A 57,671-nucleotide genomic window follows, 5' to 3' on the forward strand; every position below is an offset into this window, starting at 1 on the left:
TAAGGTTTTTTAGATCTTCGATGATGTTATTTCTAACTTCAAAATTATTTTTTAAGTTACTTTGTAATTGGTTGTAGTGTTTTGATTTTTTGGAACGATAGTCATCAAAAATAGCATCAAATTTATTTTTTATTGGAGAATGGTATTCAAAACCATCTGTACTTCCTTCATTTTGTTCACTGTATTCTTCACGTTTTTCTTCTAAAACATCATGAAAATGTGACATAAACGCTTTTCTGATTTCTTCTACATGGTCTTTAATTGCCATTACTTTTTCATTAGAAACTAATTTGTCTAATTCTTCAGTAAGTGCTTCCATCGACATAGCATCATAATCCAATAAAGGGATTTCATGTCTGTCTTTTATAGAGTCATCCTCGCTTTCTTCTGCATTTGAATTGTCAATTTCATCCATTACATGGTTTGAAGAAGCTGTTTTAGATTCAGTTGTTTGTTCAACTTCTGGAGTTTCTTCTGTTGTAATGTTTTGATTTTCAACAATCTCATTTGTTGTTTCTGGTGCATTTTGTCCGTCTGCTTCTTGCAGGTTATCATTCTTTTCTTCTAACATGATTCATGTATAAGTTACTATTATGCGTCGAAGATACTAACTCATAGGGAAATTTCAAAAGAAAATCCTAAAGATTGAAGATTAAGCAGTAACGATTTTTTGAATTTGAAATTAAGAAAATACAATAAAATTACTTTTTATGCCAAATTTCCCACGATTTTTCAGCTTGAAAAAGCAGCATTTCATAGCCATTTTTTGTAGTTGCTCCTTGTTCTTTAGCTTTCTTTAAAAACATTGTTTCCTCAGGATTATAGACCAAATCATAAGCAATGTGTTTTTTTGTAAATAAGTTATAATCAAGGTTTGGACAAACATCAACATCTGGAAAAGTTCCAACAGGTGTTGTGTTGATGATTATAGTATATTCTTCAAAAATGGCTGCATCAATTTCATCATATGAAATTTGAAATTCATCAGGATTTCTTGATACAAAATCATATTCAATATTTAATTTTTTTAAGGCAAATGCAACTCCTTTACTTGCTCCACCAGTTCCTAAAATTAAAGCTTTTGTATGATTTGATTTTAAAAGTGGTTTTAGTGACTTTTTAAAACCATAAAAATCTGTATTATAACCTTTTAATTTCTTTTTTTTAGAAACCACAATTGTGTTTACAGAACCAATTTTTTTGGCATTCTTGGATAAAGAATCTAAATAAGGAATTATTTCTTCTTTGTAAGGAATGGTTACATTTAACCCTTTAATTCCTTTAGTTTCTGAGAATATTTTTGGAAAATGTTTTATAGAAGGAATATCAAAATTCAAATATTCGCAATTGTCATAATGTAATGTTTGAAATTTGTTAGTAAAGTGTTTTTTTGAAAAAGAATAGCTTATATTTTTTCCGACTAAACCATATTTTTTTTGTTTTTTTACTTTCTTCTTCATGTTTAAAGTATTAATTTTTACCCAAACGAGCTGCAATTTTTTCCATTCCGTAGATTACAAGAAAGCCAAATATAGCTAAAATTATTGATGTAATTACCTGAGCATCACCATTAAAATCTTGTGGTAAAATACTTTTTTCAATAAAAGGAACTGTTTCACCATGACTGTTTATGCGAGTTTCTAAAACTTCTTTCCAAGGCCAAACTTTATTCAATGAACCAATCATAAAACCTACTAACAAAGCTAATGTAGTGTTTTTATGGTGATCAAACATCCAATGTAAAATTTTTGAAAAAGCCTTTAAACCAATAATTGCTCCAATTGCAAAAACTCCCAATTTCATTAAAGCTGTTGATAGCATTTCCACATTCATTTGGGTAATTCCTTCTCTAAATTGATTTATTGTTCCAATTACTGTTTCATAAGAACCCATTAACAATAAGATAAATGCACCTGAAATTCCAGGTAATATCATGGCAATTATGGCAATAAATCCAGAAAGAAAAAGATAAGGATAACTTTCAGGACTACTTACTGGTCGTGCAATTGTAATGTAATATGTTAGAATTATTCCTAAAATTAACGCAACAATTGAAATAGTTTTCCAATTTGTAATTTGTTTCCAAATGAGTAAAATACTTGCAATAATTAATCCGAAAAAAAAGGACCAAACCATAATGGGTTTAGTAGCTAATAAATGAGTTATTATTTTGGAAAAAGTTAGTACACTTATTGCTATTCCAATAACTAAAGAAAGTAAAAAAGAAGCATTAGCTTGTTTCCAAGCTACTTTTAAACCTTCTTTTTTCAAGGTTTTTAGAAGTGATATATCAATATTATTGATACTATCAATTAACTCTTGATAAATACCAGAAATGAATGCAATTGTACCACCAGAAACTCCTGGCACAACATCAGCTGCACCCATGGCAATTCCTTTTAAGGTGATTAAGAAGTAATCTGGAAAAATTTTTCTCATGAAATGGAATACTTGAAAAAAGCCTAAATCAAAATTTTAAACTAGTTTCTAAATTTAATAATTTGATTTTGAATTGATTTTTTATCCCAAATTGCAGGAAAATGATTTTCTAAAATACTGTGATTCTTGTAGTTGCTTTGTAAAGCATTTACTAAATGAAATTTCCCTTTCTTAGTCTGATTTAAGATGTAATATAAACCAGCCAAACGGTATTCAATCTCATAATTGTCAGGATGATTTTCAACACCTTGTAATAATGCTTCAACAGCAATTTCATAATCACCAACATATTGTAGTGCATCAGCCCAATAAATATAGGTATCTAAATCAGTGTCACCTAATTCAAAAGCTCTTCTGTAACCATATTCAGCTTCTTCATATAGTTTTAAAGCTCTATTGATTGAAGCGAAACGTTTCCAATATAATTTATTATCACCTTCAATTCCGATAGCTTTATTTACATAATACAATGCTTTTTTAAAGTCAAGTTGTCTTACGTAAAAATCTGTAATGGCAATCCATGCTTTGTCCAATAATGGATCTTCATGAACTGTTTTTGAATAATATTTTAAGGCTTCTTTGTTGTTGCCTAATTTTTCATAACATTTTGCTACACGCAATAAAACAAACGAAGTAACATCGTCTAATTCCATTGTGATTGTATAACAGTCAATAGCTTCTTGGTATTTTCTTAATTTTTCTAAAGCTTTTGCTTTTTCAAGATAAGCTCCTAAAAAAGTTTCGTCAATCAGTGTTGCATAATCAAATGCCCAAACTGCTTTTTCATAGTTTTTTAATGCATAATGTTGACGACCTAATTGGTGCCAAGCTACTTCGCTATATGGATTTTTGTTGATGAAACTATCTAAATAGGTAACAGCTTCAGCATTTTGATCTAAAAAGTCAAAACAGTAAACAACATTATATAGTGAAGAATAATCTTCTGTATCTTCATTTAAACATTTGATGAAATTTTCTTTGGCTAATTCTAAATTATCCATAAAAAGATATTCCATTCCAATCATAGAATAGACATCTGCAAAATCATCAGTATATTGAAGTGCTGTTTTTAATGACTCAATCGCTTTTTCGTGTTCATCTTTTTTAGAAAAAATATTCGCTTTTTGGATATAAATTTCTTCGTTAGTAGGTTCAATTGCGTATAATTCATTCAACAGTTTGTCTGCTAAATCAATTTTATCATCAAAAATAAGAAGTTCTACTTGAACTAATTTTAAACCAGTAGATTTTGGGTGTTGTTCTAAAGCAAGTTTAAGTGCTTTTTTGGCAAGATTTAACCTTCCTGTATCCATGTAATGAAGTATGATATCTTCAAACTCTTCAGAATCAAAAAATAAAACTTTGTTAGTTTTAAGCATTGACTCAAATTTGGATAAGGATAAGCCTTGGTTGTTTTCTTCTTCGTGACTCAAATTCATAGCTTTTGGTTTTGAAAATTTATCCTATCTAAAATTAACTAAATTATAAGCTAATCTAATTTGAAGCTTGTATTGTTTTAAACAATTTAATTAACAATTTGAATAGATAAACCGCTAAAAGTTAGGAAGTAAAGGTTTTGATATTTTCTGATTTCCAATAAATCTCTTTTATTCAGCGTCAATTTCATTAAGAACTTCAAGAATAATGCCACAACCTTCTTCTATTTCTTCATTTGAAATGGTAAGTGGTGGAGTTATACGAATAGCAGAGCCTTCAAAGAGTAGCCAAAATAAAATTAATCCTTTTTCTTGGCAGCGAAGAATGACTTTGTTGGTTATTTCAGGACTTTTTGTCATGGCAGCTAACATTAAGCCTTTTCCTCGAACTTCAGTTATTAAAGGATGAACTAATAATTTTCTGAATAGATTTTCTTTTTCTAATGTTTGTTGTATCAAATTAGTTTCGGTTAATTCTTGTAGAGTTGCTAAACAAGCTGCTGCAATTACTGGATGACCTCCAAAAGTTGTGATATGTCCTAGTTTTGGATTATCGCTTAATAAATCCATCATTTTTTCGGAAGCAGTGAAAGCACCAACAGGCATTCCACTTCCCATTCCTTTTCCCATAACTACAACATCTGGAATGATATCATAATTTTGGAAACCAAATAATTTTCCTGTTCGACCGAAACCTGGTTGGATTTCATCTAAAATCATAACAGCACCAACTTCATCACAACGTTGACGAACTTTTTTAAGAAAATCGTTTTCAGGTTTAATAAATCCTGCTCCACCTTGAATGGTTTCCAATAAAATTCCAGCTGTTTTTGTGGTAATTTTTTCTAAATCAGCTTCATTATTAAAAGTAATAAAATCCACATCTGGAATTAAAGGTCTGAAGATTTGTTTGCGTTCTTCAAAACCCATCACACTCATACTTCCCATAGTATTTCCATGATAAGCATTGTGACAGGAAATTAATTGACTTCTTCCTGTGACTCTACGAGCTAACTTTAAAGCACCTTCAATAGCTTCTGTTCCAGAATTTACTAAATAGGTTTTTGTTAATGGATAAGGAAGATTTTTGGCTAAAAGTTTACATAATTCTGTTGCAGGTGATTGTGCGTATTCTCCATAAACCATAACATGTGAATATTTGTCCAATTGATTTTTTATAGCATCATTCACTCTTTTGTTTTGATGACCTAAAGTACAAGCAGAAACTCCAGCTACAAAATCAAGAAATTTATTTCCTTTTGTATCATATATATAAGAGCCTTTAGCATGAGAAATTTCCATGGCTAATGGGTGAGGAGTGGTTTGTGCTTGGTATTTGAAAAAATCGGATAACATTTTTTATAATAGGTAATGGGTAATAGGTTATAGGTAATAGTTTAAATACGTTAAAAGCTTTAAGACTGCTTTCTGCAATCTGCTAATTAAATACTAATTACTCTTTCTTTTTAGGATTGTTTTTATCGTAGTCCAATGTTTCCTTAAGAACTTCCATTGGTACATCTTCTAATAATTCTTTGGCATTCGTTTCTTTTTGAATTTTTTCATCTAAATCGAGTTCTTCTTGCGGAAAAATATCGTCTTTGGATTTTATTTCTTCATCACCTCTCCAAACAAAACCTCTAAGTCTTCTTGCATTTTCAGGGAATTCTGATTCTGGATATAAAAAACTTTCAGTACTAGTAAAAAATGTCATGTCTTGAATAGTATTATCTTCTAGTTTTAAATTTATAGTACTACAAACTTTTTTGTCAATTCCAATTAGTTCACCATCTTCTTCATTACGTAAGTAGAAAATACCTTCACAGTTTTTTACGATGTCTACTTCATAAAGCTTATTGTCTCTAAATTTTCCATATAAATTTTGACCTTTAACTTGGCTGTAACCATTTTCGCTTAAGGTGTCTTTTTGAATTAAAAATGCATTGTTCAATACTTTCAAAGAATCTACTTTTTCAGTTTTGTTATTTCCAATAATATGCATCACGTCTCCAGTCATTTGACTTTTGTTGCTCCATAAAACAGGTCTTCCTATTAATTTTGATAAGGCATTTTTATTACTTGAATGTAAAGAATCGCATTTTCCACTCATATCTAAATTATAGAATCTAACGTTATTGTAAGCTCTTATAATTCGATCTTCTGGTGGACCAGTTACCAAGATTTTTTTTCCGTGCATGTACATAGAATCATTTTCGGTTTTGGTGATGACTAATGCTTTTTTAGTAATAAACATTGAGTCATTCTTGGTTGTAGTGTTTCTGTAAACTTCTGCGTAATGTCCTTTTGCTACTAGATTATTTACAGTGTCTGTAATTTTTACATTGTTGATTAATTTAGAGAAATTTTTCTTTCGGTCATAAAAGATATCATTACCTTCAATTCTTCGACTATTATAAAGAATATGAGAATTTTTCTTTAGTTTTCCAATATCATTTGTTGTGTCATAAAAACCATTTTCTGTATAAATATAATCGGTTTTACTTGTGATTGTTGATGGTCCAAAAACATAAGCATGACCTGAATTATCATAATAATCCAAATGATTGGTTTTTATGGTGCTTCTGGGATTTACAACTGTTACAGCAGTTTTGAATGAATATTTTTTCTCATTTAAATAATATCTGCCAGATTTACTTTTTAAAGTATTGTCTTTGTTTGTTATAGTTCCAAAGCTGTTGTAGAAAGCTTGTTGTGCTTTTCTATCGAAGAAAATAGTGTCTGTCACTAAGTTTGAATCTGGAGAACGCATGTTTACATTTCCAGTTGCATAGGCAAACTCTTTATCTCCATTATATTCTGCATAACGACTGTTCATAAAAATAGTATCACCTTGAACCATTTGAACATTTCCAAAAGCTTTTACATAATTTTCATCTGTAAAATGATAGGCTTTGTTGCAACTAATTTTTACACCATTGTGAAGCACTCGAACATTTCCTGTAAAGACAATTGCTCCTGGAATTTCATTTTGATTTTTATCAATGAAGTCAGAATGTTCAATTACAATTTTACTTGATTTCTTGTTTTCATCTTGTGCAAAAAGAGAAAAATTAGAAAGAATTATAATAAAAAATAGGTATTTTAAATTTTTCAATGCTATTTATTTTGCGTCAAATTTAATTAAAAAGTACATAAGCTGATTTCAATTAAGAAAGTTTTATAAGTATATGTATGAAAAAACCGTAGAATCAGCTTTTTTACTGAAAACTACGGTTTTAATTTATTTGAATTTCTTCTTACTTTGTAATTGTTTGTTTTCTGTCTGGTCCAACTGAGATAACTTTAATTGGTACTTCAACTTCTTTTTCAATGAATTCGATATAATCTTTTAATTCTTTTGGTAATTCATCATACGTTGTCATTTTTGTTAAATCAGCTTGCCAACCTTTCATTTCAGTGTAAACTGGTTCTACATTTTCTGGTTCAATATTGTAAGGTAAATGACTGATGTTTTCTCCTTTGTAAGTGTAGGCTGTACAAACTTTCAATGTATCAAATCCAGATAAAACATCACCTTTCATCATGTAAAGTTCAGTTACACCATTTACTTGAACAGCATATTTTAAAGCAACTAAGTCCAACCAACCACATCTTCTTGCTCTTCCTGTTACAGAACCAAATTCGTTACCGATTTTTGCCATAGAAGCACCAACTTCGTCAAATAATTCAGTTGGAAATGGTCCACTTCCAACACGAGTTGTGTATGCTTTGAAAATTCCGAAAACTTCTTTTACTTTATTTGGAGCGATTCCTAAACCTGTACAAGCACCAGCAGCAGTTGTATTAGAAGACGTTACAAATGGATATGTTCCAAAATCAACATCTAATAATGAACCTTGAGCACCTTCAGCTAAGATTGATTTTCCTTCTTTTAATGATTTGTTTAAATATTCTTCAGAATCAATAAAAGTTAATTTTTTTAATTCTTCAATAGATGCAAAAAATTCATCTTCCATTTCTTGAAGGTTGTATTGTAAATCTACATCATAAAAAGCAATCATTGACTCATGTTTGTCAGCTAAAGCTCTATAACGCAATTTGAAATCTTCTAATTCAATATCACCCACACGAAGTCCATTTCTACCTGTTTTGTCCATATAAGTTGGTCCAATTCCTTTTAAAGTAGAACCAATTTTTGCTTTACCTTTTGAAGCTTCAGAAGCAGCATCAAGTAATCTGTGAGTTGGTAATATAAGGTGAGCTTTTCTAGAGATGAATAACTTAGAAGTTACATCCATATCGAATTTTTCTAAACCTTCAATTTCTTTATGAAAGACAACAGGATCAATTACAACACCGTTTCCGATGATGTTTTTAGCGTTTTTATGAAAAATACCAGAAGGAATAGTTCTTAAAACATGTTTAATTCCGTCAAATTCTAAAGTGTGTCCAGCATTTGGTCCACCTTGAAAACGAGCGATAATATCATATTTTGAAGTAAGAACATCAACGATTTTTCCTTTTCCTTCGTCACCCCATTGTAATCCTAGTAATAAATCTACGGTCATTTTGTAAATATTTGTTGTAAGTTGTATTGTAGTTAATTTTCTTTTTTAGTTGCATAGAAGTAAAGAGAATGTGTATTGATTTCAATACCAAAAATTTCTTCCATGGTTTGTTTGATTTGTTGAATTCTTGGATCACAAAATTCGATAACTTCACCAGAATCTGTCATGATAATGTGATCGTGTTGTTTATCGAAGTATGATTTTTCGTAATGTGCTTGATTTTGGCCAAATTGATGACGACGAACCAATCCACATTCTAACAATAATTCTATAGTGTTGTAAAGTGTTGCTCTACTGACACGATAGTTTTTATTTTTCATTTTGATGTACAAAGATTCGATATCAAAATGTTCAGTTGATTCATATATTTCTTGAAGTATAGCGTAGCGTTCAGGAGTTTTGCGGTGAGCTTTTTCTTCTAAATACTTTGTAAAAACATTTTTTACTACTTCTTGATTTGTGTTGTTTTCCATAGGGTTAACCATCAAATAATGGCAAAGATACTTTTATTTTTTTGATTTTGTTTTCTGTATGAAATAGGTTTTCCAAATTTATTAACAAAAATTAAGTTTATTGAAAATTTTAATTTTTATAAATCCTTGTAATTTTATCTATTCCATCTACTTTTTTGATGTTTTCAATTAGTTTTTTCAAGATGGTGTTGTTGGCAACTACAACCGTAATTTTTCCATTGAAAATTCCAGCATCACTGCTCAAAGATATGTTTTGAATATTAACGTGCATTTGGTTTGAAATTACTTTAGTCAACTCATTTGTTAATCCTAAAGTATCCATTCCTGTTATGTTTAATGTTGCTCTAAATTCCTCTTGGCTTGAATCAATCCATTTGGCTTGCAAAATTCGATAAGCGTAGTTAGATTGCATGCTGATTGCATTTGGACAATCTTTTCTATGTACCTTGATTCCTTCACTAATAGTAACAAATCCAAAAACATCATCTCCAGGAATAGGATTACAACAAGTAGAAAGTTTGTATTCTAACTTGTCTTGAGCTGCTCCAAAAACAAGCATGTCGTATTTTTTGTTCAGCTCATTTTTTTTAATTTGCTCAGGTTTTGCGCTTGGAGCTCTTGTAATTGTTTTCTTGAAGAAATTAACTAACGTATTACTTTTCTGAGCAGCATATTCTTTCAGTTTTTGATTTTCAATAGAACCTGAACCGACTTTATAAAACAAATCTAAACTAGTTTGTAGTTTAAAAAAGGTAACTAATTCATTAACGGTTGTTTCATTGAGTGTAATTTTAAGATGACGAAGTTTTCGGGTAAGAATTTCTTTTCCTTCATCTGCAATTCTTTTGGTGCTTTCATTTAAAACATTTTTAATCTTGTTCTTTGCACGAGAAGTAGTTACGTAATCCAACCATTGTGAAGTTGGTTTTTGATTTTCAGAAGTAATAATTTCAACTTGATCACCACTGTTTAAAACATAGTTTAAAGGAACCAATTTACCATTAACTCTTGTTCCTCTTGTTTTACAACCAATTTCTGAGTGAATACTGAAAGCAAAATCGAGTGAGGTTGCTCCTTTGGGTAAGGATTTTATATCACCTTTTGGAGTAAAAACATAAATTTCTTTGGCATATAAATTCAGCTTAAAATCTTCTACAAAATCAACTGCATTACTAGTTGTTTGGTTTTCAATAGCTTCTTTTAATTGGTTTAACCAAATTTCCAAACCATGTTCTTCAGTACCAACACCTTTGTATTTGTGATGCGCAGCATATCCTTTTTCAGCAATTTCATCCATTCGTTCACTTCGCACTTGAATTTCAACCCAACGTCCTTTTGGTCCCATTACAGTGATGTGCAATGCTTCATAACCAGTTGATTTTGGGGATGAAATCCAATCACGCAAACGACTTGGACTTGGACGATAATGATCAGTTACTATAGAATATATTTTCCAAGCTAAAAATTTCTCGTCATGCAAATCTGATTTATAAATGATGCGAAGCGCAAACTTGTCATACACTTCATCAAAGGTTACCCCTTGATTTTTCATTTTTCTTCGAATCGAATAAATAGATTTGGGTCTTCCTTTTAAAGAAAATTCAATTCCTTCTTTATTCAATGATTCGGTTAAGACATCTGAAATTGATTTTATATAAGCGTCTTGTTCTTCCTTAGTTTCTTTTATTTTACTTACGATATCATTGTAAACTTCCGGTTCCGTATATTTTAAACCTAAATCTTCTAATTGCGTTTTGATATTGTACAAACCTAAACGATGAGCTAACGGTGCATAAATATAAAGTGTTTCCGAAGCAATTTTTGCTTGTTTATAATCCACCATGCTTTCCATAGTTTGCATATTGTGCAATCTATCGGCAATTTTGATTAAGATTACTCGGACATCTTCATTAAGAGTTAATAGCATTTTACGGAAATTTTCCGCTTGTAGAGAAACTTCTTGTTCGGTTTTAACTTGAGCAATTTTGGTTAATCCTTCGACTAATTGAGCGATTTTTGGATTAAACATTTTTTCAATGTCATCAACAGTGATTTCTGTGTCTTCAACGACATCATGCATCAAAGCAGCAGCAATTGAAGTAGCTCCAAGACCAATTTCTGAAGCGACAATTTTTGCCACAGCAATAGGATGGAAGATATAAGCTTCTCCCGACTTTCGTCTTTGGTCTTTGTGGGCATCAACGGCTACATCAAACGCTTTTCGAATTAATTTCTTATCATCGGTTGTAAGTGTTTGATAACTAATGCGTAAAAGTTCTTTGTATTCTTTGGCAATCGCTTTGTTTTCAGCTTCAATATCAATTTCTATCATAGGTTTGCATTAGATACCTAAAGTTATAACAAAGTTATGGATTGGACAAATGTTTTTTTGGGATTTTTGATGTACTATCTCGGGTTTTAATTAATTGGGACAAAATATTCTTTTTTCAGCTAATTTTTTAATCAAAAAACCAAATCTGACAATAACCTAAATCAAAGTAATGGGTAAAAATAGTCATTATTATACCAATTAAATAAATGAATTTCACATAATTTGGTATCATCTTATTTCTAAACTTACTGTAATCAAGTATAAAAATTAAACCTCCAAATAAAATAGCTATATGTCCTAATATTGGTATTGGATACATAAAATCATATAAAAAGTTTACAGGAGTATTTTTAGGATCAAAATTGTAAAATTTTGTTGAATTTATAGATAACATTGTTATTAAAACATACACATAAATAGACAATAAGCCTATTATTGGCATATATAGAATAAAGTAAAATGTTTTTTTTATTTTTTTAATAATTTATAGGGTATTAGGGTCAAAATAATCAAAATAATCAAAAAGTATATCAGACTATTAAAATTTGTATTGTTCTTAAGATATAATTCATCATTTTCTTTATCTATGTATAATTTCATCTTTTGATATATTTTTAAGCTATCACAAAATTTATAATCTAAATCTAAATTATAAATAGAATCTGAATACTTAACAGATATACTACTCATGTTTTTATTTGACGTTTTAAGTCCTAATTTATAATCACAATTTTTATCAATTAGAATTGCTTCAACTAAGTTTTCATTTGAAGAAACTTTTTCATATTTATATTTTTTATAGGTTAACAATAAAAGAATACTAAAAAAAAATAAAGACAAAACAAATTGTTGTTTAAAGTAATATTTCATAATAAAAAATTTATCAAAACCCACGTTGCCTTTTAGCTTCAAACAATAAAATGGCAGCAGCTACTGATACATTCATAGAATCAATTTCACCTTGCATGGGAATTATGATGTTTTGAGTGCTTTCATCTCTCCAAAGTTGGGTTAAACCTGTAGCTTCTGTTCCTACTACTAAAGCCGTTGGAGTAGAGTAGTCCACTTTATGGTATTCGTTTGAGTTTTGTAAGGTTGCACTATAAAAATTGATGTTTTTTTCTTTTAAAAAAGTAATAACTTCTTCGCTTGTTCCTGAAGCAATTTGGTTTGTAAATAAACACCCAACACTTGAACGAACGATATTTGGATTATATAAATCACTTTTTGGATTGGCTAAAATAACAGCATCAATATTGGCTGCATCAGCTGTACGAAGCATGGCTCCAATGTTTCCTGGCTTTTCAATGGATTCTAAAACTAAAATTAATGGATTTTCTGGTAGTTTTAAATCGGAAAGTGATAGGTTTTTGGTTTTGGCAATCGCTACAATTCCTTCTGTCGTATCGCGATAAGCTAATTTTTGGTAAACATCTTTTGAAATTTCGATAGTGTTAAACTGTTTAATTGTTAAACTGTTAAGTTGTTTTTCGGAAATTAATTCGGGTAGAAATAATATTGTTTCTATTTCGTAATTTCCTTTTATGGCTAATTCAATTTCTCGTTTTCCTTCAATTAAAAAGGTACCGGTTTGTTTGCGTGCTTTTGCTTTTTCTTGCAATTGCACAAGTGATTTGATATAAGGATTTTGTATGGAAGTGATTTGTTTCATTTTTTAAGTTTCTGAGAGACTAAGTTGCATGGTAACTAAGTTTTTCTCTGCTTTTATTTTTCAATAGCTTATAAAATTGTTTTGTGACTGTTTAATTTTAGCTACTCAGTCACTTTGCCACTTTGAAACTTTTCTTTATATCGTTCGTATAATTCGGTTTGGTGACTTTCTAAACTGATTTGTCTTCCATCAATAAAAGCTGTTGTGACTTTATTCGTTTTCATGTCCAAAGCATCACCTTCTGAGATGAATAGGGTAGCACTTTTTCCACTTTCTAAAGTTCCGTAATTGGAATCAATTCCTAATATTTTTGCAGAATTTGAAGTGATTAATTGTAACGCTTTTTCTTTATCCATTCCCCAAGCCACACAAGTTCCTGCATAAAATGGTAAGTTTCTGACTTGCATTCTTTCCATGTCACCCATGTTTTCTAACCCAACTAAAACTCCAGCATCGGATAATAATTTGGCATTTTTGAACGGTAAATTAACGTCTTCGTCTTCTAATATTGGTAAATCATGCACTCTTCTTAAAAGAACAGAAACGTTGTTTTCAAGTAATAAAGGAGCATTTTTATACGCATAATAACCACCAACAATAGTCATTTTTTGGATGTTGTTTTTCTTTTTGAATAAGATTGCATCAATTATTTCTTTTTCACCATCAGCATGAATGAATAACGTTTTTGTACCATTTTCTAACCCTTTCATTGCTTCATAAGGGATGTCTTTGACCGTTACATTTGAAGCAGCATAAGCTTTTGCATTGTTAAAGAAATTCTGAATTTCAGTAGTTTGCTCATCGTATTTTTTGTTGGGTTGAATTCCTCCTGGTTCAGCCCACCAACCTGTTTGAGAGTAACTTCTCGGCCAGTTTAAGTGAATACCGTCATTTTCTTTTATGATTGCATCTTCCCAATTCCAAGCATCTAGTTGAACGATTGATGAAGTTCCAGAAATTCTTCCACCTCTAGGAGTAATTTGGGCAATTAAAATACCATTAGGACGAGCAGCTTCGACCAAACCTGATTCTGCATTGTAAGCAACTATACTTCGAATGTGAGGATTCATTTCACCCATTTCGCTTTCATCATCAGAAGCTTTTACCGCATCAATCTCGACTAAACCAAGAGTAGCATTTGGAGAAATAAAACCAGGATAAATTTCTTTACCTGATGCATTAATTACAGTATCATGTTTGGCTGGTTTTACCATTGTTCCATCATAAATGCCAGCAATTTTTCCATCTTTAATATAAATAAGGCTGTTTTCAATGATTGTTCCGTTTCCAATATGTGCTTTTCCACCCAAAATAAGGATGCTTTTTGTTTGTTTTGAAGCTGGAGTTTGTTGTCCAAAGGCAAAACTTGTCAGTAATAATATGAATATGTATTTTTTCATTTTAAAATGTATGTTTCAATTTGTTTTTACTGTTTCAAAAGTTTCAGTTTGCAATTGATATTGAAGTTTAAAACTCTTCAACCGTATCACAATGATAATGTTTGATTTCTTTTTTCTTTGGTTCTTGTGTTTTTAAACCTTTATTCTTAGCTTCAAGAAGAGCATTAATCAATTCACTACGTTGTTTTTGGATGGTTGCTAATGTTTCATTTTCTTTTTCCAAATCGTAGAAAATAGTTCCATCAACGATTGTTTTTTCAGCTTTAGCATAAATTGATAATGGATTATCTGACCAAAGCACAACATCAGCATCTTTTCCTACTTTTATACTACCAACTTTATCATCCACTTGTAAAAGCTTTGCAGGATTCAATGTCACGAAATTCCAAGCTTCTTCCTCTGGAACGTTTCCGTATTTAACCGCTTTTGCAGCTTCTTGATTTAAACGTCTTGACATTTCAGCATCATCGGAATTAATAGAAACCATAACACCTTGACTTTTCATTAAAGCAGCATTGTAAGGAATAGCATCATTTACTTCAAATTTATAAGCCCACCAATCCGCAAAGGTAGAACCACCAACACCATGTTCGGCCATTTTATCCGCTAATTTATAACCTTCTAAAATGTGTGTGAACGTTTGAATTCTGAAGTTATAACGTTCCGCTAATTTCATCAACATATTTATTTCAGATTGCACGTAAGAGTGACAAGTGATGAATCTTTTTTTATTGATGATTTCGTTTAAAACTTCCATTTCAATATCAAAACGTGGCATAACTTTATTTTTAGTTTTACCCGATTTGTATGTTTTCCATTCTTTATCATATTCTAAAGCACGTGTAAAATAATCTTCATAAACTTGTTCAACACCCATTCTTGATTGTGGAAAACGACCGCTACCCCAATTAGATTGTTTTACATTTTCACCTAGAGCAAATTTGATGTATTTTGGAGCATCTTTCACAATCATTTCTTCTGGTGAATAACCCCATTTTAACTTCACAAAAGCTGCACGACCACCAATTGGATTGGCAGAACCATGTAATAAGTTAGAAGAAGTTACTCCACCAGCTAAATTTCTATAAATGTTGATATCATCAGAATTTACAACATCTTCAATAGTTACTTCAGCAGAAGAATTTTGTCCACCTTCATTCACACCATTTGAAATAGCTATATGTGAGTGTTCATCAATGATTCCAGCTGTTAAGTGTTTACCAGTTGCATTGATTTCTTTGGCATTTTTGGCTGAAAGGCTTTTACCAATTTTGACAATTTTACCGTTTTCAATTAAGACATCGGTTTCTTTTAAAACACCCTCTTTTTCTCCTGTCCAAACTGTTGCGTTTTTGAAAAGTAACGTTTCTTGTTGAGGTTTTTGATTATTTCCGAAAGCTAAATTTGGGTAAGTAACAGGAACCATTGCTGGTACTTTTGGTTCATCCTCATTGTTATCTTCTTTCTTTTTATCGTCAGGATTTTCGGAAACTTCTCTTTTAGTAGCTCTCCATGTTGTTTCTGTTCCATTTTCTAAAACAGCTTTTCCTTCTAAATAATTGAACGTTTTGTTACCTGTTAGTCTGTAATAACCTGAATTTATAGTATCCTTTGTTCTAATCACTAAATTTATCCAAGGTTGATTATAACTCAGTTTGGTTCCGTAATTTAAACTGTCTTTAGTGACTTTTGCCTCTAATTTTTCAAGTTCTCCTGATATTTTTAAGTCGAAAGATTCATTGTTGAATACTAAATTATAGTCACCACGAATGTCTTCCACATTCATTTTGTCTAAAATGTTTCTATTTCCTTGTACCCAATTTTCATGAATTTTACTGTCTTTTTCAAAAATATCACCTGAGACTATAATGAAATTGGCCAAAGCTCCTTTTTTCAACGTACCTAAACTATTTGATTGGTTCATTAATTTAGCTGGAGTTTCCGTTAGAGCAGCAATTGCCTTTTCTTTGGGTAAACCATAAAAAACAGCTTTTCTTAGGTTTTCTAAAAAGTCTTTAGCTTCTTTATTATCATAAGTCGTTAAAACAAAAGGAACGTTATTTTCTGCTAAAATCCTTAAATTGAATGGAGCTTGATTCCAAAATTTCATGTCGCTTAAACTAACTTGTTGGGCCAAATAAGGATCAGAAACATCATAAGCTTCAGGAAAATCTAAAGGAATAATGTAAGTTGCTCCTGTGTTTTTAATTTCATTTATTTTTTCAAATTCGTTTCCATTTCCTTTGATTAGGTAGTTTACTCCAAATTCTTTTCCAATTTTCGAAGCTCTTAAACTGTTTAATTTATCACCAGCATTGAAAATTTGAATTAGATTTTTATTGGCATTAAAACTTTCTAAAGCCAAATCTTTTGTTTCAGAAGTTCCTTGAGCGTACCATTTTCCATCGTGATAAACTTGACGAATTAAAGCCATACTTCCCATCAATGAAGATGGATATGATTGTCGAGAAAATTTACTTCTTGAGAATGTGAAGTGTTGGGAAATTTTATTGTTTAGAATACGAGTTGCGTTATTTCCATCATCATTCAGCGTCCAAAGCAAACCTGTTCCTGCAATAACTCCATCATTATGATGACTTAAAACTGTTCCAAAACCAATGGCACGTAATTTTTCGGCACTTTTTGATTCATAGTTTAAGTTTTCAAAAGCATTGTAATCAGGTTTGATGTGGTCATTCCAATAATATCCTTCGCGAGAAGCATCATATTGAGCAGATGAACCTCGTTCTGGTTTATCGGTTGGTTTTTTGATTCCAAATTCACTAAAAACATCAATGAATGAAGCATAAATTGTTTTTCCGGTTGCATCAATTATAGTTGCGTTTTTAGGAATTGAAACGGTTGTACCAACTTCTAAAATTTTACCCTCTTTAAAAAGTAAAGTTGCCTTTTCTAATTTTTGAGTAGATGAAACATAAATTGTAGCATTAGTTATGGCTACATGGTTTTTGAAAGATTGTTTTACACCATCATTTTTGGGAAAATAATCTTGTGCCTGAATGGAAATGCTAAAGCAAATCAGGAATAGAAATTTAATGAAACGCATTTAATCGCATATTAGAATTAAGCGATAAATATAGGCAATTAAGTAAGTATAAAAAATTTTTGTGAATTACAATTTACAAAATTCCTCTAGCTTTTATTTCGAGATATTTATTAATTACATCCAATGTTAAATTTTCTGGTGAAGTTAAGACTGAATAAATTCCATATTTTCTTAACTCATTTACAATTAGACGTTTTTCAAAAGCAAATTTTTCTGCGATGACTTTGTCATAAATTTCTTGAACTGTGTTGGCTTTTTTGTCTATCAATTCATTCAGTTCAGTGTTATTGAAGAAAACTATAACTAATAAATGATTTTTTGCCATTCCTTTTAAATAAGGAAGTTGTCTGTGTAAACCATCAAGTGTTTCAAAATTGGTATAAAGAATTAACAGACTTCTTTGGTTGATTTTGTTTTTGATATCAACATATAAACGACTGAAATCACTCTCAAAAAAATCGGTTTTGATGTTGTAAAGACTTTCCAAAATGAGATGCATTTGGCTTTGTCTTTTTTCGGCAACTATTCTATTCTCAACTTTTTTTGAGAAGGTTAACATTCCAGCTTTATCGTGTTTTTTTAGAATGACATTCGATAAAACTAAAGTTGCATTAATAGCATAATCTAAAAGACTTAAACCGTTGAAAGGCATTTTCATGACACGACCTTTGTCGATAATCATGTAAACATTTTGTGATTTTTCATCTTGAAATTGATTTACCATTAATTGGTCGCGTTTGGCTGTAGCTTTCCAGTTTATGGTTCTAATATCATCCCCTTGAACGTATTCTTTGATTTGTTCAAATTCCATCGTATGTCCAATTCTCCTGATTTTTTTCAATCCATATTGTGATAAAGAATTCGAAAAAGCCATCAAATCGTATTTTCGTAATTGAATGTAAGAAGGATAAGTTGGAACTAATTGGTTATTGGCAAAACTGAATCTCTTTGATGTTAATCGTAAAGGAGAACTTGCAAAAACATTTAGATTTCCAAAAAAATATTCACCTCTTTCTGTAGGTCTTAAAAAGTATTTGTATTCGTCTTTAGAATTTGCATTAATTCGTCTGAAAACATTAAAATTTCTAACTTGAAACTGAAACGGAATTTCATCAATAATTCTTGTGTAAATAGGGAAAGTGTATTTGCTTTTTACTCGAATTATAATTTCATTTTCATCACCATTTGATAGTTTTTCTGGAGTTTCTCTAAAAGCTTCAATAGGAGATTTGGCTTGAAAAAGCAATAAAACATCAATTAGTGTAAAGACAATTAAAATATATAAAAGATACCAACTTGCATTGTAAAAAAGTGGAAAAAAATAAGACAACACAAAACAACCTATGTTACCCATTAGGCAATAGAAAAAGAAATTAGTAAGGTAGAGTTGTTTAAAAAGTTGTTTCATTTTTTTAAAATAATTATCTAGGAATTTCTACAGAATCGATGATTTGTTTGATGATTTCGGTACTGTTTAAGCCTTCCATTTCTCTTTCTGGAGTAACTACAACTCTGTGTTGCATAACTGGAATTGCAGCTTCTTTAATGTCGTCTGGTGTAACGAAATCTCTTCCTTTGATAGCGGCAAAACCTTTAGAAGCATTTAAAATTGCAATGGAAGCTCTTGGTGAAGCTCCAAGATATAAAAATGGATTTTCACGCGTGTTTAAAACAATTTTTGCAATATATTCTATAAGATGTGGTTCAATTAGAATTTGTTTTATCAATCCTTGAAAACTCAAAATATCACTTTGAGAAACAATTTTTGCAATGTCTGCTAATTTATCTCTGTTTTGTAACTCATTTTCTTTTTGGATAATCGCAACTTCTTCTTGTAAGTTTGGATAACCAATGTTTATTTTAAACAAAAAACGGTCTAATTGAGCTTCAGGTAAACGATAAGTTCCTTCTTGTTCAATTGGGTTTTGAGTAGCAATTACAATAAATGGTTTGTCTAAAAGATAAGTTGTTCCATCTGCTGTGATTTGTGTTTCTTCCATGACTTCAAACAATGCAGCTTGAGTTTTAGCAGGAGCACGGTTGATTTCATCAATCAAAATAAAGTTTGAAAAAATAGGTCCTTTTTTAAATTCGAAACTCGATTTTGATAAATCATAGACAGAAGTTCCGATAATATCAGAAGGCATCAAATCTGGTGTAAACTGAATTCTGTTAAAATCTAACGATAAGGTTTTAGACAATAATTTTGCAGTAATTGTTTTTGCAACACCAGGAACACCTTCTAACAAAACATGTCCGTTTGCCAAAATAGCTACTAATAATTGATCAATCATTTTTGATTGTCCAACGATTACTTTACCAATTTCTTCTCTAACTTTTTGAAGACTATCTTGTAAAGGTGCTAAATCAATACGATTGTTGAAATTTAAATTTTCGTTTTCGATTTCTTCTATATTATTTTCCATAAAGTAATTATTTGTCTTATTTGTGGTTTAATTTTTCGATGGCAAGATTTAATGTAACAATATCAGATTCATTACAAACTTCCTTTCTTCTTAAGTGATTTATTAATTGAACTAATGTTGCAATATCTTCTTTTTTATGTCCAGATTTGTGCTGATAACGATTCGTGAAAGTAGCATCGAGTTCGGTTGTATCAATTAAATATTCGTTTCTTATTTTTTCTAGGAAATATATAATTTTTTTATCAATAATGTTTTTGTGATTTCCTTCTTGATAGTAGAGGTTTCCAATAGTTTTTGTAAAATCAACGGTTGTGTTTCTTAGTGATTGAACAATTGGAATTACACGCTGTTTTCTTTTGGCATTAAAAACAATAAAAATCAAAATGCTAATTAATGAAATATACCAAGCCCATTTTAAACTCGATTGGCTTAAAATATATCGCATAATTGATTGATTGAGCTCGCTGTTATTATACGATTTGGCAAACCAATATACTTTATCTTGATTTAAATAAGAACTAATTTGCTCAACATATTCATGGTTTTTATCTTTCAACATATAATAATTGGTAAAAACTATAGGTTGAGTATGCAAATAGAAATTTCCACTTTTATAAGGAACTTTTATAAAGTTCGTCAAATTTTCTTTTGTACTATTTTGATGTCCTAAAACTACAGTATTTGTGGTGTCAATTTTAGAGAAATATTTGGTAGAAACTCCTTTTGAATAATAATAATCTTTTGGGTTTAAGTTTTTATTGGACACATTTAAAGCAAATGAATCCATAAAAATGTTACTTGTTTCAATTTCAAAACCAAGAGTGTCTTTTAAACTTTTTGAAAAGAAAGTTGAGCTTATAAAAACATCGTTTCCTCTGCTGGCATAATAAAAAAGTTCGTCAACTGAAGAATCATCAATTGTAAAATCTTCATTAATATATAGAATATCACCTTTTACGGTGTAAGTTGAGTCTTCGTAATCATATTTATCATAAAAATATTCATAAGGAGTAGCATTGATTTTTGTGATTTTTTGATTAGAAAACAAATTTTCACTTTCTTGACTAAAAACATAAAGTCCAAACGGAATTTTATCATTTAAAGCAAAAGTTGGAGTCCAATTGATTGGTTTTGGTCTGTTTGCATCAACAAATAGTATTCCTATTAAAATAAGAACCAATATAAAGATATATATTTTTAGGCTTTTATTCATATTACTTTTGAATGGCTTTTAGGAATGATTTTTCTACTTTTTCGAAATCGGTTTCAGACACAGCAAATTCTCCGTACCAAGAATATTCATAGATATAAGATAAGAATTGAAATTCTGATTTTGTTTCAGGATTTTTAATTTCATATAAATAATCTGAATTGGTTTTTTCAATATCCCATTCAATGATATGTTTATCAGACATAGATTTTAATAGCCATAAATAATAATATCTAATGGAAGTTCTGAATTCTTTACCTGATTTTGATTCTGTAATTAATTTTTTGAAATCTATGGTATGAATGTTTTCTTCCACTAAATCCGTAACCTTAATTGTCTTAGAAGATTTTGAGAAAATCCAACCACCTTCTTTGTTAATGATAATTTTTACAATCATAAAAATCACAAAACCAATTATTAAAAACGCAATAATTTTCATTACTATTTCAAGACCAGAAAGTGATCCATCAGCACTGCTAAAGTCAAATAATTCTCTAAAAAAATCACCAACATTTTTCCAAAACCTATTCCAAGCAGATAATTTTGAATCGTCTACTTTAGTTTCATATTGAAATTCATTAGAAGTGTATTTTTCGTTGAATTTTGGGCTGAATTCTTTTACTTTGATGTTTTCTGTATCATAGATTATTTCTTCTTTTGGATGCAACGAATCGTTTTGTCCAAAACAAAAAGCAGTAATAAAAAATAAAAGAGATAAGAATTTATTCACTAAGCTATATTAATAAGTTAGGTGTTTTTAAGATTTATTTTTTTGTGAACTTTAAAAGGATAAATTAAATAATAATAACTTATAGCACTTAAAGTAGATAGTATGATAAAAACACTTAAAAAATGAGGCATATCAATAGAATATCTTGTAATAAAACCTTCTAGGAAACCAGCCATTAAAGTAAAAGGCATAGTACTTAAAAAGATTTTAAAAGTATTTTTAAATCCAATTTTGAATGAATTAAGTCTTGAAAATGTATTTGGAAATAAGATACTTGCTCCTAGTGCAAAACCAGCTGCAGCTTCTATAACCATTGCAAAAATTTCCATTGATCCATGAATCCAAATTCCTCTAACACTTTCCCAAAAGACATTTTCTTTGTAAAATAAATACTGAAAAGTGCCTATCTTAATGCAATTAATAATTAAAATATAGAAAGTTCCAAAGCCTAAAAATATACCAAAAAAATAGGAGAGAGCGCCAACTCGAAGGTTGTTAAAAGTAATACCAACAAAACTTCCCCAATTACTTCCTGATTTATAAACGGCAACTGGATTTCCATCTTTAATATTTTCTAAAGACATATTTACATATGAATCACCTAATATTAATCTAACGAAAGTATCATCATTTCTAGCAGAAATTACTCCGATAGCTGTTAAGATACCAAAAATTAAAAAAGCATATAAAACATATCTTCTGTATTGATAAACTAACAAAGGAACTTCAGTTTTAAAGAAATAAATTAGTTTATTTGTGTCTTCTCTTTTAGTTTTGTAAATCTTTTGATAGGTTTGTGAAGCTAAATGATTAAGATAAACAACGGTCTTGCTTTTTGGATAATAAGTTTGTGCATAAGACAAATCATTAACCAAATGTATATACAAACTGGCTAAATCGTCAGGATTTTTTTTAAGATTTCCAAAAATAGCTTGTTCAAATTCAAGCCATTTTTCTTTATTTTGTTTTATGAATGCAACTTCTCTCATTAGAGGCTAAAATAAAAAATATGAGTCAATTATCAATAACAACTACACAAAATGTTACTATAAATTTCACAGCTGCTTCTGTAGGTTCTAGAATTGCTGGTCAACTACTTGATATATTGGTTCTTATAGCTTATTCGGTAGTCATGTATTATATCATTGACATATCTGGTTTGGATAAAAATTTTGGAAGCATGGATGGTTGGTCTGTTAGTGCAATAATGATTATGTTGTTTTCACCAGTTATTTTTTATACTTTACTGTTAGAAAGTTTGTGGGAAGGACAAACCATTGGAAAAAAAATAATGAAAATGAAAGTCATTAAAATTGATGGTTATCAAGCAGGTTTTGGTGATTATCTAATTAGATGGCTGTTTCGATTAATTGAAGTATTGATAGGAAATGGAGTAATTGGATTATTAGCCATAATATTCAATAAGAAAAACCAAAGAATTGGTGACATTGCTGCAGGAACAGCTGTTATTACTTTAAAAAATAATATAAACATTAATCATACGATTCTTGAAGATTTAAATCAGGATTATGTGCCAACTTATCCTTTGGTTATAAAACTTTCAGACAATGATGCTCGAATTATAAAAGAAACTTTTGAAGTTGCTGTGAAGACAAGAGATTTCGGAACTTTAATAAAATTGAGAGAAAAAATAATTAGTGTAACAGGTATTAAAAATCAATTAGGTAACGATCAAGATTTTATTAGAACATTGTTGAAAGATTATAATTATTACACACAAAATATGTAAGATTATCTTGTCAAGTACAAATAACCTACTAAAGGTTCATTATAATCAGGATCATTCAAGTAAATTACATAATAATATGTTCCAGCTGGTGCATATTTTTCATCTACTCCATTTTCTACATAACCATCCCAATCTGGTTTTCCTTGATTTCCTGTCCAAAGCCATTTTCCCCAACGGTTGTATATTTTGACTTCAAAATTCAGGAAAATATCTCTTAAACCTTCTATAAAAAAAACATCGTTATAACCGTCAAAATTTCCTGAAACATAGTTGTAAACTGTTGGAGGACAATTTCGAGTAGTTAATAAAAAAGAAGTAAATCCGTAACAATTTTCATTTTCAATTCGAATATAAATCTCTTTTGGAGTTGTATTGGCAATGTAATTTGTAGTATTAATTATAGGATTAGTTTGATTAAGAGCATCATCAATAGTTTCATAAAAATAAACTTCTTGATCAGAATCTGTTTTTACTAATTCTTCATAATGTGAAAAATCAAAAGTTCCTTTGGTTAAACCTTCATTACAAGACACCAAATTTTCTAAAGTATTGAAAGTCGGTGAACTGTTTTGAATTATAGCTTGACTATCTTCGTTATTATCTTCATTAATTTCGATTACAATTCCATTTCCTGTTCCAATATCATCTACAACAAATTGCAAATCAAAACTAGAAGGAATACCAAAAGGTAATAATATACTAATTTGATCACTCCAACTTCCGTCTATAGGAATAGGTGTCAAAGTTTCTGTATATTCAATAAATTCACCATTCGCATAAATAGCAATTGGAGTTCCAGCAGGAAGAATTTCAGTTGAATTTACATTATAAACCGTAAAATCAACCAAAAGTATATTAGAATTACATGCTTGATTAGTCGCGTCAATTGAGATAGTTGCATCAGGTAATTGGCTGTTTAACTTGGAAACAATAGCATTAATCATCACAAAATCTTGATTAGATGTCATTTGAATATCAGCAGAAGTATCTCCAATAGCAATGTTATTTTGAATGTTATAAATATCCAAATCCATATTATATAAAATAGAACTATTAGTTATAGTATTAGTTCCATTGAAAGCATTAGTTGGAGGATTTAATGCATTACTTAAAATATTTCCATTAATTGAAAGCGTTTCGTTATTAGCTAAACCAACATCACCTTCCCAAGCAAGAAATCCAATTTTTGCATCATTATTATCAATTACATTGAGAGAATTTAGAGTAATATTCAATTGAGTTTGTTGTTGAGAAACTACTTGTAAACCATCATAAACATTTAATTGATTTAGAGGTAAATTAGGATTGTAATAAACTACAACAATTGCCCAACCAGAAAAGTTTGTTTTGTTTTGATAATGAAGATTGATAAAACTCGTAACATCTAAATCCGATAAAGTATAAGTTCCGTTTCCTGTAGTTTGAATTTGAGTTGTTATATCTGCAAAAGCACTAAAAAAATTAAACTGAGTTTGTAAAACGTTACTAAATGTTCGTTGAGCACTAATGTCAACACCATTTAATTTAACATCAAAATCACCAGTTCCACAACCAGCCCAATATAAAAATGCTTTTTCTACAACATCACCAGGTTGCAAAGTAAGTGTAGCAGCAGAAGTAGTAAAAATAGTTGGAGTAGGTTGATAGGTGTTTTCTTGAGGATTCATAGTGTTTCCTAAAAAAGTAAAATCATATCGACCGTTAAATTGTTCGTACAAAGAAACATTTTGTCCTTGCATATTTATGGTAAATAACAAAGATAAAATCAGTATTTTTGAAAAAAATAAAGAGTAGTTTTGTTTCAAGATTGATTAATTTTGATACTAATTTATTAAAAATTAAGTTATTCAAGTAAGAATTTAACTTAATTCACAAAAAAGCAACATTTGTAATAAAAAAATAATTGTGAATAACCTCACTATAAAGCATTATACATCAGAATATTATTCTCTTTGGAATGAATTTGTTAGCAAAGCAAAGAATGCAACATTTTTATTTCACAGGGATTTTATGGAATATCATGCTGATAGGTTTAACGATTATTCCCTACTTGTTTTTGATGAGAAAGACAATTTGATTTCAATTTTACCAGCCAATAGAGTAGGAGATTCAATTTTTTCACATCAAGGACTGACTTATGGAGGTTTTGTTTTTTTAGAACACATCAAGTTAGGTCATGTTATTTCTATATTTAAATCAGTTTTGAGTTTTTTGAATCAAAACAGCATTTCAAAATTACATTTAAAACAAATTCCTCCAATTTATTTGGATTGTTTTACCTCAGAAATTGAATATTGTTTGTTCATTGCTAATGCCCAAATAATTAGAAGAGATAGTCTAGCCGTTATTGATACTTCTAAATCTTTTAAAATAGCAAAATCGAGAAAAGAAAATATTAGACGTGGAACCAAAAATAAGCTAGAAATTAGAGAAGAATTGAATTTTGAGTTGTTTTGGAATGAAATTTTAATTCCTAATTTAAATAAAAAACACCAAGCAAAACCAGTTCATACAATTGAAGAAATAATATTATTACAAAAACGTTTTCCTGAAAATATCCGACATTTTAATGTATATCATGATGGTAAAATCGTTGCAGGAACTACTGTTTTTATTTCAGAACATGTAGCTCATCCACAATATGTTTCGGGTAATGAAACTAAAAATGAATTGGGAAGTTTAGATTATTTATACCATCATTTGATTACAGAAGTTTTTAAGAGTAAAAAGTATTTTGATTTAGGACCTTCTAATGAAAATCAAGGAAAAAACATTAACCAAGGACTTTTATTTTGGAAAGAAAGTTTTGGAGCTAAAATAGTGGTTCAAGATTTTTATGAAGTTGAAACTGCAAATTTCGGTTTGCTTGATACAATTATGCTATGATAAAATTCCTCGATTTACAAAAGATAAACGCTCAATATCAAGATGAATTTCATCAAAAAATGCAATTGGTTTTAGATAAAGGTTGGTTTGTTTTAGGTGATGAAGTAAAACAATTTGAGGCTAATTTTGCTAATTATACAAATTCAAAATATTGCATTGGAGTAGGAAATGGTTTGGATGCAATAGTCCTAATTTTTAAAGCTTATATCCAATTAGGATTGATGCAAAAAGGAGATGAAGTTATTGTTCCTTCAAATACTTATATTGCTTCAATTTTAGGAGTGCTTCAAGCTGATTTAGTTCCTGTTTTTGTGGAACCAAAATTGGAAACTTTCAACATTAATCCAGATCTAATTTCAGAAAAAATAACCTCAAAAACCAGAGTCATTTTGCCAGTTCATTTATACGGACAATTATGTGAAATGGATAAAATTTTCGAAATAGCAAAACAACATAATTTAATTGTAGTTGAAGATGCTGCTCAATCACACGGAGCAATTTTAGAATTTAGAAATCAGAATTTAGAAGTTAGAAATGCACAAGCGTATAGTTTTTATCCAGGGAAAAATTTAGGAGCTTTGGGAGATGCTGGAGCGATAACAACAAATGATGAAGAATTAGCAAAAGTGTTGTTTTCTTTAAGAAATTATGGTTCAGAAAAGAAATATCATAACGAATTTATAGGAGTAAATAGTCGTTTAGACGAAATTCAAGCTGCTTTTTTGAATGTGAAGTTGCCTTTTTTGAATGAAGAAAATAACAATCGAAAAGAAATTGCAAATCGATATTTGTCAGAAATAAAGAACGACAAAATTATTTTGCCTTATTGGGATTTTTCAAATAATCATGTGTTTCATTTATTTGTGATTCGAACAGAAAACAGAGAAGTATTACAAGACTATTTAAAGAAAAATGAAGTTGAAACCATGATTCATTATCCCATTCCACCTCACAAACAAAAAGCATTTGAAGCATGGAATAATTTGTCATTTCCAATTTCAGAAAAAATTCATGATGAGGTTTTGAGTTTGCCAATTTCTCCAATAATGACTGATGATGAGGTTAGCAAAGTCATTCAAGTTTTAAATCAATATTGATAGCTATGATTAAAAAAATAAAAGATATTTTTTTTATAAAATTTAGAATTTTAAAGTATAAATGGCTTTCCAAATGTAGAAACACAATTGGCAAACCTAAATTATATCACCCTTTGTTAATGGAGGGAAATGGTTTAATTGAATTTGGTACTAATGTACAAATTGGAGTTAAGTCATCCCCAAATTTTTATTCACACTACTCTTATTTAGAAGTAAAATTTTCTGAAAGCAAAATTAAAATTGGCAATAATGTTTCAATTAACAATAATTTTTCAGCAGTCTCATTTTCAAAAATAATTATTGAAGATGATGTTTTAATAGGTGTAAATTGCAGTATGATTGATACAGATGGCCATCAACTTGAAATTGATAAAAGAACAATTGGAATTCCAAAAACGGAAGAAATAGTTATTTCTAAAAACGTATTTATTGGGGATAATGTTTCTATTTTAAAAGGAGTAAAAATTGGAGAAAACACTGTGATTGGATTTGGATCAGTGGTGACAAAATCAATTCCTGATAATGTAATTGCAGCTGGTAATCCTGCAAAAATTATTAAATCTATCTAATAAATGGACATATTAATAAAATCTTTTAATAGAGCTTATTATCTTGATAGGTGTTTATATTCGATTGATAAGCATGTAAAAAATTTTGATGGAAAAATTTACATTTTAGATGATGGAACTCCACAAATATTTTTAGACAAAATCATTTCTAAATATCCTCACGTAATAATTAAAAAATCTGAATTTTATGAGGAAAAACAACTTTTAATTCAAAAAGGTTTAAAACCAAAAGAATATTTAATTCCAATAAATTTATGGGTAAATGCAGCAAAAGAAGCTTCAGATTATTTTATTTTAATTGAAGACGATACTTGGTTTATTGATGATATTAACATTGAAGATGTTCAAAAAGAATTAAGAGAAAATAAGGTTGTACTTTCAAAATTATATTGGATTGGAAACCCTAAAATAAATGTCAATAAAAAAGCCGAATTGAAACGAAATTTGGTTATAATAGAACCCAAATTATTTTCAAGAATTCCAGCTGTTTATTATTTTGTTTTTTACAAGTTTAACAGATTCAAAATTAGAAGAATCCTTCATTTGTTAAAAATTAATACTTTAGATAGACAGTTATCTTATTACACAATTTATGCTGTTGCTGGTGCTATTTTTAAAAGAGATTATTTTAATAGGTTGTGGGATAATCATACAAATGTTGTTGATGAAGGACTTCAAAAGTATCATGCCGTAAAGATATTATTTAAGGAAAAAAAGAAAAATAAATATGCACATTATAAAAAAGAAATATTAAAAACGGGCTTTATTTCTTCAGCTACCAATCAAAATAAAGAACATTATAAAGGAGATGTGGATATGTTTGTTTTTAATAAAATATTAAACGAAGCTTGGCTTGAAGACTCTTTTAATACAATTCAATCGCTTCCTTTTGATATAAAAGATGAAGATGTTTTTAGTGTTTTAGAAAATGATAGTTTAAAAAGAATTCAATCAAAAAAATGGTTAAGCTGGTCTACTGCTTTTAAAAAACAATATCTAGAAAAAGGTTGTGTAATTGATTAATTCTTCGCTACAAATTTAATATGGAACAAGAAAACAACAAATCGTATCGATCTATACTAAAAGCAACTGGAGTTTTTGGGATGATGCAGGTTTCGAAAATGGCAATATCAATTGTTAGTTCAAAGTTTGTTGCTATTTATCTTGGTCCAATAGGTTTAGGTTTAGTGGCTCTTTTAAATAATGTCATTAATATTATTTTAGCAATTACTAATTTCGAGTTTTTAAAAACTGCAACTCGTGAAGTAGCTTTAAAATCAGTAGTTGAGGATAATTCACAATTAAATAATATAATTACTACTATTCAAAAAATGGCAGTTACAATTGGTGTTTTTGGAGCTATTTTTTCTATAATTTTCAGTAAATACCTTAGCTATTTCACTTTTGGAACATTCGACAAGCAACATTGGTTTATTATATTGTCAATATATTTTATTCTAACTAGTTTTTCAAATGCAAGATTGTCTTTATTGCAAGGTTTAAATAAAATTAAGATTTTAGCTTTAAGTAATATTATTGTTGCATTTATAACAGCAATTGGTTCAATTTTATTGTATTATTTTTTTCGATTAGATGGTATAATTTGGGTTGTTTTGTATTCTGGCGTTGTCTTATTTTGTGTTAATATTTACTTTACCAGAGAATATTCTTTTAAATTTTATCCTTTTGTTTTTAAAGAATTTTATAAGGAATCACTATCAGTTTTTAAATTGGGTTTTTTGATGTCTTTAAATTTAATTTTTGGACAAATTTGTTATTTTTTATTGCGATTGTACTTAAGTAATCATGGAGCATCTAATGAAATTCTTGGATTTTATGAAGTTAGTACTGTAATTATGGTTAATTATTTGGGACTAATTTTTTATGCGATGGCTTATGATTTTTATCCAAAATTATCAGCCATAAGTTTAGATGATCTTAAAGTAAAAAGTTTAGTTAATTATCAAATTGAAATTGCAATTATTCTAGTAACTCCAGCCATTATTTTATTATATATTATCGGTCCTTTTTTAATTAAAATTTTATATTCTAAAGAGTTTTTAGATTCTTTTTTGATATTAAAAATTGCTTTGTTTTCGGTTATACTAAAAGCTATTATTTTTCCTTTGGGCTATATAATTTTGGCTAAAGGAAATAAAAAAATGTATTTCAAACAAGCTTTAGTAGGTGATATGCTAAATTTGGGGTTTTCAGTTGTTTTATACCATTATTTCGAACTAATTGGAATTGGAGTAGCATTTGTTGTAAACTATATAGTGTATGGATTATATATCTACAATATGAATAAAAATCATTACAATTTTGATTTCACCAAAGAATGTTTCAAACTTATAAAAATAAACGTGCTATTAGGAGTTTTGGCAATTTTAATTATTTATAATTTTCAAGAGATTATTATGTATATTTTATTGTTGATTTTATTTCTGTTTTCTTTTGTTTTTTCTTTTATCGAATTAAATAAACGTATTGACATCAAAGAATTTATAGAAAATAAATTTAAAAAAAATAAGTAATTAGATATTCCATTTATTTAAATAGGTTGCAGCAATTTTAATATAATCATGCTCTCTTTTTACAAATTGACTAGCTTTTTGACCTATTTCAATCAATTTTGAAGGGTTTTCAATCAAATAAGAAAGTTTTTCGACTAGATAGTCTACATCAGGTAATGCATTAATAGCAACTTCATCTTCACTTAAATTGTAATACTCTAAAAACTCTTTATCAGCACCAGTAAAAACAACTTTTCCTTTTGCCATTGCTTCTAAAGCATTATAACCTTGATCATAACCATAAACTTGATCCAACAAAATATGACAATCATTATAAATGCTTATGTATTGCTTGTATGGAATATTTGTTGTGATTTGAATATTGACTTTGTTATTATATTTTTCTTCAATAATTTTCAATGCTTTTTCGAAAAAATGAACTCCTTTTTTATAAAAACTACTAGAATTAATACCTAAAAAAATATTGATTTTATTCAGAATTTGCGGCTCTTTATACTCAATTTTAGTTGTATTTATTGGATTTGGAATCATTCCAATGAATTTTGGATTTTCCTTTAATGGATTAACATAATCTAAATCTGAAGCTATTACACCTGAAATATTTTGATATAAAAAAGTATGGATTTTTTTATGATTTTCAGAAATAAATTCAAACATGTGCCAATACTGAACTTTTGTATTTGCAGTATCTTCAAAATAAGGATTCATAATAGAATATCTTTCCTTTTTTTGCAGCATATGATTTAACGTTATGAAGTCAACACCACAAGATAGTAAAAAAGTTTTTGAGTTTTGATTTATAAGTTTTTTTAAGAGAAAAAATTCAAATTTTCTAGTAGTTTGAATTGGAGCTTCATTAATTAATTGAACAACATCGAAGTTTTTTAATTTTCTAAGATGAAAATAAAATCGAATACCTCTTTCAAGATAGGAAATGTCAAATTTGGTAACTCTATAAATTATTTGTCTGGGAATATTTCCCAATTTGCTTTCACAAAGTAATGCTCTATTAGAAAAATCAGCAGGATAATTTTTAAAACCATCTCCACTATTTACTAGAACAACTTCATGACCTAATACTAATAATCCCTCTTTTAAAGAATTGTGCAACCTACTAAATTCCCCTACTAATAATATTCTCACTTAATTCTTATATTTGTAGCTAAAATACATAAAAAATGGCATTAGAGACAATAAAACCATTAAGAATTTGTTTGGTTTCAGTATCTCTTTCAGGAGGAGGTGCAGAACGTTGTGCAGCTAATTTGTCAAATTATTTTTTAGATAAAGGACACCTGGTTCATCATGTTGTTTTTGCTGGTGAAATTAAATATAAATATTCGGGTGAATTATTGCATTTAGAAACACTAAAAGATTCTAAAAACAGTTATTTTAGCAGATATAAAAGATTTAAAGCATTAAAAAAATATTTTAATGTCAATTCATTTGATGTTGTTGTAGACTTTAGGGTCAAGGAGCTTTTTTTACAAGAATTTATAATATCAAATTATGTTTACAATAAAAGTACATTGATTTATTCTATAAGAAGTTTCATGACAAATTTATACTTTCCAAATACTGATTTTTTATCAAATTTAATTTATAAAAATGCAAAAAAAATAGTTACGGTTTCTAAAAGTATTGAAGATAAAGTGCATGATAAATTTAAAACTTATCCTTTACAAACTATATATAATCCAATAGATTTTGAATATATAGATAATCTTATTAATGATAAATTAGATGAAGATTTTAATTATGTTTTAGCAATTGGAAGAATGTCAAATGATGTAAAGCAATTAGATAAACTAATTGAAACCTATGCTGCTTCAGACTTACCATTAAAAAACATCAAGTTGATATTATTAGGTGAAGGTATTTTAAAAGAAGAATATGAAAAATTAGCTTTAAAATTACATTTACAAGAAAAAATTATATTTAAAGGTAATGTCTTAAACCCTTTTATATTTATGAAATATGCAAAAATTGTTTTATTAACTAGTAAGAATGAAGGTTTTCCTAATGTTATTTTAGAATCTCTAGCCTGTGAAACACCAGTAATTGCTTTTGATTGTCAATCTGGACCAAGTGAAATTATTATTCAAAATGAAAATGGAATTTTAGTAGAAAATCAAAATTTTGAAGCATTTAAAGTTGCTATGAATGAAATGGTTTCTAATAAAGATTTATATTTACATTGTAAACAAAATGCAAGAAGTAGTGTAGAACGATTTTCATTGGAAAATATAGGAAATCAATGGTTGCAACTTTTTAACGAATTAAAATGATGAACATAGAAATAATAGATATTCCTAAAGTAGAAGATTATAGAGGTAACCTAGCCATTATTGAAAAAGATGTAGTTCCTTTTGAAATAAAAAGAGTTTATTATTTATATGACGTTCCAAGTTCAGCCAAACGTGGTGGACATGCTCATAAAGATCAATTCGAGTTTTTAATTGCTTTATCAGGAAGTTTTGATGTAGTTTTAAATGATGGAAAATCTACTCAAAAAGTGACGTTAAATAAACCAGATAAAGGCTTACTTATCAAAACCAATGTTTGGAGAGAATTAGATAATTTTTCTTCTGGAGCTGTTTGTTTGGTTTTGAATTCTGATGTGTTTTTGGAAGAAGATTATATTAGAAATTTTGAAGAATTTAGAAAATTTATTGGTTAATATTGTGTTAAATTTTTAATAAATTTTAGTAAAATTTATCTTACTTTATTTTTTTTTAATAAGTTTGATAAACTTAAAACAATATTATTTATGAAAAAATTATTTTTTACTACTCTTATGTTGTCATTCTTCTTGGCAAATTCTCAAACGACTATTTACAATGGAGATTCTTCATTAAATAATAACAGAAATGTATCATTAACAGGAAAGAATTTGAATTTCATTTCTTCCACAGCTAATGGAAATTTATTTATTAATGGCACATCTGGAAAAGTAGGAATTGGAACTAATATTCCCTACGGAAATTTTGATGTTAGAGGAGGATTAGCTGACGGCACAATTTTTTCAACGAATGACGAAAGATATGAAAAGTCAACTGTGTTGAATATTGGTTCGTTTGTAAACACTGAAAGTAAACGCAGAAATTTAGTTTTTTACGATATACCTCAATCTAATTTTAATACTCAATCCCAAGTTCACCTTGCTATTGAAGACAGAAGTGATTATAATAGATTACGCTTCATTGCTACTACTTCTGCGGGAACATGGTTTAGTCTATCAAATAGATTACAACAAGAGATTTTTACAGTAAATGAAAATGATGATAATGTTCAGTTTTATCTTGCTAAGCCTAATTCTTTTGTTGGTATAGGAACAACTAGTTTTACAGATGGGTCTGAAACTTATCATTTATCTGTAAAAGGAAAAGTAAGAGCTGAAGAAGTTAAAGTTTATAATACCTGGGCGGATTATGTTTTTAATAATGATTATAATTTAAAACCACTTTCAGAAGTAGAATCTTTTATTAAAGACAATGGACATTTGCCTAATGTTCCTTCAGCAAGTGAAATTGAAGAAAAAGGACTTATGTTAGGAGATATGACAAAAATTCAACAAGAAAAAATTGAAGAACTTACACTTTATTTAATTAAACAAAATAAAGAAATAGAAGAGTTAAAAGCTCAAGTAAAAATTTTATTGGAAAAAAGATAAATATAATTTAAATCTAAAATTATGAAAAAATTATATTTAAAAATATTATATATATTTATTTTTCTTATAAGTTTATCTACTTTAGGACAAGGAATAATAAATAATCATTGGCAATTAGGCCAAGTTGATTTAAATTTTACAAATCCAACTCCTTTAGCAAGTACAATCTCTAATGGTAATGGTGGATTAACATTCATCAGTGATGATTTAGGCAATTTATTGTTTTATACCAATGGGGTTGTTGTATGGAATAAAAATCATACAGTAATGCAAAATGGCTCTGCATTAATGAACATAGGTTCTTATTCAATAGTTAATAGTATAATTGTTCCTAATCCTGCGAATAACAATCAATATTACATTTTTACCTCATTTTACTTGACTCCATCAAATTATTCTCCATTTAATACTTATTATTCATACTCTATTGTTGATTTTACTAATAACGTACTTGGTTCAGTAAAAGATTTAAATAATTTTGAATTTAGCTCTTATGGTTTAAATCAGTATTCTAAGGCTTTTACTATACCATCTAGTACAAATATATTGATTGAAAATAGATATTATTATGGTCCGTTAACTGTTACAAAAGATGCTAATAATGAAGCTTATTGGTTAATATTACAAGATAAAAATAAGCTTTTAAGTTATAAAATTGATAATTCAGGACTAAATTTAACTCCAATTGAGTCAATTTTTTCAAATTATCAAATATATACACCAGGTCAATGGGATGCACAAAATTCAAGTGTTTATGGTCGTCAGAATTCTAAAATTAGAATGACACCAGATAATACTAGATTAATTGGATTAGAAATTCCTAGATTAAATGTAAGTGATCCATTATATTCTTATAGTGGGTTTTACAAATTAGATTTTAACCCTACAACAGGTGCTTTTTCAAATTTTCAATCATTATTAGGTAGTTATAGGGTGTATGATTTTGAAATATCTAATAATTATCAAAATATTTATCTTTTGAGAAATTCTTTAGCACAAGTTAATCAAACTATTAATGGTGAAGTATTAGTTAAAGATATTAATAATCCAAGTACTCCACTAAGAAGCTTAAATATATATGGTACTAGTACTACATCTTCAGGTTTTTCATCTATTCAAAAAGATAGAAATGGCAATATTCTTTTAAGTTCAAATTCTTCTATTAATAATGCAAATAAATATATTCATAAAATTGAAGATCAAGACAACTTTAGTACCTCTTCAGTATTAAGTAATTTTGTTTATTTAAATAACATTACTCTTGGAGGAATATTTCCACAATTAATTCCACAATTATCAACTTTAAATCAAAATTGCCAAAGTCTGACATTGAATACAGAGCCAAATACAGGTATTTTTACTTATCAAGATTATAGTGATATTACAACGGATGTAAACTATATTATAAATTTATCTTCACAAGATATAACAATGAAAGCTAGAGATTTTATAATATTAAAACCAAATACTCATATAGTAACTGGCTCAAAATTTTTAGCAAAAATAGAAAATTGTTCTAGTGGACGTTTTGCAAATTATTATATTGACGAATCTGATAATTTAGAGAATAATTTCATTGATTCTTCTTCTAAAGTAAAGATTTACCCTAATCCATCAAATTCATATGTAACATTTGAATCAGTTGGTTATACTATTACAAATGTAACAATAACTTCAACTGAAGGTTTTCAAGTTTTTGATAGTAGAATAGATAATACTAATTCATATCAACTAGATGTTTCATTTTTAAGAAAAGGAATATATATTGTGACTTTTAAAACAAAGGAAGGAAATACTTTTGTAGAGAAACTTATTAAAAAATAAAAAAGTTGTATATGATATAATAATAAAACTTTTTTAATCAATTAAAACAGCTACCTATTTGAATAAGTAGCTGTTTTAATTCCTTTATTCATTAATTCCATTTTGATTTTATCTAGAAAGAGAAGACTTTTTTTAGGTAAATATAATAATATAACTTGTTTCCAATTTAGATTTTTTAACTGAATGGGTTTGATAATTTTTTTCCAAAGTACTTTATCACCATCTTTTTTGAGTTTTTTTACCAAAACATATCGTAAAAAATCCAATTGTTTTTTTAAATCTATATTTGATTTTGCCCAATGCTCATATTTATCATAATCTGGAATTTGGTAGTGTAAAATAGAACTTCGTGTAATTTGGTTGTCTGTTTGCATAAAGTAACTCATTTGATTAGTGTTACTGTAAGCAAGCTTAAAAAAATAATTAGCACGAATATTAAAATCAATGTCTTGAGAAAACCTTATTTGCACATCATAATATCCTACTTTTTCAAAAACAGATTTATGAAAACAAACCGAACCATGATTGTAAATTCCTTGTTTAATATTAATTTTAAAAAAATCAATAATTCCTTCAAAATCATGGGCTAAAGTGTCTGAATTATTAAATGGTTTTAAGATTTTATCACCATATATTTCTTCATAATTAGTGCCAAATATTTTAGCTTCAGGAAAATTAATAATTAAGCGATGAATTGTCTCTAAAAAAGTTGGTTTCCACAAATCATCTGCATCTAAATAGGTAATATAATCAGCTTTCGCATTTTGAATTCCTGTATTTCTTGTAGCAGATAAACCTTTGTTATTTTCATGATGAATCAAAGAAATCCTTTCAGATAAAAAAGATTCAATTTTAGAAATACTTTTGTCTGTTGAACAGTCGTTTACAATAATAATTTCATAATCCGTAAAAGATTGATTGAGAATGCTTTTCAAAGCATTTTCAACATAATTTTCTTTGTTATATAATGGAATTATTACAGTAAAAAAAGGCATAACTTATAAATTATCCGTAAATATAAAATCAAAAACGGAATTCCAACCTACAAAATCAGGTTTATTTGGTGCAGTAGTTTTATCGTACACTAATTCATTATTTTGAAATAATGCTATTTTTTCAGACAAAGAAATTGGTTTTTTGGGATCAAAGAAACTTACTTTATCATATTTTCCAACAGTTTCTTTTGCATAAGGTAAGTCAGCAACAAAAATAGGTTTATTGAACTCTTTGGTTTCCGTCAAAGGCAAACCCCAAGTTTCAAGTTTTGAAGGAAAAATTAAAGCATCCATTGCTTCATAATAACCTGCAACTTCTTTTCGGTTAAGTTTTCCAATAAATTTAAAACAATTGTATCTTGAATATTTATCAAATATAGATTTAGCATATTTATTTTCATTTCCAGAAATAGTAAAATGAATTTCTAATTTATCTTGAATATCTTTAGGTAAAAGCAATATAGCTTCACAAATACATTCAAAATTCTTAAACATTCTTGGAAAACTTGGGTAAAAGAAGTTGACCTTTTTGTGGTCCAAATCAATTTTGCTTTTATCAATGACAACTTTTGTTTCTGGATATGCAACTTTGCAATTTTGAAGAGAAAACCATTCTTTAAATTGATTTTTAATCCAGTTTTGTTGCACAAAAACAGCATTGTTTTTATGAATATTTATTTGAGTTATATATTTATAAAATTTTGAAAAAAAACCAATTTTAAACCCCAAAAACCATTCTCTGTTACTTAATTTATAAAACGGAGAAGGATTGTGATAATAAACGAATTTTTTATGGGCAGTTACATTTGGAGATAAATCATGCATAGAAAACCAAATGTCAGCATTGAGTTCTTTGGATAATTTTTTAAAATAAAAATATTCATAATATAATCTAGAAAACCAAGATTTTTTTGATTTCGGAAACTCAATATATTCAACATTTTCAATTGAGAATAACTCTTTACTATGTACTAAAGCAATTATCTTAATATCTTTGTCTGAAGCATATCTTTCCAGTTGTTTCAAACAATCAGTCATTATTGAAAGTATTCCACTATCAACAACATTTATTCCAGAAATGACGATTGTTTTTGATGGATTCATATTTTTGCTATTTTTTTTCAAAAACGTATAGAATATTTAAACCTAATTCAAACCTTTTTTCTTTAATTAAATTGAAACCGTTGTTTATGAAAATTTCTTTAATGTTTTCTCTGTCAAAATCTTGATGATGCTCTAAATCCATTCCATCAATTAATTTAAAAAATAACAATATAGAAAGAATAGCATCAACTTTTTTAGAAGGAATTGTAACTATCACTCTTCCTTTATCATTCAATAATTTATAAAATAATGCAGCATTTTCTTTAGTTTTTTCAATAGGAATATGTTCTAAAACGGCTAATAATGTTATGGCATCATAGGTTTTATTGCTTTTAAAATCTTGCGGAAAATATCCAGGATATAAAGTGTAATTTTCTTTTAAAACAACAGCTTTTATTACATCGTCAATTCCGTCACCAGTTATTTTTCGGGTCTTTAAAAGGCTTTCAAACAATTCTCCATGATGACAACCAATATCTAAAATTGAGTTTCCAACAATACATTTTTTAGCTTGTCTTATACGTTCATTTTGAAGAATATAATCAATTTTTTTCATTTTTTAAATCTAATATGCTAAAGAAAAAGCTAAATAATACTACTTGAATTCCAATTACAATTAAAGAAACTGCTGGAATTACAATTCTCATGGTTTCTCGTACCTGTAAAGCTTTAAAGTTATGGTTTTGCCAAACATAAAAACCATATACACTCAATAATAATCCCGTTAAGGTTAATAAAAATCCAATAATTAGGCCTTTTTCAAGTTGAATGTATTTAAAAACAGTGTCATATCTTTTACTTTTGGGTAATAAGTTTTGAGTAATTCCAAAAACCTTTGTCAGTCCATAAAACATCACAAATTGAAATCCAACTATGGCTAAACTTGATGAAAATAATAAAGTATGAATATCAAAAATAATTGTGCCAATTTGAATGGGATTAAATAGTAGAATTAATGAAAGTAAAGAACCTAAAATCATCATTAATAAACCCGGAATTAGAAACAACCAATTTGGACTGAATAGCAATAAAAATCTAAGATGTCTCCATCCATCACTCCAAGTTTTTAAATGTGGTTTTCTAGTTCTTCCGTCTTTTTTTAATGTGGTAGGAACTTCAATTATTTTTAAATTTTGTAAGGAAGCATTTACAATCATTTCAGAAGCAAATTCCATTCCTGTAGTTTTTACATTTATTTTTTGATAGGCTTCTTTTGAAACACCTCTTAAGCCACAATGAAAGTCATTAATTTTAATTTTAAAAAATAATTTTCCTAAAAATGACAAAACTGGATTTCCTAGATACTTATGTAAAAAAGGCATCGCTCCTTTTTCAATTCCACCTTTAAACCTATTTCCTATCACCAAATCATTTCCTTCTCTTAATTTTTTTAAAAAAGGATTTAAATTACTAAAATCATAACTATCATCAGCATCACCCATAATTAAATATTTGCCTTTTGCTGCATTAAAACCTGCTTTTAGGGCATTTCCATATCCTTTTTGAGCTACATTAATAACAACAGCATTATTAGTTAATGCAATTTTTTGAGACCCATCAGTGCTACCATTATCTGCAACAATTATTTCTCCTAGTATATTATTTATTTGTAAAAATTTAGAGGCTTTTTGAATGCATATTTCTAAAGTTTCAGCTTCATTTAAACAAGGCATAACTATAGATAACTCTACTTCCATATTTTTAAATTTGAGGTTGATTTTTCTAAGAGATATGCAATGATAACAAATAAAACCCAATTATTGTAAAAAATATATCTTCCAATTATAGGTTCAACAATTGATATTAAAAGTAAATTGAAGAAAGTCAATAATCCAAAAATTAATAAAATTAAAAATATTTTTTTTGTTGTCTTTAAATAATTTAGAAAAGAAATTAATATCAAAAAAATAAATAGGAGTAAGTTGCTAATAGAGTAAAACCCATTATATAAATTTTTAAAAACAAAAGCAGTCCATTTTATAAAATGTTTTTTAAAAAGTACCAATGCAACTTTAGCTGTTATTTTATCATTCTTTAATATTCTATTTACTTGTTTATCATTTACAAAAAATAACTCACCATAATTACTTAGGGTTTTATTGCAAATAGAGGTGTAGTTTTTATGGTAAAAAGCAAAATCATAATCCTCTTTTTTTAATTGACTCAATAATAGTTTTTCGTTTTCTAGTTTTTTATATACATGCAAAAAGTATCTTTTTTCTACCTCATTACTAAATAGAATAGAATCATTTTCTTGTGATATAAACATTGGTAAAGCAGCCAATTGAATGCCTGTCCAAGGAGTTGAAACAAAATGATTGTGTACTGCTTTATGGTAGATTTTATCAGATAAAATACTTAAAACAGGAATGGTTATTATAAAAACAAATAGCGTCAATATTTTTTTAAATTGAAATCTTGTTTTGTAATGCTTTAAAGCTAAAACAATAAGTAGTAAAGGAATTAAAAACAAAAACTGCCCTCTGCTATTTATTAATAAAAACAAGATCAAACTTGCAAAAAAGTAATGTTTTGTTTTTATCTCTTTGGAGAAAATTATTGTAAAGAAAATACTTAAAAACACTAAATAAAGTGAATAAGATATACCTTCTGATAAAATTGAATTGGCAATCTTAGTTTCAAAAAAGATTGGTAAAAGTAGTGTTATAAATAATAAAAATAAATATATTTTATTAGTAATGAGATATTTCTGAAGGGTTTTAATAAATACTAATGAACTGCTAATAATTAAAAACAATTGTGAATATTTAATAATTGTTAAATAGTTATGAGTAAATAAAAATTTATGAATTTTGATAAAGTAAGGATAACCAAAACTTCTAATTATTGATGCATTTAAGTAACCTTCAGAGTCTGGCTTTATAATTGTTTCGTTACTATAAACAAATAAAACAGTAATTATTATAACAATAAAATAAAAAACTTTAAAATAATTATTTTTATTAATCATACTTTAAACCGTTCTTTGCACCACTTCAAAAATAGTTCCGTCTTCTACTTTCAACGTTTTAGAAGGGAATTTCATGATTAAGGCATAATCATGAGTAGCCATTAAAATGGTTTTTCCGTTTTCGTTGATGTTTTTTAAAACATTCATAATTTCAACAGACGTTTGAGGATCAAGATTTCCTGTTGGTTCATCGGCTAAAATTAATTCAGGGTCATTTAACAAAGCCCTTGCAATTGCCACACGTTGTTGTTCTCCACCAGAAATTTGATGAGGCATTTTGTGAGCTTGCATTTTCATCCCAACTTTGTCTAAAACTTCTTCGATTTTTAAATTCATTTCCGCTTTTTCTTTCCAACCTGTTGCTTTTAAAACAAACAATAAGTTTTCATGAATATTTCTGTCCGGTAACAATTTAAAATCTTGAAAAACAACTCCTAATTTTCTTCTCAAATAAGGAATATCTTTTTCTTTTAGTTTTTTTAAATCATATTCAACAATACTTCCTTCACCTTCTAACAAAGACAAATCTCCATATAACGTTTTTAAAAAACTACTTTTTCCAGCTCCAGTTTTTCCAATTAAATAAAGAAATTCACCACGTTTAACTTCTAAGTTTACGTTGTTTAAAACCCTATTGTTTTCTTGATAAATTGCTGCGTCTTGTAAAGTAAGGATAGCTTCTGCCATGATTTTTATATGATTTAATTTGTAAAAGTAATAATAGTAAAGTTCTATTCAAAATAATATCAGCCAATTGTAAAAAAATAACAAATTTGTTTAAAACCTTGTTCACAATATAAACTATCATTCACTCGTTAGTACTCATATATAACTTATATTTGAGATTCTAAAACTGGAATAAAATGAAGCTTACAAAACACATATTTTACTTATTACTATTTTTTCAAACGACTTTTATTGTGGCTCAGCAAACAGCCATTTATTCACATGAATTAAAAGAGTTTGATAGAGCGGTTGAATTGTACAAAGACAAACAATATCAATCTGCTCAAATTATTTTTGATAAAGTAATTAATTCGGTTTCCAGTTCTGATGTAAAAGCTGATTGTGCCTATTATATTGCTAATTGTGCTATTCGTTTAAATCAAATGGGTGCTGATCAATTGATGGAAGATTTTGTAGAAAATTATCCAACAAGTACAAAGCAAAATCAAGCCTATATTGAAGTAGCTCATTATTATTTTGACCAAAGTAATTATCCACAAGCACTAAAATATTTTGACAAAGTAGATGAAAGTGGTCTAACAGTTTCAGAAAGAGAAAAATTCAATTTCCAAAAAGGATATGCTTATTTTACTGCAAAAAATGTAAAAGAAGCAACTAACTATTTCAATAAAGTTGTCAATTCTAAAGAATATGGTAACCAAGCAAAATATTATCTAGGTTATTTGGCATACGAAACAGACGATTATAAGCAAGCAAATGATTATTTTGACAAAGTATCAGACCAAGATCGTTACAAAGAAAAAATGGGTTATTTTCAAGCTGATATGAATTTCAAATTAGGAAATTTTCAAAAAGCCATTGATTTAGGCTTAGCTCAATTGACAAAATCAAGAGGAACTGAAATAAGCGAATTATCAAAAATTATTGGAGAAAGTTATTTTAATTTAAAACAATATGACAAAGCAATTCCTTATTTAGAAGATTATAGAGGAAATAGAGGAAAATGGAATAACACGGATTATTACCAATTAGGTTATGCGTATTATCAACAAAAAGATTATGAAAAAGCCATTTCTCAATTTAATAAAATAATTGGAGGAAACGATGCTGTGGCTCAAAATGCATATTATCATTTAGCAGAATGTTACTTAAATACAGGAAAGAAAAACCAAGCCTTAACAGCATTTAAAACTGCTTCTGAAATGGAATTTGACTTAAAAATTCAAGAAGATGCTTATTTAAATTATGCTAAATTGAGTTATGAAATTGGAAATTCTTTTAAAAGTACACCAGAAGTACTTCAAGGTTATTTGACGAAATATCCTAATTCATCTTACAAGCAAGAAATCAATAATTTGTTGATTAGTTCATACATTACTTCAAAAAATTATAAAGATGCTTTGGTGCTTTTGGAAAAAAACAAATCTCCAGAAAACCGTCAAGCCTATCAATTGGCAAATTTTTACAGAGGTTTAGAAGTATATACTGATGGTGATAATGCACAAGCTTTAGGGTTATTTAAAAAAGCTATAGCTGAAAATAAAGACCCAAAATTTACAGCAAGAGCTCTTTTCTGGAAAGCGGAAACAGAATATAATTTGGACCAATTCAATGAAGCAAAAATCACTTTCAAGCAATTTCAAAACAGTAGTGCAGCAGCTTCAACTCCAGAAAACACAAACATTGATTATAATTTAGGATACACTTATTTTAAATTAAAAGAATACGACAATGCCATTACAAGTTTTGGAAATTACATAGCAAAAAACAAAAATGATAAAACACGTTTGACAGATGCTTATTTGCGTTTAGGTGATTGTAATTTTATTTCAGCAAAATATTGGCCAGCTATGGATGCTTACAATAAAGTGACTGAATTAAAAAGTCCAGATGCTGATTATGCTGCTTACCAAAAAGGAATTAGCTATGGTTTTGTAGGTAAAAATGATAGAAAAATTGAAGATTTAGAAAATTTCTCAAAAACATATCCAAAATCACAATATGCTGATGATGCTTTGTATGAATTAGGAAATACTTATGTAAACGAAAACAAAATAGATAAAGCCATTCAAACATTTGATAAATTAATTAATGGATATAAAACGAGTTCATATTTAGCAAAAGCTATTTTGAAACAAGGTTTAATTCATTACAATAATGGAAAAGAAGATTTAGCAATTGCAAAATTCAAAAAAGTTGCTGCAGATTTTCCAAATTCTCCAGAAGCTTTAGAAGCAGTTTCAACAGCTCGTTTAATATATATTGACAACGGAAGAGTGGATGAATATGCTGCTTGGGTTAAAACATTAAACTTTATTGAAGTTTCAAATGCGGATTTAGATAATACAACTTATGAATCCGCTGAAAAACAATATTTAATGAATAACAGCAAACAAGCAGTTTCAGGATTTACATCTTATTTAGGAAGTTTTCCAAATGGACTTCATGCTTTAAAAGCGAATTTCTATTTGGCTCAGTTATATTATGCAGATGGTTTAGAAAGCAATTCAATCAAACATTATGAATTTGTAATCAGCAAACCAAGAAGTGAATTCACTGAACAAGCTTTAGCACGTTTAGGACAAGTTTATTTGAAAGCAAAATCATTTGACAAAGCAATTCCAGTTTTAAAACGTTTAGAAACTGAAGCTGATTTTCCTCAAAACATCACATTTGCTCAATCTAATTTGATGAAGTCTTACTATGAGAAAAAAGAGTATGCAAACGCTGTGACTTATGCAGATAAAGTATTAGCTAACGAAAAAATTGAAGATAGAGTAAAAAGTGATGCTCAAATCATTGTAGCTCGTTCTGCGATTAAAACAGGAAATGAAGATAAAGCTAAAGTAGCTTACCAAAACCTGCAAAAAATTGCAAAAGGGGAACTAGCTGCTGAAGCATTATACTACGATGCATATTTCAAAAACAAAGAAGGAAAATATGCTGATTCAAACAAAGTTGTAGAAAAATATGCAAAAGACTATTCAGGTTATCAATATTTTGCAGCTAAAAGTTTAATTGTTATGGCTAAAAATTATTTCAAATTAAACGATAGTTTTCAGGCAACAACAATCTTAGACAGTGTTATTGATAACTATGCTCAATATGAAGATGTTGTAACGGAAGCTAAAGACGAATTAGCCAAAATAAAATCAGAAGAAGCAAAACGTAATTCATCAATTCAAGAGTAATAAATTAAGCTTTATTAAAATATAAATCGAAATGAGATATTTAAAAAATATAATTCTAATTGCAGTAGTTTTTTCATTCCAATTTGGGTTAGCCCAAAAGAAAGATGAAAATTTAGGTTCAGAAGTAGTGAACATTGTGAAACCTTATAGTCCAACAATTTCTGATGCCTTTAAAGTAAAAGAAACTCCAACTTTTGAAGATGATGTAGAGGTACAAAAAGAGAAAATTGAATATTCTATTTTTTCATTTCCAGTAGCTTCAACATTTACACCAGCAAAAGGAAAAGCAGCTGATGTTGAAAAAGCTAAAAAAGAAAAATTATTCAAAAATTATGCGACTTTAGGTTTAGGAAATTACCTAACAATCAATGCAGAATTATTCATCACAGAAGACATCAGCAGAAGTGAGTATGTTGGTGGAATGATTCGTCATTTGTCTTCACAAGGTGATATTGATGGTGTTGTTTTGGATAACCAATTTGCTACAACGAGTGCAGATGTAACTTATGGTAGTCGTGATAAAGATTTGCATTACAATGTAGATTTAGGGTACAAAAATCAAGTTAGTAATTGGTATGGTTTGCCTTCAGAATACATTGTGTTTGATGAAACAGCTTTAAACTCAATTAAAGAAAAACAATCATATAACACAATTCAATTAGGTGGAAAACTTGGAATGAAAGATGGATTTTTAGATAATTCAACATTATTATTTAAACGTTTTTCGGATGCATTAGGTTCTGGTGAAAATAGATTTTACATCAAACCTGAAACTTCATTTGAAGTTATGAATACAAAAATAAACTTAGATGTAATCGTTGATTATGTTGGAGGAAGTTTTGACAGAAGTTTAGCATTTGATGAGTCTTACAAATACAGTACAATTAATTTTGGAGTTAGTCCGAGTATTTTGTTGCAAGAAGATGATTATTCAGTTCAATTTGGTGCTTCAGTTTTTTATAGCACTCAAAAAGTGGATGGAATTTCAGATAGTAATGTTTTTATTTACCCAAATATTAAAGCTTCTTATAAATTAGTTCCAGAAATTTTAACTGCTTATGCTGGAGCAGAAGGAACGTTGCGTCAAAATTCTTATGCTGATTTTGTAGATGTAAATCCATTCGTTTCTCCAACGCTATTTGTTTCTCCAACCAATCAAAAATATGATATTTATGGAGGTTTAAAGGGTAAATTATCGAATTCAGTTTCATTTAATTTGAGAGCATCTTACAAAGATGAAGAAGCAAAAGCTTTATTTACAAGTAATTCTTATGATCCAATTTTTGCAAATACTGAAGGATATGCTTTTGGAAACTCATTTGATATAGCTTATGACAACGTAAAAACAATCACAGGTTTTGCAGAATTGAAAGCTGATTTTTCTAAAAATGTTTCTTTCGGAATTAGTGGTTCTTATAATAATTATTCTGTGGATGAAGAGCAAGAAGCTTGGAATTTACCTCAGTTTGAATTAGCTTCATCAGTAGATTTTAATATTACAGAAAAATGGTATGCTGGTGCAAAAGTATTCTTTGTTGGAGATAGAAAAGACCAAGTGTCAGCACCAAACTTCGCTGCTGTTTTTCCACCAATCTATGACAGACAAACTGTTACATTAGATAGTTATTTTGATTTAAATGCACATGTGGGTTACAAATACAACGAAAGATTAACAGCTTTCATAAAAGGAAACAATTTAGCAAGTCAAAATTACCAACGTTGGGTTAACTTCCCAGTACAATCTATTCAAGTTATGATTGGAGCTAATTATAAGTTTGATTTTTAATATAACTTAAATGAGAATTTTTTTCTTACTATCTTTTCTAATTTTAAGTTTGACTAGTTGTAAAATTAAAAATCATTCGAATTATACAAAACTCCCAATTAAATATCCTAATAAAGTTTTTGATGCTCAAACAGGAAGAGAAATTCATAAAATGACAATTGATGATATTACTTTTTCATATCAATTAACAGGTAATTCGGACACAGTTGCTTTAACTACATATGATGAGAAATTTGAAACTATTGAAGGTTATAAAGTTGGTACAAAGTGGAAAAATATATCAAAAGTTTTAAGGGACTCTGTATATAAACATTCAGGGTTTGGTTATTATATAGAATTGGAATCTGGTTGGAATTTAGGTTTTTGCATTGGTGTTACTTGTACAGATAATCATCCAACTAATAATTCTGAAGTAAAATCTATAAGAAAAAGATATTTTAAAATTAATAGAAATACCAAGCTTAATTTGGTGGACCCTTCAAGTGATAATATTATAATTCAAATGCCAACAAAACATCAAATACTTTCGCAATACAAATCCATAGTTCAAGAAAAAATCGAAACGTTCCAAAAAATGATTTCAGATTTAGCTATTGATGCACAAAACGATGCCAAAGGTTCAGCTGGTGATAAACACGAAACAGCATTGGCAATGATGCATTTGGAACAAGAAAAACTAACTCAAAAATTAAAAGAAGTTCTAGAACAAAAAGCCATTTTAGACAAAATTGATGCTGCTCAAAATCACAATGTAGTAGCTTTAGGAAGTTTAGTTAAAGCGAACGAAACTTATTTCTTTGTAAGTGCAGCTTTGCCAAAAATCACTATTGAAAATAAAGATATTTTCGCACTTTCTCCACAATCACCATTAGGTCTAAAGTTAATGGGAAACAAAGTAGGTTCTGAATTCCAAATAAATACCACAACATATAAAATTCAATCCGTTGAATAATATTTTTATTTTAAAATTTTAATAAAACGATATTACCAACTCCTTTTAAGTTATAATTTTACACTAAAACAAGCTTTAAAATTTTAATTTATAACTAAAATTAATTTTTTAGTTTCAATACACTTCATTTATTCCCAGTTTTGTTGAACAATTAAACAGTTTCACAAATAAACGATTAAACAATATAATTATGTGCGGAATAGTATGTGCCTTCGATTTAAAACAAAAAGCTGAAACCTTAAGACCTAAAGTTTTGGAAATGTCAAAAACAATTCGTCATCGTGGACCAGATTGGAGTGGAATTTATAGCGATGAAAAAGCAATTTTGGCTCACGAACGTTTAGCTATTGTTGATCCAGCTTCAGGAAAACAACCTTTGTTTACAAAAGATAAAAGTTTGGTTTTAGCAGCCAACGGAGAAATTTACAACCACAGAGACTTAAGAAAACAATTTGAAGGTAAATATGATTTTCAAACAGAAAGCGATTGTGAAGTCATTTTAGCTTTATATCAAAAAAAAGGAGTTCACTTTATAGATGAAATGAACGGAATTTTCGGATTTGCTATTTATGATGTAGCTAAAGATGAATATTTCATTGCTCGTGACCATATGGGAATTATACCTTTATATATAGGTTGGGACGAACACGGAACATTTTATGTTGCTTCCGAATTAAAAGCTTTAGAAGGAGTTTGTACAAAAATCCAATTATTTCCTCCAGGACATTATATGTCTAGTAAAGACGGAGAATTTGTGCAATGGTACAAAAGAGAATGGACAGAATTTGAAGCTGTAAAAGAAAACGAAACAAGTATCATTGAAATAAAAACAGCTTTAGAAGCAGCCGTAAAAAGACAATTAATGAGTGATGTGCCTTATGGAGTTTTGCTTTCAGGTGGTTTAGATTCTTCCATAACTTCAGCTATAGCCAAAAAATATGCTCAAAAAAGAATTGAGTCAGATAGTAAATCAGATGCTTGGTATCCACAACTACATTCTTTTGCAGTTGGGTTAGATGGTTCTCCAGATTTGGCAGCAGCTCAAAAAGTAGCCGATCATTTAGGAACAATTCATCATGAAATTAAGTTTACTATTCAAGAAGGTTTGGATGCAATTAGAGATGTGATTTACAATATTGAAACTTATGATGTAACTACAATTCGTGCTTCAACTCCAATGTATTTAATGGCTCGTGTTATCAAATCTATGGGAATTAAAATGGTTCTTTCTGGTGAAGGTTCAGATGAATTATTTGGAGGATACTTGTATTTTCACAAAGCACCAAATGCAAAAGAATTTCATGAAGAAACAGTTCGTAAATTAAGTAAATTACATATGTATGATTGTCTTCGTGCCAATAAAAGTTTAGCAGCTTGGGGAATTGAAGGTCGTGTACCATTCTTAGATAAAGAGTTTATGGATGTTGCAATGCGAATCAATCCACAAGACAAAATGATTAATGGGGAACGTATGGAAAAATGGGTTTTGCGAAAAGCCTTTGAAGATATGTTACCAGAAAGTGTAGCTTGGAGACAAAAAGAACAATTTAGTGATGGAGTAGGGTATAGTTGGATTGACACTTTAAAAGAAGTAGTTGCCAAAGAAATTTCAGATGAACAATTAGCCAATGCAAAATATAAATTTCCAATTCAAACTCCAACATCTAAAGAAGAGTATTATTACCGTTCAATATTTACAGAACATTTTCCAAGTGATGCTGCAGCTTTAAGTGTTCCGCAAGAAGCTAGTGTTGCTTGTAGTACAAAAATAGCTTTAGAATGGGATGAAGCGTTCAAAAATATGAATGATCCTTCAGGTAGAGCAGTAGCAAAAGTGCATACAGATGCTTATGTGAAACAGTAATAATTGATTTTAGAGTTTATAAAAAAAACACTTGTAAAACGATTTTACAAGTGTTTTTAATTCACTAATATTTAATGTTTTTTATTCAACCTTTAGAACAGTAGGATCAGAATCTGCCATTAAAGCAAAAAACTTATCTATATTTGGTAAAATAATAATACGTGTACGTCTATTTGAAGCTCTGTTAGCTTTAGTATCGTTTAATACTAATGGTTGAAAATAACTTCTACCAGAAGCAATTAATTTTTCTGGAGCTACTTTATAACTATTCTGTAATTTTCTAACCACAGATGTTGCTCTAAGTACACTTAAATCCCAGTTGTCTTTCAAATAAGAACCAGCAACCATTTTTCTGTCATCAGTATGACCTTCAACCATAAGATCTAAACTTTCGTCTGAATTAATAACGTCAGCTATCTTTTTTAAAATTTTATTTGCTTTATTGCTAATTTGATAACTTCCAGAATTAAATAAAAGTTCATCTGAGATAGTAATCATAACAACAGTTTTGTCAATATTTACTGCTATGTCATTGTCTTCCGTCATGTTAGATTCTTTTAATGACTTACGTAAATTATAGGCAATAGCTAAGTTCATAGAATCCTTTAACGTTCTAGCTTTAGCTAATTCAATTTGATCAACATTCTGTAAGGTAGCTATCATTTTATTTCTAACATTGTTAGATATAACGATATCTTCACCAACTGTAACTAATTTCGCATTATTTTCTTCTGTTAAAGAATTAATTTTAGAATTGTAACTGTCAACTCTAGATTGAATTTCAGAAAATTTTGCATCTAAATTTTCTTTCTCTACTTGCACTTTTTGAAGTTGACTTTTAACTTCTCCGTTTTCTTTTTCTAGCGCAACATATTTTTTTTTAGAAACACAACTTGATAGCAATATTCCCGTAACGATAAAAATTGAAATCTTTTTCATAATCTTTTGTTTTTTTTGATTTATGTTGTCTAAAACGAGTAAAAACTGGTTATATTGTAGATTTGTATTAGTCAACTATGGATTTTTAGAATAATTTAAGATTTATTAATGTTATAATAATCTGGCTTTCAAAAACATAAATAATTAATCACACATAGCTTAAAAAATGTTAAATTCTGTAAAAAACTCGAAGCTATAATATCAGTTTTAAGACACTTTCTTCAAAATGCAATTTTAAAGCAAGACAAAATTGAATTAAAATCCAATTTTTGCCCTTTTTTATTCGATTTAAACAACTTTGTAGAAATTAACAAATGTTGATAACTTAAAATCATTTTAAGGTGCTTTTTAGCCATTTTCTCTGTTCGATTGACTATATTTGTTTGTTTAATAAAAATGAGATTATAAGCGATAAAATATGAGCGAAGAAAACAAGAAGAATAATTATTCAGCTGATAGTATTCAGGCTTTAGAAGGAATGGAGCACGTAAGAATGCGTCCTTCCATGTATATTGGAGATGTAGGTGTTAGAGGACTTCATCACTTGGTGTATGAAGTTGTAGATAACTCAATTGATGAAGCAATGGGAGGTCATTGTGATACAATTAGAGTTGATATTAATGAAGATGGTTCGGTTTCAGTAGAAGATAATGGTCGTGGTATTCCTGTTGGAATTCATAAAAAAGAAGGAGTTTCTGCTCTAGAAGTTGTAATGACTAAAATTGGTGCTGGAGGTAAATTTGATAAAGATTCTTATAAGGTTTCTGGAGGACTTCACGGTGTTGGAGTTTCTGTAGTAAATGCATTATCAAATAAATTACGTGCGACAGTTCATAGTGCTGACGGAAAAATTTACGAGCAAGAATACGAAAGAGGTAAAGCTCTTTATCCTGTAAAACAAATTGGAACAACTGATAAAAGAGGAACAATCGTTACATTTTATCCAGATGATACCATCTTTACACAATCTATTGAATTCTCTTATGATACTTTATCGGCTCGTATGCGTGAATTGTCTTTCTTGAACAAAGGTATCACAATTACTTTCACAGATAAAAGATTAAAAGATGAAGAAGGAAACTATGTTTCTGAAGTTTTTCATTCTACAGAAGGTCTTAAAGAATACATCAGGTATTTAGATGCTAATCGTGAACCAATTATTGGTCATGTAATTTCAATGGATACAGATAAAGGTGAAATTCCTGTTGAAGTAGCGTTAATCTATAATACAAGTTATTCTGAAAATATCTTTTCTTACGTAAATAATATTAACACTCACGAAGGAGGAACACATTTACAAGGTTTTAGAACAGGTTTGACTCGTTCTTTAAAGAAATATGCAGATGCTTCGGGAATGTTAGATAAATTGAAATTTGAAATTTCTGGAGATGATTTCCGTGAAGGATTAACAGCAATTATTTCAGTTAAAGTTGCAGAACCACAATTTGAAGGGCAAACCAAAACAAAACTTGGAAATAGAGAAGTAGTTTCTCCAGTTTCTCAAGCTGTTGGAGACATGATTGAAGCTTATTTGGAAGAAAACCCTAATGATGCTAAAATTATTGTTCAAAAAGTAATCTTGGCTGCTCAAGCTCGTCACGCTGCTAAAAAAGCTCGTGAAATGGTTCAAAGAAAAACCGTTATGGGTGGTGGTGGATTACCTGGAAAATTATCTGATTGTTCAGAGCAAGATCCAGCAAAATGTGAAGTTTTCCTTGTCGAGGGAGATTCAGCAGGTGGAACAGCTAAACAAGGTCGTGATAGAGCATTTCAAGCTATTTTGCCTTTGAGAGGTAAGATTTTGAATGTTGAAAAAGCGATGCAACATAAAGTTTTTGAAAACGAAGAAATTAGAAACATATTTACAGCATTAGGTGTAACTATTGGAACAGAAGAAGATTCTAAAGCTCTAAATCTTTCTAAATTAAGATACCATAAAGTAGTGATTATGTGTGATGCCGATGTCGATGGTAGTCACATTTCTACTCTAATTTTAACTTTCTTCTTCCGTTTTATGAAGGAATTAATTGAAGGAGGTCACGTTTATATTGCTACTCCACCTTTATACTTACTTAAAAAAGGTAATAAAAAAGAATATGCTTGGTCAAATGATCAACGAGATTTAATCAATCAAAAATTAGGAGGTTCAGCAGCTATCCAACGATACAAAGGTCTTGGAGAGATGAACGCTGAACAATTATGGGATACAACCATGAATCCAGATTTTAGAACTTTACGTCAAGTGAATATTGATAGTTTATCAGAAGCAGATAGAATTTTCTCAATGTTAATGGGAGATGAGGTTCCACCTCGTAGAGAGTTTATTGAGAAAAATGCAGCTTACGCTAATATTGATGCTTAAGATGAATAAAATTGTTAAGCTTTTTTTGTTCTTAGTAGTTCTGACAACTAGTCAATTAAAAGCACAAGACACTGAAGTATTTCAACAAATAGGGTATCTGCTTAATGATGCCCTTTTGTATTCAAATAAATACATAACTCCTGCAACTGATGGTGCTGTTTATCAAGCTTCATCAGGTTGGGTTACATCAACTAAGAAGAAGGAGTTAGGGGAAGTTACTTTTGGAATTAATGCCAATTTATTTTTTGTGCCAAAAGCAGATAGAACATTTATAGCAAGTAATAGTGATTTTGAGTTTTTTTCTATCGAAGGACAAAATAGTGCTGTTGTTCCAACGGCTTTAGGGAATGATGAACAATATTCTTTAGTTGGTGACTTAGGTGGTTCTGAAGTGCGTTTAAAATCACCAGAAGGAGTTAATGAAGAAACCGTTTTTTATCCATATCTTCAAGCTGGAGTTGGATTATGGTATGGAACAGAACTTTTAGTGAAATTCTCACCAAAAACCCAACTTAAAAAAGGAGATTATCAAGTTTACGGTGCTGGTTTAAAACACAATTTGGATCAATATTTTTCAGAAAATTTCAATAAATCAATTCATTTATCAGCTTTAGTGGCTTATTCAAAAGAAAATTTAAGTTTTGATTTTGTTGATATTCAATCTGATTTTGGAACATTAGGAATTAATTCATTAGGAAGTAGCATTGATACTTATCAAACTCAAATTAATATTTCTAAAACACATAAAAATTTAGAAGTAATTTGGGGAGTTATTTTTAATATAAGTGATTTCAATTATAAGTTTGATGGAGAAAAAGGAAGTATTGAAGAAATTATTCCTTTACAAGATATTTTAAATGAAAGAATGAAAGATTTGAGCAAAACCAAAAGAAATTTGATAGGAGAATTTTCGGGAAGATATCAATTTAGCAAATTTTTTGTGCAAGGTACGCTTGCTTTTGGTAAATTTGTAAACACAAATATTTCATTACAATACGAATTTTAATTTAATAATTACATAAATAACACAAATATGAAAGTTACAATTGTAGGTGCTGGTAATGTAGGTGCTACTTGCGCAGATGTTATTTCTTACAGAGGAATTGCAAGCGAAGTAGTTTTATTAGACATCAAAGAAGGTTTTGCTGAAGGAAAAGCAATGGATATCATGCAGTGCTCAACAACAACAGGTTTTAATACTGTAGTTTCTGGAAGCACAAATGATTATTCAAAAACGGCTAAATCTGATGTAGTAGTAATTACTTCAGGAATTCCAAGAAAACCAGGAATGACTCGTGAGGAATTAATTGGAATCAATGCTGGAATAGTAAAATCAGTAGCCGAAAATATTTTACAACATTCTCCTGATGCAATTATCGTTGTTGTATCTAATCCTATGGATACAATGACTTATTTAACTTTAAAAGCAACAGGTTTACCTAAAAATAGAGTTATTGGAATGGGTGGAGCTTTAGACAGTTCTCGTTTCAAATATTTCTTATCACAAGCACTACAAAAACCATCAAATGATGTACAAGGAATGGTAATTGGTGGTCATGGTGATACAACGATGATTCCTCTAACAAGATTAGCTTCTTACAATGGTTCTCCAGTTTCTAACTTCATGTCTCAAGAAGAAATGGACAAAGTGGCTGCTTCAACAATGGTTGGTGGTGCAACATTAACAGGTTTATTAGGAACTTCAGCTTGGTATGCTCCAGGAGCTTCTGTAGCGTTTTTAGTAGATTCTATCTTAAATAATCAAAAACGAATGATACCATGTTCAGTTATGTTAGATGGTGAATATGGACAAAGCGATATTTGTATTGGTGTTCCATGTATCATCGGTAGAAATGGTGTGGAAGAAATTGTTGATGTTCAATTAAATGATGCTGAAAAAGCTTTATTTGCAAAAAGTGCAGATGCAGTAAGAAACATGAATGCGGATTTAAAATCGGTATTATAATTTTCTTAAATAGATAAAAATCAGGCTGTTATTTTTTAACAGCCTTTTTTATGAAATATAAATTGGGAAATACTTTTTATATTATAGGATTATTTTAACATTAGTACAAAATAAAATTGTTTAATCCTATTGTATATTATATATTTGTCCGTTTTTTAAAATACAATAATTAATTTTTTGAATAATGCAGAATAAAGGACTTATTAAATTTTTCGCAATAATTTTTGCTATTGCATGTATCTATCAATTAACGTTTACTTACGTAGCCAATAGTTATGCAGAAAAAGCAAAAGCTTATGCAAATGGAGATTTCGCAAAAGAGCAAAAATACCTAGATTCTATAGGTAAAGAAAAAGTATACTTAGGTAATACTTACAATGAAGTAGTTGCAAAGCAAATCAACAAGGGATTAGACTTAGAAGGTGGTATTAATGTTATTCTTCAAATATCTGTAAAAGATATCTTAAGAGGATTAGCTAATAATACTAAAAACCCAGTTTTTAATAAAGCTTTAGCTGAAACTGCAAAAAATCAAAAAGGAAACCAAACTTATTTAGATGCTTTCTTTGAAACATTTGACAAAGAAGCTGCAGCATCAAATACTAAGATGGCAAGTCCAGAAATTTTTGGAACTAGAGCATTAGATGAGGTTATTAAATTTGATATGACTAACGACCAAGTTAAGCCATTAATCAAACAAGAAGTTTCTAAATCAGTTGAAAGTGCTTTTGAAGTATTAAGAAAACGTATTGACCAATTTGGTGTAACACAACCAAACATTCAAATGTTAGGGGAAACAGGTAGAATTTTAGTTGAATTACCTGGTGCAAAAGATGTAGATCGTATTAAAAAATTATTACAAGGAACAGCTCAATTAGAGTTTTGGGAAACGTACAAAATTGACGAAGTTGCTCAATATATAGTTTCAGTTAATGAAGCTTTAAAGAAAACAGAAGTTAAAGAAAAAGATATTAAAGAAACAGTTTCACAAGGAATTGATTCTTTATTAGTAGATAAAGCTGATTCAACAGCTACTGAATCTAATCCATTATTTGAAAAAATTCAAATTAACCAACAACCAGGAACTTCAGTAATTGGTTATGCAAAACTTTCTGATACAGCAAAAATCAATTCTTATTTTAAAAGAAGTGATATCAAAGCTTTATTACCAAGTCAACTATCAGATGTTAAGTTTGTTTGGGGAAAAGTTAACGACAAAACTCCAGATATTACTGAATTATATGCTTTAAAAGGAAACAGAGAAAATGTGGCTCCAATTAGTGGTGGTGTAATTACAAATGCTACTGATACTTATGATGCATTGGGGAAACCAGCAGTAAGTATGCAAATGAATGGTGCTGGAGCAAAAGCTTGGGAAAAAATGACAGGAGAAGTTTCTCAACAAGGAAACGCAATTGCAATTACATTAGATAACACAGTATATTCTGCACCAGGTGTTTCAAAAGGAGCAATTTCTGGAGGTAGTTCTGAAATTTCAGGTTCATTTACAATCGAAGAGACTAAGGATTTAGCTAACGTTTTAAGAGCTGGTAAATTACCTGCAAGAGCTGAAATTTTACAATCAGATGTAGTGGGTCCATCTTTAGGAAAAGAAGCTATTGAAAGTGGTATGATGTCATTCATCATCGGTTTCTCTTTAGTATTATTATGGATGTTATTCTACTATGGTAAAACAGGTTTCTATGCTAACTTAGCATTATTAGTAAACATATTATTCATCTTTGGTGTATTAGCAAGTTTTGGAGCTGTATTAACTTTGCCTGGTATTGCTGGTATCGTTTTAACAATTGGTATGGCAGTTGATGCTAACGTAATTATCTTTGAAAGAGCTAAAGAAGAACTTGATTCAGGTAAAACAACCGAAGAAGCAGTAAATTATTCATATACTTGGAAAGGAGCAATGTCATCTATCATTGATGCTAACGTTACTACTTTTATAACTGCATTAATTTTATTCTTCTTAGGAACAGGACCAATTAAAGGTTTTGCTACTACTTTACTTATTGGTATTTTAACATCATTATTTACGGCTATTTTTATCACAAGAATATTCTTAGATTGGAGTATTTCTAAAGGTGAAAAATTAGCATTCTCAACATCTATTACTAAAAACTGGTTCAAAAATTTGAATTTTGATTTCTTAGGAAAAAGAAAAATTGCTTATGTAATTTCAGGTTTATTAATAGCATTTAGTTTATTCTCAATTTTTACAAAAGGATTAAACTTAGGAACAGATTTCGTAGGAGGAAGAACATACCAAGTACGTTTTGATAAAGCGGTAAATGCACCAGAAGTAACTAAAGATTTAGTAGCTGTTTTTGGAAGTGCTGAAGCAAAAGTATTCGGAAATGATAATCAATTAAAAATCACTACAAAGTATAAAGTAGATGAAGAAGGTGAAGGAATTGATAAAGAAGTTAATGAAAAATTATATGAAGCTTTAAAGAAATATTTACCAGCTAATTTAAAATATGAAGATTTTGTAGTTTCTTATGAAGGTAAGAATATTGGTATCATGCAATCTTCAAAAGTATCTGGTACTATTTCTAAAGATATCAAAACAAACTCTATTTGGGCTGTTTCTGGATCTTTGTTAATTGTATTCCTTTACTTAATGATTTCATTTAGAAAATGGCAATTTGGACTTGGAGCTGTTGTTGCAGTTGCTCATGACGTTATCATTGTATTAGGGATTTTCTCTTTCTTCTATACAATTTTGCCTTTTAACATGGAGATTGACCAAGCATTTATTGCAGCTATCTTAACGGTAATTGGTTATTCGTTAA

45 protein-coding genes (2 of these 45 cut by a window edge) are annotated in these 57,671 nt (G+C 28.9%); 18 read left to right on the top strand and 27 right to left on the bottom strand.

Going from position 1 to position 57,671, the window contains the following annotated elements:
- From ACFO3U_RS07005 to ACFO3U_RS07090, 18 genes are all read right to left on the bottom strand, one after another.
- Nucleotides 1-571, bottom strand: the start of a protein-coding gene (locus tag ACFO3U_RS07005; RefSeq protein ID WP_379739745.1) for a DUF349 domain-containing protein. 1,376 nt of this gene lie to the left of the window's left edge; 571 of the gene's 1,947 nt are visible here — the first part of the coding sequence; the start codon lies at nt 569-571; its stop codon lies beyond the left edge, outside the window.
- A gap of 130 nt (nt 572-701) precedes the next feature.
- Nucleotides 702-1,460, bottom strand: coding sequence for a shikimate dehydrogenase family protein (locus tag ACFO3U_RS07010; protein ID WP_379739748.1), 759 nt, complete (start codon nt 1,458-1,460; stop codon nt 702-704).
- A 10-nt stretch (nt 1,461-1,470) separates the two neighbouring features.
- Nucleotides 1,471-2,439 carry a DUF368 domain-containing protein gene (locus tag ACFO3U_RS07015; protein WP_379739751.1) on the bottom strand — a complete coding sequence of 323 codons (969 nt, stop codon included), beginning with the start codon at nt 2,437-2,439 and terminating at the stop codon, nt 1,471-1,473.
- A 41-nt stretch (nt 2,440-2,480) separates the two neighbouring features.
- Nucleotides 2,481-3,878: a tetratricopeptide repeat protein gene (locus ACFO3U_RS07020; protein WP_379739754.1), complete on the bottom strand. Its 1,398-nt coding sequence runs from the start codon at nt 3,876-3,878 to the stop codon at nt 2,481-2,483.
- Between the two features lie 168 nt (nt 3,879-4,046).
- Entirely contained in the window at nt 4,047-5,231 is a 1,185-nt protein-coding gene (locus ACFO3U_RS07025) for an aspartate aminotransferase family protein (protein WP_379739757.1), read from the bottom strand.
- 97 nt (nt 5,232-5,328) lie between these two features.
- The gene (locus ACFO3U_RS07030; RefSeq protein WP_379739760.1) at nt 5,329-6,990 is read right to left on the bottom strand and encodes an OstA-like protein; all 1,662 of its coding nucleotides are present in this window, start codon (nt 6,988-6,990) and stop codon (nt 5,329-5,331) included.
- 142 nt (nt 6,991-7,132) lie between these two features.
- Complete coding sequence (locus ACFO3U_RS07035) at nt 7,133-8,404, bottom strand: adenylosuccinate synthase (protein WP_379739763.1); 1,272 nt, start codon at nt 8,402-8,404, stop codon at nt 7,133-7,135.
- A 32-nt stretch (nt 8,405-8,436) separates the two neighbouring features.
- Nucleotides 8,437-8,877, bottom strand: a complete 441-nt coding sequence (locus ACFO3U_RS07040; protein WP_379739766.1) for a Fur family transcriptional regulator — start codon at nt 8,875-8,877, stop codon at nt 8,437-8,439.
- A 109-nt stretch (nt 8,878-8,986) separates the two neighbouring features.
- Complete coding sequence (locus tag ACFO3U_RS07045; protein ID WP_379739769.1) at nt 8,987-11,209, bottom strand: RelA/SpoT family protein; 2,223 nt, start codon at nt 11,207-11,209, stop codon at nt 8,987-8,989.
- A 468-nt stretch (nt 11,210-11,677) separates the two neighbouring features.
- The gene (locus tag ACFO3U_RS07050; RefSeq protein ID WP_379739772.1) at nt 11,678-12,079 is read right to left on the bottom strand and encodes a hypothetical protein; all 402 of its coding nucleotides are present in this window, start codon (nt 12,077-12,079) and stop codon (nt 11,678-11,680) included.
- Nucleotides 12,080-12,092: 13 nt separating this feature from the next.
- A complete protein-coding gene (locus tag ACFO3U_RS07055; protein ID WP_379739774.1) occupies nt 12,093-12,881 on the bottom strand; it encodes a TrmH family RNA methyltransferase in 789 nt (262 codons plus the stop codon).
- 101 nt (nt 12,882-12,982) lie between these two features.
- Nucleotides 12,983-14,281: an amidohydrolase family protein gene (locus tag ACFO3U_RS07060; protein WP_379739777.1), complete on the bottom strand. Its 1,299-nt coding sequence runs from the start codon at nt 14,279-14,281 to the stop codon at nt 12,983-12,985.
- A gap of 67 nt (nt 14,282-14,348) precedes the next feature.
- On the bottom strand, nt 14,349-17,348 hold the full coding sequence (locus ACFO3U_RS07065) for an amidohydrolase family protein (RefSeq protein WP_379739780.1): 3,000 nt from the start codon (nt 17,346-17,348) through the stop codon (nt 14,349-14,351).
- Nucleotides 17,349-17,421: 73 nt separating this feature from the next.
- A complete protein-coding gene (locus ACFO3U_RS07070; RefSeq protein WP_379739783.1) occupies nt 17,422-18,756 on the bottom strand; it encodes a DUF58 domain-containing protein in 1,335 nt (444 codons plus the stop codon).
- 13 nt (nt 18,757-18,769) lie between these two features.
- Entirely contained in the window at nt 18,770-19,774 is a 1,005-nt protein-coding gene (locus ACFO3U_RS07075) for an AAA family ATPase (protein WP_379739787.1), read from the bottom strand.
- A gap of 16 nt (nt 19,775-19,790) precedes the next feature.
- The gene (locus ACFO3U_RS07080) at nt 19,791-20,987 is read right to left on the bottom strand and encodes a DUF4350 domain-containing protein (protein ID WP_379739790.1); all 1,197 of its coding nucleotides are present in this window, start codon (nt 20,985-20,987) and stop codon (nt 19,791-19,793) included.
- A 1-nt stretch (nt 20,988) separates the two neighbouring features.
- Entirely contained in the window at nt 20,989-21,714 is a 726-nt protein-coding gene (locus ACFO3U_RS07085; RefSeq protein WP_379739793.1) for a DUF4129 domain-containing protein, read from the bottom strand.
- Between the two features lie 17 nt (nt 21,715-21,731).
- On the bottom strand, nt 21,732-22,703 hold the full coding sequence (locus ACFO3U_RS07090) for a stage II sporulation protein M (RefSeq protein ID WP_379739796.1): 972 nt from the start codon (nt 22,701-22,703) through the stop codon (nt 21,732-21,734).
- Between the two features lie 20 nt (nt 22,704-22,723).
- Between ACFO3U_RS07090 and ACFO3U_RS07095 the strand changes: the two genes are divergently transcribed.
- Nucleotides 22,724-23,464, top strand: a complete 741-nt coding sequence (locus ACFO3U_RS07095; RefSeq protein WP_379739798.1) for an RDD family protein — start codon at nt 22,724-22,726, stop codon at nt 23,462-23,464.
- A 2-nt stretch (nt 23,465-23,466) separates the two neighbouring features.
- Here the strand turns inward: ACFO3U_RS07095 and ACFO3U_RS07100 are convergent, their stop codons facing one another.
- A complete protein-coding gene (locus ACFO3U_RS07100; RefSeq protein ID WP_379739801.1) occupies nt 23,467-25,203 on the bottom strand; it encodes a T9SS type B sorting domain-containing protein in 1,737 nt (578 codons plus the stop codon).
- Between the two features lie 166 nt (nt 25,204-25,369).
- On the opposite strand from ACFO3U_RS07100, the gene ACFO3U_RS07105 reads away from it, so the two are divergent.
- The 5 genes from ACFO3U_RS07105 to ACFO3U_RS07125 are packed head-to-tail and all read left to right on the top strand — an operon-like array spanning nt 25,370 to nt 30,550.
- Complete coding sequence (locus tag ACFO3U_RS07105) at nt 25,370-26,350, top strand: GNAT family N-acetyltransferase (protein ID WP_379739804.1); 981 nt, start codon at nt 25,370-25,372, stop codon at nt 26,348-26,350.
- Nucleotides 26,347-27,447 (top strand): DegT/DnrJ/EryC1/StrS family aminotransferase, encoded by a 1,101-nt coding sequence (locus tag ACFO3U_RS07110; RefSeq protein ID WP_379739806.1) that lies wholly within the window; start codon nt 26,347-26,349, stop codon nt 27,445-27,447. Before ACFO3U_RS07105 ends, ACFO3U_RS07110 begins: the two co-directional genes overlap by 4 nt.
- A gap of 5 nt (nt 27,448-27,452) precedes the next feature.
- Entirely contained in the window at nt 27,453-28,016 is a 564-nt protein-coding gene (locus ACFO3U_RS07115) for an acyltransferase (protein ID WP_379739809.1), read from the top strand.
- Between the two features lie 3 nt (nt 28,017-28,019).
- The gene (locus ACFO3U_RS07120) at nt 28,020-29,039 is read left to right on the top strand and encodes a hypothetical protein (protein ID WP_379739812.1); all 1,020 of its coding nucleotides are present in this window, start codon (nt 28,020-28,022) and stop codon (nt 29,037-29,039) included.
- A gap of 20 nt (nt 29,040-29,059) precedes the next feature.
- On the top strand, nt 29,060-30,550 hold the full coding sequence (locus tag ACFO3U_RS07125) for an oligosaccharide flippase family protein (RefSeq protein WP_379739815.1): 1,491 nt from the start codon (nt 29,060-29,062) through the stop codon (nt 30,548-30,550).
- Here ACFO3U_RS07125 and ACFO3U_RS07130 read toward each other — a convergent pair whose 3' ends face one another.
- Nucleotides 30,551-31,693: a glycosyltransferase gene (locus ACFO3U_RS07130; protein ID WP_379739817.1), complete on the bottom strand. Its 1,143-nt coding sequence runs from the start codon at nt 31,691-31,693 to the stop codon at nt 30,551-30,553.
- A 35-nt stretch (nt 31,694-31,728) separates the two neighbouring features.
- Between ACFO3U_RS07130 and ACFO3U_RS07135 the strand changes: the two genes are divergently transcribed.
- The 4 genes from ACFO3U_RS07135 (at nt 31,729) to ACFO3U_RS07150 (ending at nt 36,047) form a co-directional block, all read left to right on the top strand.
- Nucleotides 31,729-32,838 (top strand): glycosyltransferase, encoded by a 1,110-nt coding sequence (locus ACFO3U_RS07135; protein ID WP_379739820.1) that lies wholly within the window; start codon nt 31,729-31,731, stop codon nt 32,836-32,838.
- The gene (locus tag ACFO3U_RS07140; RefSeq protein WP_379739914.1) at nt 32,838-33,230 is read left to right on the top strand and encodes a sugar 3,4-ketoisomerase; all 393 of its coding nucleotides are present in this window, start codon (nt 32,838-32,840) and stop codon (nt 33,228-33,230) included. The genes ACFO3U_RS07135 and ACFO3U_RS07140 overlap by 1 nt, the downstream gene beginning before the upstream one ends.
- A 90-nt stretch (nt 33,231-33,320) precedes the next feature.
- The gene (locus ACFO3U_RS07145) at nt 33,321-34,223 is read left to right on the top strand and encodes a hypothetical protein (protein ID WP_379739823.1); all 903 of its coding nucleotides are present in this window, start codon (nt 33,321-33,323) and stop codon (nt 34,221-34,223) included.
- A 21-nt stretch (nt 34,224-34,244) separates the two neighbouring features.
- Nucleotides 34,245-36,047, top strand: a complete 1,803-nt coding sequence (locus ACFO3U_RS07150) for a T9SS type A sorting domain-containing protein (protein ID WP_379739825.1) — start codon at nt 34,245-34,247, stop codon at nt 36,045-36,047.
- Between the two features lie 50 nt (nt 36,048-36,097).
- Here ACFO3U_RS07150 and ACFO3U_RS07155 read toward each other — a convergent pair whose 3' ends face one another.
- From ACFO3U_RS07155 to ACFO3U_RS07180, 6 genes are all read right to left on the bottom strand, one after another.
- The gene (locus tag ACFO3U_RS07155) at nt 36,098-37,042 is read right to left on the bottom strand and encodes a glycosyltransferase family 2 protein (RefSeq protein WP_379739828.1); all 945 of its coding nucleotides are present in this window, start codon (nt 37,040-37,042) and stop codon (nt 36,098-36,100) included.
- Nucleotides 37,043-37,045: 3 nt separating this feature from the next.
- Nucleotides 37,046-38,146 carry a glycosyltransferase gene (locus ACFO3U_RS07160; protein WP_379739831.1) on the bottom strand — a complete coding sequence of 367 codons (1,101 nt, stop codon included), beginning with the start codon at nt 38,144-38,146 and terminating at the stop codon, nt 37,046-37,048.
- A gap of 7 nt (nt 38,147-38,153) precedes the next feature.
- Nucleotides 38,154-38,702: a methyltransferase domain-containing protein gene (locus ACFO3U_RS07165; RefSeq protein ID WP_379739834.1), complete on the bottom strand. Its 549-nt coding sequence runs from the start codon at nt 38,700-38,702 to the stop codon at nt 38,154-38,156.
- Entirely contained in the window at nt 38,689-39,843 is a 1,155-nt protein-coding gene (locus ACFO3U_RS07170) for a glycosyltransferase family 2 protein (RefSeq protein WP_379739837.1), read from the bottom strand. The genes ACFO3U_RS07165 and ACFO3U_RS07170 overlap by 14 nt, the downstream gene beginning before the upstream one ends.
- The gene (locus ACFO3U_RS07175) at nt 39,834-40,544 is read right to left on the bottom strand and encodes a hypothetical protein (protein ID WP_379739840.1); all 711 of its coding nucleotides are present in this window, start codon (nt 40,542-40,544) and stop codon (nt 39,834-39,836) included. The genes ACFO3U_RS07170 and ACFO3U_RS07175 overlap by 10 nt, the downstream gene beginning before the upstream one ends.
- 576 nt (nt 40,545-41,120) lie before the next feature.
- On the bottom strand, nt 41,121-41,804 hold the full coding sequence (locus ACFO3U_RS07180) for a cell division ATP-binding protein FtsE (protein ID WP_379739843.1): 684 nt from the start codon (nt 41,802-41,804) through the stop codon (nt 41,121-41,123).
- Nucleotides 41,805-41,980: 176 nt separating this feature from the next.
- Between ACFO3U_RS07180 and ACFO3U_RS07185 the strand changes: the two genes are divergently transcribed.
- The 4 genes from ACFO3U_RS07185 to asnB all read left to right on the top strand — a co-directional run bounded on the left by ACFO3U_RS07185 (nt 41,981) and on the right by asnB (nt 49,597).
- Nucleotides 41,981-44,995, top strand: a complete 3,015-nt coding sequence (locus ACFO3U_RS07185; protein WP_379739846.1) for a tetratricopeptide repeat protein — start codon at nt 41,981-41,983, stop codon at nt 44,993-44,995.
- Nucleotides 44,996-45,026: 31 nt separating this feature from the next.
- The gene (locus tag ACFO3U_RS07190) at nt 45,027-46,781 is read left to right on the top strand and encodes a TonB-dependent receptor (RefSeq protein WP_379739849.1); all 1,755 of its coding nucleotides are present in this window, start codon (nt 45,027-45,029) and stop codon (nt 46,779-46,781) included.
- 10 nt (nt 46,782-46,791) lie between these two features.
- On the top strand, nt 46,792-47,733 hold the full coding sequence (locus ACFO3U_RS07195) for a hypothetical protein (protein WP_379739852.1): 942 nt from the start codon (nt 46,792-46,794) through the stop codon (nt 47,731-47,733).
- A gap of 190 nt (nt 47,734-47,923) precedes the next feature.
- Entirely contained in the window at nt 47,924-49,597 is a 1,674-nt protein-coding gene (gene asnB, locus ACFO3U_RS07200) for an asparagine synthase B (protein ID WP_379739855.1), read from the top strand.
- 81 nt (nt 49,598-49,678) lie between these two features.
- Here the strand turns inward: asnB and ACFO3U_RS07205 are convergent, their stop codons facing one another.
- Complete coding sequence (locus ACFO3U_RS07205) at nt 49,679-50,536, bottom strand: OmpA/MotB family protein (RefSeq protein WP_379739858.1); 858 nt, start codon at nt 50,534-50,536, stop codon at nt 49,679-49,681.
- Between the two features lie 418 nt (nt 50,537-50,954).
- On the opposite strand from ACFO3U_RS07205, the gene gyrB reads away from it, so the two are divergent.
- The 4 genes from gyrB to secDF form a co-directional block, all read left to right on the top strand.
- Nucleotides 50,955-52,898 carry a DNA topoisomerase (ATP-hydrolyzing) subunit B gene (gene gyrB, locus ACFO3U_RS07210; RefSeq protein WP_379739861.1) on the top strand — a complete coding sequence of 648 codons (1,944 nt, stop codon included), beginning with the start codon at nt 50,955-50,957 and terminating at the stop codon, nt 52,896-52,898.
- A 1-nt stretch (nt 52,899) separates the two neighbouring features.
- Nucleotides 52,900-53,904: a DUF6588 family protein gene (locus ACFO3U_RS07215; RefSeq protein ID WP_379739863.1), complete on the top strand. Its 1,005-nt coding sequence runs from the start codon at nt 52,900-52,902 to the stop codon at nt 53,902-53,904.
- Between the two features lie 27 nt (nt 53,905-53,931).
- Nucleotides 53,932-54,864, top strand: a complete 933-nt coding sequence (gene mdh / locus ACFO3U_RS07220; protein ID WP_338377104.1) for a malate dehydrogenase — start codon at nt 53,932-53,934, stop codon at nt 54,862-54,864.
- A gap of 184 nt (nt 54,865-55,048) precedes the next feature.
- Nucleotides 55,049-57,671, top strand: the 5' portion of a protein-coding gene (gene secDF, locus ACFO3U_RS07225) for a protein translocase subunit SecDF (protein WP_379739866.1). Its footprint extends 314 nt past the window's final position; 2,623 of the gene's 2,937 nt are visible here — the first part of the coding sequence; it begins with the start codon at nt 55,049-55,051; the stop codon falls past the right edge of the window.

Origin of the sequence: Flavobacterium ponti, assembly GCF_042652765.1 — a bacterium.
Taxonomy (GTDB): domain Bacteria; phylum Bacteroidota; class Bacteroidia; order Flavobacteriales; family Flavobacteriaceae; genus Flavobacterium; species Flavobacterium ponti.

Coding starts and splice junctions, on each gene's coding strand:
- ACFO3U_RS07160 (WP_379739831.1), bottom strand. CDS start 38,146: ATGAATCCATCAAAAACAATCGTCATTTCTGGAATAAATGTTGTTGAT.
- ACFO3U_RS07165 (WP_379739834.1), bottom strand. CDS start 38,702: ATGAAAAAAATTGATTATATTCTTCAAAATGAACGTATAAGACAAGCT.
- ACFO3U_RS07020 (WP_379739754.1), bottom strand. CDS start 3,878: ATGAATTTGAGTCACGAAGAAGAAAACAACCAAGGCTTATCCTTATCC.
- ACFO3U_RS07180 (WP_379739843.1), bottom strand. CDS start 41,804: ATGGCAGAAGCTATCCTTACTTTACAAGACGCAGCAATTTATCAAGAA.
- ACFO3U_RS07170 (WP_379739837.1), bottom strand. CDS start 39,843: ATGGAAGTAGAGTTATCTATAGTTATGCCTTGTTTAAATGAAGCTGAA.
- ACFO3U_RS07015 (WP_379739751.1), bottom strand. CDS start 2,439: ATGAGAAAAATTTTTCCAGATTACTTCTTAATCACCTTAAAAGGAATT.
- ACFO3U_RS07195 (WP_379739852.1), top strand. CDS start 46,792: ATGAGAATTTTTTTCTTACTATCTTTTCTAATTTTAAGTTTGACTAGT.
- ACFO3U_RS07080 (WP_379739790.1), bottom strand. CDS start 20,987: ATGAATAAAAGCCTAAAAATATATATCTTTATATTGGTTCTTATTTTA.
- ACFO3U_RS07135 (WP_379739820.1), top strand. CDS start 31,729: ATGGCATTAGAGACAATAAAACCATTAAGAATTTGTTTGGTTTCAGTA.
- ACFO3U_RS07190 (WP_379739849.1), top strand. CDS start 45,027: ATGAGATATTTAAAAAATATAATTCTAATTGCAGTAGTTTTTTCATTC.
- ACFO3U_RS07095 (WP_379739798.1), top strand. CDS start 22,724: ATGAGTCAATTATCAATAACAACTACACAAAATGTTACTATAAATTTC.
- ACFO3U_RS07155 (WP_379739828.1), bottom strand. CDS start 37,042: ATGCCTTTTTTTACTGTAATAATTCCATTATATAACAAAGAAAATTAT.
- ACFO3U_RS07215 (WP_379739863.1), top strand. CDS start 52,900: ATGAATAAAATTGTTAAGCTTTTTTTGTTCTTAGTAGTTCTGACAACT.
- ACFO3U_RS07185 (WP_379739846.1), top strand. CDS start 41,981: ATGAAGCTTACAAAACACATATTTTACTTATTACTATTTTTTCAAACG.
- ACFO3U_RS07035 (WP_379739763.1), bottom strand. CDS start 8,404: ATGACCGTAGATTTATTACTAGGATTACAATGGGGTGACGAAGGAAAA.
- ACFO3U_RS07070 (WP_379739783.1), bottom strand. CDS start 18,756: ATGAAACAACTTTTTAAACAACTCTACCTTACTAATTTCTTTTTCTAT.
- ACFO3U_RS07205 (WP_379739858.1), bottom strand. CDS start 50,536: ATGAAAAAGATTTCAATTTTTATCGTTACGGGAATATTGCTATCAAGT.
- ACFO3U_RS07075 (WP_379739787.1), bottom strand. CDS start 19,774: ATGGAAAATAATATAGAAGAAATCGAAAACGAAAATTTAAATTTCAAC.
- ACFO3U_RS07010 (WP_379739748.1), bottom strand. CDS start 1,460: ATGAAGAAGAAAGTAAAAAAACAAAAAAAATATGGTTTAGTCGGAAAA.
- ACFO3U_RS07110 (WP_379739806.1), top strand. CDS start 26,347: ATGATAAAATTCCTCGATTTACAAAAGATAAACGCTCAATATCAAGAT.
- ACFO3U_RS07050 (WP_379739772.1), bottom strand. CDS start 12,079: ATGAAATATTACTTTAAACAACAATTTGTTTTGTCTTTATTTTTTTTT.
- ACFO3U_RS07090 (WP_379739796.1), bottom strand. CDS start 22,703: ATGAGAGAAGTTGCATTCATAAAACAAAATAAAGAAAAATGGCTTGAA.
- mdh (WP_338377104.1), top strand. CDS start 53,932: ATGAAAGTTACAATTGTAGGTGCTGGTAATGTAGGTGCTACTTGCGCA.
- ACFO3U_RS07150 (WP_379739825.1), top strand. CDS start 34,245: ATGAAAAAATTATATTTAAAAATATTATATATATTTATTTTTCTTATA.
- ACFO3U_RS07045 (WP_379739769.1), bottom strand. CDS start 11,209: ATGATAGAAATTGATATTGAAGCTGAAAACAAAGCGATTGCCAAAGAA.
- ACFO3U_RS07125 (WP_379739815.1), top strand. CDS start 29,060: ATGGAACAAGAAAACAACAAATCGTATCGATCTATACTAAAAGCAACT.
- ACFO3U_RS07140 (WP_379739914.1), top strand. CDS start 32,838: ATGAACATAGAAATAATAGATATTCCTAAAGTAGAAGATTATAGAGGT.
- ACFO3U_RS07120 (WP_379739812.1), top strand. CDS start 28,020: ATGGACATATTAATAAAATCTTTTAATAGAGCTTATTATCTTGATAGG.
- ACFO3U_RS07025 (WP_379739757.1), bottom strand. CDS start 5,231: ATGTTATCCGATTTTTTCAAATACCAAGCACAAACCACTCCTCACCCA.
- ACFO3U_RS07100 (WP_379739801.1), bottom strand. CDS start 25,203: ATGCAAGGACAAAATGTTTCTTTGTACGAACAATTTAACGGTCGATAT.
- ACFO3U_RS07145 (WP_379739823.1), top strand. CDS start 33,321: ATGAAAAAATTATTTTTTACTACTCTTATGTTGTCATTCTTCTTGGCA.
- ACFO3U_RS07115 (WP_379739809.1), top strand. CDS start 27,453: ATGATTAAAAAAATAAAAGATATTTTTTTTATAAAATTTAGAATTTTA.
- gyrB (WP_379739861.1), top strand. CDS start 50,955: ATGAGCGAAGAAAACAAGAAGAATAATTATTCAGCTGATAGTATTCAG.
- ACFO3U_RS07055 (WP_379739774.1), bottom strand. CDS start 12,881: ATGAAACAAATCACTTCCATACAAAATCCTTATATCAAATCACTTGTG.
- asnB (WP_379739855.1), top strand. CDS start 47,924: ATGTGCGGAATAGTATGTGCCTTCGATTTAAAACAAAAAGCTGAAACC.
- ACFO3U_RS07060 (WP_379739777.1), bottom strand. CDS start 14,281: ATGAAAAAATACATATTCATATTATTACTGACAAGTTTTGCCTTTGGA.
- ACFO3U_RS07065 (WP_379739780.1), bottom strand. CDS start 17,348: ATGCGTTTCATTAAATTTCTATTCCTGATTTGCTTTAGCATTTCCATT.
- ACFO3U_RS07040 (WP_379739766.1), bottom strand. CDS start 8,877: ATGGAAAACAACACAAATCAAGAAGTAGTAAAAAATGTTTTTACAAAG.